The sequence below is a fragment of the Aliiglaciecola sp. NS0011-25 genome (assembly GCF_040370605.1).
Lineage (GTDB): Bacteria > Pseudomonadota > Gammaproteobacteria > Enterobacterales > Alteromonadaceae > Aliiglaciecola > Aliiglaciecola lipolytica_A.
In genome coordinates this window covers 115,343-173,013 of record NZ_BAABWR010000005.1, presented here as the reverse complement: position 1 = coordinate 173,013, position 57,671 = coordinate 115,343, and the positions used below count along the sequence as shown (strand labels likewise).

51 protein-coding genes (2 of these 51 running past the window's edge) are annotated in these 57,671 nt (G+C 41.1%); 31 read left to right on the top strand and 20 right to left on the bottom strand.

Going from position 1 to position 57,671, the window contains the following annotated elements; genetic code table 11:
- From ABWV72_RS06340 to ABWV72_RS06325, 4 genes are all read left to right on the top strand, one after another.
- Positions 1–518: the 3' portion of a PP2C family protein-serine/threonine phosphatase gene (locus tag ABWV72_RS06340; RefSeq protein ID WP_353369384.1), read on the top strand. Its footprint begins 199 nt before the window's first position; the window shows 518 of its 717 coding nt (coding positions 200–717); its start codon lies off the left edge, out of view; its stop codon occupies positions 516–518.
- 352 nt (positions 519–870) lie between these two features.
- A complete protein-coding gene (locus tag ABWV72_RS06335) occupies positions 871–3,333 on the top strand; it encodes a M1 family metallopeptidase (protein WP_353369382.1) in 2,463 nt (820 codons plus the stop codon).
- Between the two features lie 2 nt (positions 3,334–3,335).
- Positions 3,336–3,833, top strand: a complete 498-nt coding sequence (locus ABWV72_RS06330; protein ID WP_303500342.1) for a DUF6702 family protein — start codon at positions 3,336–3,338, stop codon at positions 3,831–3,833.
- 279 nt (positions 3,834–4,112) lie between these two features.
- A complete protein-coding gene (locus tag ABWV72_RS06325) occupies positions 4,113–5,492 on the top strand; it encodes an NAD-dependent succinate-semialdehyde dehydrogenase (RefSeq protein ID WP_353369379.1) in 1,380 nt (459 codons plus the stop codon).
- 350 nt (positions 5,493–5,842) lie between these two features.
- Here the strand turns inward: ABWV72_RS06325 and ABWV72_RS06320 are convergent, their stop codons facing one another.
- The 3 genes from ABWV72_RS06320 to ABWV72_RS06310 form a co-directional block, all read right to left on the bottom strand.
- On the bottom strand, positions 5,843–6,388 hold the full coding sequence (locus ABWV72_RS06320; RefSeq protein ID WP_353369377.1) for a peroxiredoxin-like family protein: 546 nt from the start codon (positions 6,386–6,388) through the stop codon (positions 5,843–5,845).
- A 274-nt stretch (positions 6,389–6,662) separates the two neighbouring features.
- Positions 6,663–9,371 carry a protein kinase domain-containing protein gene (locus tag ABWV72_RS06315; RefSeq protein WP_353369375.1) on the bottom strand — a complete coding sequence of 903 codons (2,709 nt, stop codon included), beginning with the start codon at positions 9,369–9,371 and terminating at the stop codon, positions 6,663–6,665.
- Positions 9,372–9,500: 129 nt separating this feature from the next.
- Complete coding sequence (locus ABWV72_RS06310; protein WP_342805697.1) at positions 9,501–10,064, bottom strand: ECF-type sigma factor; 564 nt, start codon at positions 10,062–10,064, stop codon at positions 9,501–9,503.
- 378 nt (positions 10,065–10,442) lie between these two features.
- On the opposite strand from ABWV72_RS06310, the gene ABWV72_RS06305 reads away from it, so the two are divergent.
- The 6 genes from ABWV72_RS06305 (at position 10,443) to ABWV72_RS06280 (ending at position 20,464) form a co-directional block, all read left to right on the top strand.
- Positions 10,443–11,336, top strand: coding sequence for an alpha/beta fold hydrolase (locus ABWV72_RS06305; RefSeq protein ID WP_353369373.1), 894 nt, complete (start codon positions 10,443–10,445; stop codon positions 11,334–11,336).
- Between the two features lie 167 nt (positions 11,337–11,503).
- A complete protein-coding gene (locus tag ABWV72_RS06300) occupies positions 11,504–13,843 on the top strand; it encodes an efflux RND transporter permease subunit (RefSeq protein WP_353369371.1) in 2,340 nt (779 codons plus the stop codon).
- The gene (locus tag ABWV72_RS06295) at positions 13,843–14,676 is read left to right on the top strand and encodes an outer membrane lipoprotein-sorting protein (protein ID WP_353369369.1); all 834 of its coding nucleotides are present in this window, start codon (positions 13,843–13,845) and stop codon (positions 14,674–14,676) included. Before ABWV72_RS06300 ends, ABWV72_RS06295 begins: the two co-directional genes overlap by 1 nt.
- 8 nt (positions 14,677–14,684) lie before the next feature.
- Complete coding sequence (locus ABWV72_RS06290) at positions 14,685–16,022, top strand: DUF1302 family protein (RefSeq protein WP_353369367.1); 1,338 nt, start codon at positions 14,685–14,687, stop codon at positions 16,020–16,022.
- A gap of 282 nt (positions 16,023–16,304) precedes the next feature.
- Positions 16,305–17,372 (top strand): efflux RND transporter periplasmic adaptor subunit, encoded by a 1,068-nt coding sequence (locus tag ABWV72_RS06285; protein WP_353369365.1) that lies wholly within the window; start codon positions 16,305–16,307, stop codon positions 17,370–17,372.
- On the top strand, positions 17,372–20,464 hold the full coding sequence (locus ABWV72_RS06280) for an efflux RND transporter permease subunit (RefSeq protein ID WP_353369363.1): 3,093 nt from the start codon (positions 17,372–17,374) through the stop codon (positions 20,462–20,464). The genes ABWV72_RS06285 and ABWV72_RS06280 overlap by 1 nt, the downstream gene beginning before the upstream one ends.
- 60 nt (positions 20,465–20,524) lie before the next feature.
- Here the strand turns inward: ABWV72_RS06280 and ABWV72_RS06275 are convergent, their stop codons facing one another.
- Together ABWV72_RS06275 and ABWV72_RS06270 are read right to left on the bottom strand one after the other, a co-directional pair.
- Entirely contained in the window at positions 20,525–21,064 is a 540-nt protein-coding gene (locus ABWV72_RS06275; RefSeq protein ID WP_342805711.1) for an NADPH-dependent FMN reductase, read from the bottom strand.
- Positions 21,065–21,162: 98 nt separating this feature from the next.
- Positions 21,163–21,840: a pirin family protein gene (locus ABWV72_RS06270; RefSeq protein WP_353369361.1), complete on the bottom strand. Its 678-nt coding sequence runs from the start codon at positions 21,838–21,840 to the stop codon at positions 21,163–21,165.
- A 163-nt stretch (positions 21,841–22,003) separates the two neighbouring features.
- Here ABWV72_RS06270 and ABWV72_RS06265 point away from each other — a divergent pair, with 163 nt between their 5' ends.
- Positions 22,004–22,888 carry a LysR substrate-binding domain-containing protein gene (locus ABWV72_RS06265; protein ID WP_353369359.1) on the top strand — a complete coding sequence of 295 codons (885 nt, stop codon included), beginning with the start codon at positions 22,004–22,006 and terminating at the stop codon, positions 22,886–22,888.
- A 29-nt stretch (positions 22,889–22,917) separates the two neighbouring features.
- Here the strand turns inward: ABWV72_RS06265 and ABWV72_RS06260 are convergent, their stop codons facing one another.
- Complete coding sequence (locus ABWV72_RS06260) at positions 22,918–23,223, bottom strand: hypothetical protein (RefSeq protein WP_353369357.1); 306 nt, start codon at positions 23,221–23,223, stop codon at positions 22,918–22,920.
- Between the two features lie 743 nt (positions 23,224–23,966).
- Between ABWV72_RS06260 and ABWV72_RS06255 the strand changes: the two genes are divergently transcribed.
- Entirely contained in the window at positions 23,967–24,899 is a 933-nt protein-coding gene (locus ABWV72_RS06255; protein WP_353369355.1) for a PEP-CTERM sorting domain-containing protein, read from the top strand.
- A 222-nt stretch (positions 24,900–25,121) separates the two neighbouring features.
- On the opposite strand, the gene ABWV72_RS06250 is transcribed toward ABWV72_RS06255, so the two are convergent.
- From ABWV72_RS06250 to ABWV72_RS06205, 10 genes are all read right to left on the bottom strand, one after another.
- Positions 25,122–25,418 carry a hypothetical protein gene (locus tag ABWV72_RS06250; protein WP_353369353.1) on the bottom strand — a complete coding sequence of 99 codons (297 nt, stop codon included), beginning with the start codon at positions 25,416–25,418 and terminating at the stop codon, positions 25,122–25,124.
- Between the two features lie 575 nt (positions 25,419–25,993).
- Positions 25,994–26,134 (bottom strand): hypothetical protein, encoded by a 141-nt coding sequence (locus ABWV72_RS06245; RefSeq protein WP_353369351.1) that lies wholly within the window; start codon positions 26,132–26,134, stop codon positions 25,994–25,996.
- Positions 26,135–26,619: 485 nt separating this feature from the next.
- Positions 26,620–27,030, bottom strand: coding sequence for a Cu(I)-responsive transcriptional regulator (gene cueR, locus ABWV72_RS06240; RefSeq protein ID WP_216047879.1), 411 nt, complete (start codon positions 27,028–27,030; stop codon positions 26,620–26,622).
- A gap of 1 nt (position 27,031) precedes the next feature.
- Positions 27,032–29,407: a heavy metal translocating P-type ATPase gene (locus ABWV72_RS06235; RefSeq protein ID WP_353369349.1), complete on the bottom strand. Its 2,376-nt coding sequence runs from the start codon at positions 29,405–29,407 to the stop codon at positions 27,032–27,034.
- Positions 29,408–29,913: 506 nt separating this feature from the next.
- A complete protein-coding gene (locus ABWV72_RS06230; RefSeq protein WP_353369347.1) occupies positions 29,914–31,140 on the bottom strand; it encodes an ATP-binding protein in 1,227 nt (408 codons plus the stop codon).
- 434 nt (positions 31,141–31,574) lie between these two features.
- Positions 31,575–31,865 carry a type II toxin-antitoxin system RelE/ParE family toxin gene (locus ABWV72_RS06225; RefSeq protein ID WP_353369344.1) on the bottom strand — a complete coding sequence of 97 codons (291 nt, stop codon included), beginning with the start codon at positions 31,863–31,865 and terminating at the stop codon, positions 31,575–31,577.
- Entirely contained in the window at positions 31,852–32,139 is a 288-nt protein-coding gene (locus ABWV72_RS06220; RefSeq protein ID WP_353369342.1) for a type II toxin-antitoxin system ParD family antitoxin, read from the bottom strand. Before ABWV72_RS06220 ends, ABWV72_RS06225 begins: the two co-directional genes overlap by 14 nt.
- A gap of 301 nt (positions 32,140–32,440) precedes the next feature.
- Positions 32,441–34,090, bottom strand: coding sequence for a chaperonin GroEL (gene groL / locus ABWV72_RS06215; protein WP_216047867.1), 1,650 nt, complete (start codon positions 34,088–34,090; stop codon positions 32,441–32,443).
- A 39-nt stretch (positions 34,091–34,129) separates the two neighbouring features.
- Complete coding sequence (locus tag ABWV72_RS06210) at positions 34,130–34,420, bottom strand: co-chaperone GroES (RefSeq protein ID WP_216047866.1); 291 nt, start codon at positions 34,418–34,420, stop codon at positions 34,130–34,132.
- Positions 34,421–34,622: 202 nt separating this feature from the next.
- Complete coding sequence (locus ABWV72_RS06205; RefSeq protein WP_342805723.1) at positions 34,623–34,898, bottom strand: peptidylprolyl isomerase; 276 nt, start codon at positions 34,896–34,898, stop codon at positions 34,623–34,625.
- An 85-nt stretch (positions 34,899–34,983) separates the two neighbouring features.
- Between ABWV72_RS06205 and ABWV72_RS06200 the strand changes: the two genes are divergently transcribed.
- On the top strand, positions 34,984–35,553 hold the full coding sequence (locus ABWV72_RS06200) for a DUF502 domain-containing protein (RefSeq protein ID WP_216047864.1): 570 nt from the start codon (positions 34,984–34,986) through the stop codon (positions 35,551–35,553).
- 18 nt (positions 35,554–35,571) lie between these two features.
- Here the strand turns inward: ABWV72_RS06200 and ABWV72_RS06195 are convergent, their stop codons facing one another.
- Positions 35,572–36,102, bottom strand: a complete 531-nt coding sequence (locus ABWV72_RS06195; protein ID WP_353369339.1) for an FxsA family protein — start codon at positions 36,100–36,102, stop codon at positions 35,572–35,574.
- A gap of 174 nt (positions 36,103–36,276) precedes the next feature.
- Here ABWV72_RS06195 and cutA point away from each other — a divergent pair, with 174 nt between their 5' ends.
- Both cutA and ABWV72_RS06185 read left to right on the top strand, forming a co-directional pair.
- The gene (cutA, locus tag ABWV72_RS06190; RefSeq protein ID WP_216047862.1) at positions 36,277–36,597 is read left to right on the top strand and encodes a divalent-cation tolerance protein CutA; all 321 of its coding nucleotides are present in this window, start codon (positions 36,277–36,279) and stop codon (positions 36,595–36,597) included.
- The gene (locus tag ABWV72_RS06185; protein WP_353369337.1) at positions 36,594–38,417 is read left to right on the top strand and encodes a protein-disulfide reductase DsbD; all 1,824 of its coding nucleotides are present in this window, start codon (positions 36,594–36,596) and stop codon (positions 38,415–38,417) included. Before cutA ends, ABWV72_RS06185 begins: the two co-directional genes overlap by 4 nt.
- A 201-nt stretch (positions 38,418–38,618) precedes the next feature.
- On the opposite strand, the gene ABWV72_RS06180 is transcribed toward ABWV72_RS06185, so the two are convergent.
- The 3 genes from ABWV72_RS06180 to ABWV72_RS06170 all read right to left on the bottom strand — a co-directional run bounded on the left by ABWV72_RS06180 (position 38,619) and on the right by ABWV72_RS06170 (position 44,620).
- Positions 38,619–43,175, bottom strand: a complete 4,557-nt coding sequence (locus ABWV72_RS06180; RefSeq protein WP_353369335.1) for an EAL domain-containing protein — start codon at positions 43,173–43,175, stop codon at positions 38,619–38,621.
- Between the two features lie 220 nt (positions 43,176–43,395).
- Positions 43,396–44,025: a uracil phosphoribosyltransferase gene (upp, locus tag ABWV72_RS06175; RefSeq protein ID WP_342805729.1), complete on the bottom strand. Its 630-nt coding sequence runs from the start codon at positions 44,023–44,025 to the stop codon at positions 43,396–43,398.
- Positions 44,026–44,035: 10 nt separating this feature from the next.
- A complete protein-coding gene (locus ABWV72_RS06170) occupies positions 44,036–44,620 on the bottom strand; it encodes an acyl carrier protein phosphodiesterase (RefSeq protein ID WP_353369332.1) in 585 nt (194 codons plus the stop codon).
- Positions 44,621–44,831: 211 nt separating this feature from the next.
- On the opposite strand from ABWV72_RS06170, the gene aroQ reads away from it, so the two are divergent.
- The 16 genes from aroQ to ABWV72_RS06090 all read left to right on the top strand — a co-directional run.
- Positions 44,832–45,281: a type II 3-dehydroquinate dehydratase gene (gene aroQ / locus ABWV72_RS06165; protein WP_216047857.1), complete on the top strand. Its 450-nt coding sequence runs from the start codon at positions 44,832–44,834 to the stop codon at positions 45,279–45,281.
- 11 nt (positions 45,282–45,292) lie between these two features.
- The gene (accB, locus tag ABWV72_RS06160) at positions 45,293–45,739 is read left to right on the top strand and encodes an acetyl-CoA carboxylase biotin carboxyl carrier protein (protein WP_303500323.1); all 447 of its coding nucleotides are present in this window, start codon (positions 45,293–45,295) and stop codon (positions 45,737–45,739) included.
- 14 nt (positions 45,740–45,753) lie between these two features.
- Positions 45,754–47,097 (top strand): acetyl-CoA carboxylase biotin carboxylase subunit, encoded by a 1,344-nt coding sequence (accC, locus tag ABWV72_RS06155; RefSeq protein ID WP_216047855.1) that lies wholly within the window; start codon positions 45,754–45,756, stop codon positions 47,095–47,097.
- A 251-nt stretch (positions 47,098–47,348) separates the two neighbouring features.
- Complete coding sequence (locus ABWV72_RS06150) at positions 47,349–48,137, top strand: MipA/OmpV family protein (protein WP_353369329.1); 789 nt, start codon at positions 47,349–47,351, stop codon at positions 48,135–48,137.
- Positions 48,138–48,313: 176 nt separating this feature from the next.
- Positions 48,314–48,964, top strand: coding sequence for an OmpW/AlkL family protein (locus ABWV72_RS06145; RefSeq protein ID WP_216047854.1), 651 nt, complete (start codon positions 48,314–48,316; stop codon positions 48,962–48,964).
- 203 nt (positions 48,965–49,167) lie between these two features.
- Positions 49,168–49,839 (top strand): response regulator, encoded by a 672-nt coding sequence (locus ABWV72_RS06140; RefSeq protein WP_216047853.1) that lies wholly within the window; start codon positions 49,168–49,170, stop codon positions 49,837–49,839.
- Entirely contained in the window at positions 49,840–51,138 is a 1,299-nt protein-coding gene (locus tag ABWV72_RS06135; protein WP_216047852.1) for a sensor histidine kinase, read from the top strand.
- Between the two features lie 44 nt (positions 51,139–51,182).
- On the top strand, positions 51,183–51,512 hold the full coding sequence (locus tag ABWV72_RS06130) for a cupredoxin domain-containing protein (RefSeq protein ID WP_353369449.1): 330 nt from the start codon (positions 51,183–51,185) through the stop codon (positions 51,510–51,512).
- Entirely contained in the window at positions 51,502–52,260 is a 759-nt protein-coding gene (locus ABWV72_RS06125) for a hypothetical protein (protein WP_216047850.1), read from the top strand. Before ABWV72_RS06130 ends, ABWV72_RS06125 begins: the two co-directional genes overlap by 11 nt.
- Entirely contained in the window at positions 52,257–52,970 is a 714-nt protein-coding gene (locus ABWV72_RS06120; RefSeq protein WP_216047849.1) for a hypothetical protein, read from the top strand. The genes ABWV72_RS06125 and ABWV72_RS06120 overlap by 4 nt, the downstream gene beginning before the upstream one ends.
- 118 nt (positions 52,971–53,088) lie before the next feature.
- A complete protein-coding gene (locus tag ABWV72_RS06115) occupies positions 53,089–53,544 on the top strand; it encodes a TlpA disulfide reductase family protein (RefSeq protein WP_303500319.1) in 456 nt (151 codons plus the stop codon).
- Positions 53,545–53,557: 13 nt separating this feature from the next.
- Positions 53,558–53,782, top strand: coding sequence for a DUF4266 domain-containing protein (locus ABWV72_RS06110; protein ID WP_216047847.1), 225 nt, complete (start codon positions 53,558–53,560; stop codon positions 53,780–53,782).
- Positions 53,773–55,065, top strand: coding sequence for a DUF3570 domain-containing protein (locus ABWV72_RS06105; protein WP_303500318.1), 1,293 nt, complete (start codon positions 53,773–53,775; stop codon positions 55,063–55,065). The genes ABWV72_RS06110 and ABWV72_RS06105 overlap by 10 nt, the downstream gene beginning before the upstream one ends.
- A 90-nt stretch (positions 55,066–55,155) precedes the next feature.
- Positions 55,156–55,989, top strand: a complete 834-nt coding sequence (locus tag ABWV72_RS06100) for an FAD:protein FMN transferase (RefSeq protein ID WP_216047916.1) — start codon at positions 55,156–55,158, stop codon at positions 55,987–55,989.
- A gap of 166 nt (positions 55,990–56,155) precedes the next feature.
- The gene (locus ABWV72_RS06095) at positions 56,156–56,977 is read left to right on the top strand and encodes an aminoglycoside 6-adenylyltransferase (protein WP_353369325.1); all 822 of its coding nucleotides are present in this window, start codon (positions 56,156–56,158) and stop codon (positions 56,975–56,977) included.
- Positions 56,978–57,143: 166 nt separating this feature from the next.
- Positions 57,144–57,671: the 5' portion of a DUF6492 family protein gene (locus ABWV72_RS06090; RefSeq protein ID WP_216047844.1), read on the top strand. The gene runs 375 nt beyond the window's last position; the window shows 528 of its 903 coding nt (coding positions 1–528); the start codon lies at positions 57,144–57,146; its stop codon lies off the right edge, out of view.

The window sequence follows — 57,671 nt, the reverse complement described above, 5'->3', positions numbered from 1 at the left end:
AAACCGTCACCAATGCGATCCTCAAAGTGCATAACCAAATACAAACCGCCAGCCGGCAACACACATTGTATGCAGGTATGGGCAGCACTATGATTCTGGCAGTCCAGCAACAACAGCATTTACAAATATACTGGAGTGGAGATTGTCGCGCCTATTTATACACTGCAGGTAAATTGAGATTAGTTAGCAAAGATCATTCTTTGATACAGAAACTCAAAGACGACAATATTATTGATGATCAGGCGGCGGCTAAACATCCCCAGCGCCACTTAGTTACGTCATGTTTAGGAGGATCCCTTGCACAACCTGTGATCGACAATATAACGCTCATATTAGGTCTTAATGATTTGTTACTACTGTGCTCAGATGGTTTGTATAACGAGCTAAATTTGCAAGACATGCAGGCTATTATTAGCGAAAAAAAAGCATCTGAAACTAGGGTCAATGAATTAATTAAACAGGCAAATCAGCTAGGAGGAAAAGACAATATCTCAGCCATTTTGATTGCTCATCGGTGAGACCAAATTTAGCTAGTCATCTTCGCTATTTTTACCATTTAGCCATTATCATCGTGTTTTAATTGAACAAATTTAGCAAACTATGTAAGCATATTGATACAAATTTCGCTAAATCAAAAAAACAATCACTAAGTTATAACATTCAGTTTTTCAGCGCATTGTTGTAAGATTTAAATGATGTTTCAAGTAACTTTGTAGCTTTTGCAGCCCCTAATTTGCGATCAGTTTAGGCTCTCCCTCATTTGTTACTCAAAGAAGCATTCTTTAAATAATAATAACTGCATGTCGTTGAAGGTGTCGATTAAAACTCTGCTCACATTGCAAATTTTCTATACAACAATCAGGTAACACAATGTTTAAACCACTCTCTATGGTAGCTTTGCTATCATGTTTTGCGATTGGCTTTGCAAACGCAGCAATTAATCAAACAAAAGGCGATTTTGAAGATAAATTTCGTCAGCTAGATGAATCTCTTCCTACTCCCAATGTGTATCGCAACGCCGCAGGTGAACCCGGTCATGAATATTGGCAGCAGCAAGTAGATTACCAAATCAAGGCAAAATTAGATGAACAAAAGCGTCGAATTGAAGCCAGTGAACAAATCACTTACCACAACAATTCACCGGATACGTTAAAGTATTTGTGGATGCAATTAGAGCAGAATAAATTTCGCAACGACTCAATGTCGGCCATGACCACCACCTTTGGTGGTATTGGTAACCGTGGTCCAGCAACGGCATCTGCATCATCTGATAAACCCGCACAGCTTAGCTTAGGTGCACTGCGTCGCCAGCAATTTACCGATGACCACGACTTAGGCTTTGATATTCAGTCAGTGACCGACAGCAACGGTAACAAGCTCAAATTCACAATAGTGGGTACCAACATGCGTATCGACTTACCTCGTCACCTGAAGCCGGGTAAAAAAACCGTATTCAATATTGATTACGCGTTTAATATTGTCGAAGAAGATGCCGTAACAGCACGTTCAGGTTATGAACATTTCCCTGATGATGAGCGTGAAGGCGGAAATGATATTTTCTTATTAGCCCAATGGTTCCCGCGTTTACATGCTTATACCGATTACGAAGCGTGGACTAACCGAGAGTTCATTGGTCGAGGTGAATTTACCTTGGAGTTTGGTAACTACGAGGTGGAACTGACCGTACCTGCGGATCATATTGTCAGCGCCACTGGCGAGTTACAAAACCCCAAAAATGTACTCACATCTACCCAACGCAAACGTTTAAAGCAAGCTGAAGATGCAGAGCGTATCGTTTTCGTGGTGACGGCTGAAGAAGCGCTAGAAAACGAGAAAGAAGGCACAGACGCAACAAAAACATGGAAATTCAGTGCTAACAATGTACGTGATTTCGCATGGGCTTCGTCACGCAAATTCATGTGGGATGCCCGTGGCCACCAGCAAGGTGGAGATGATCAACCTTTAGTCATGGCGATGTCGTTTTACCCTAAAGAAGGCGGCAAATTATGGGAAAAGTATTCCACTGAATCAATCATCCAAACCTTAGAAGTATATTCTCGTTTTTCCTTTGATTATCCGTACCCCGTTGCACAATCAGTGAATGGTCCTGTAGGTGGAATGGAATATCCGATGATCACCTTTAACGGTCCTCGTACTGAATTGCAAAAAGATGGTAGCCGCACTTATTCGCAAGCAGAAAAGCGTTTTTTAATTAGTGTAGTTATTCACGAAATTGGGCACATCTATTTTCCAATGATAGTCAATTCAGACGAACGTCAATGGACTTGGATGGACGAAGGTTTAAACAGCTTTTTAGACGGTGTAGCCGGTCGTGAATGGGATCCTAGTATTCCTTGGGGTGTTGAACCAAGAGATGTTGTGGATTACATGAAGTCATCAAATCAAGTACCCATTATGACTCAATCAGACAGCGTTTTACGACTAGGTCCTAATGCTTATACAAAGCCTGCCGCAGCCCTCAATATTCTGCGCGAAACTATCCTAGGCCGTGAATTATTCGACTTTGCATTTAAAGAGTATGCGCAACGTTGGAAGTATAAGCGCCCTACACCATCAGACTTTTTCCGCACTATGGAAGAAGCCTCTGGGGTTGATCTAGATTGGTTCTGGCGTGGTTGGTTTTACAGTACAGACCATGTTGATATCTCCATAGATAAAATCTATAAACTACGTTTAGACACCCATGATCCAGATATCGATTTTGCTCGTCAGCGCCAAGAAGAGTTGGATAAACCTGAATCGTTAACGGACATCCGTAACAAAGCGGAAGGACGCAAACTTTGGATTGAGCGTTTCCCTGATATTACCGATTTTTATGACGAGAATGATCGTTTCACGGTAACCAACAAAGAACGCAATGCTTATCAGAAGTTCTTAAGCAAACTCAAACCATGGGAAAAAACAGCCTTAGAACGCGCTGTGAAAGAAGACAAAAACTACTATGTATTGGACTTTTCCAATAAAGGTGGTCTAGTCATGCCAATTATACTGGAGCTAACTTTTGCCGATGGCAGTGTTGAAAACCAGTATATTCCAGCAGAAATCTGGCGTCGTACCCCTAAAGCGGTTAGCAAACTGATTATCACTGACAAAGACAAAGAGCTAGTTAGTGTGACTGTTGACCCCCATTGGGAAACAGCTGACGTGGATGTAAGCAACAACCATTATCCACCTAAAATTATTCCGTCGCGGATTGAAGCTTACAAGACCAAAAAGCGTAGCGGCAAGGTTTATCGGGACATTATGCAAGATATAAAAACCGAACTAAAAACCTATGATGAAGACGATATTGAAGAAGACGACAATAATTGAGCATGAATAATTTCATCAAACTAGCTTTAGGGGCGCTGTTGTTAACAGCGTTTTCCCTAAGTGCACATCAACAAAAAACCTCGATAAGCACAGTGTTGTTTAATCCGCGCACTGAGAATATTGAAATCATGCACCGCTTTAGGGTTCATGATGCCGAGCATGCGGTAAAAGAAATATTTGGTAAAGACGCGGATATACTCGATTCAGAAAAGACGCAAAATGAGTTTAGCGACTATGTAAGCAAACGCTTTTACTTGTTTGATAGTCAGCAAAAAGCCTTGCCTCTAAAAGTGGTTGGTCATGAAATAGAGGGGAAGTTTTTCTGGGTTTATCAGGAAACCACACAGCCTGCTAAGTTAGAGAATCTGAGTATACGTCATGATGCCTTACGCGATTTATGGCCACAACAAGTCAACACGATTAATGTTGAAGGTAAAGGCGAACTGCAAACTCTGACCTTTGCAGACTCAGTGGAATTATTAAAAGTCAGCTTCCATTAAACTTTTCAATCAGCAGTAATAGACGTTTTTTAGAGTTCAGAAAACACTAAGCTGATATTGCTCTATTAACAAGCCCGTAAATATCTATTTTACGGGCTTTTTTATTTACTTCTTCAAGACCAATCACCTTGCATGTTGACTGTGAATATTTTGCAAAGGTATTGAATCTAGTTCACAAAATTAAATTCGAAAAATCAAATTTCATCTTAAATTCATAAGGTTACAAGTTGGTAAAGGTTTTGCACCTACAGCTTCGTTGAATTAAAAAGAGGAAATATCATGTCGAACACAGTAAAAACAATTAATCCCTTTACTGAGCAGGTACTAGACGAGTTCCAACTTTTGAGCTTAGAAGAAGCAAATGCAGCCGTAGATAAAAGCCATGAGGCATTTTTATCTTGGCGAAAAACACCTAAAGATCAACGTGCGGAACTGGTATTAAGCTTGGCCAGCACAATTCGCGAAAATAAAAGTGAATTGCTCAGATTAATGACCGCAGAAATGGGCAAAGTGCGCGCCCAGGGTGAACAAGAAATTGAACTTTGTGCAGGGATTTGTGAATACACTGCCACCGAAGCGATAAAAGCTCTGGAAGACGAAGAGCGGGAAATTGAAGGTGGCAAGGCGATAATCAGCTACCAACCTATAGGTGTTATTTTAGGTATTCAGCCATGGAATTTTCCCCTATATCAGGTCATTAGATACAGCATCAGCAACATTATGGCCGGCAACACCACAGTGATGAAACATGCTTCCAATGTATTTGGCATGGCTGTAGAAATTCAAAAGATGTACGAAAAAGCAGGCTTTCCAAAAAACGTTTATCAATCTCTCATCATCAAAGGGTCTATGGCAACCCAGCTTATTGAACACAGCAAAGTACGTGGTGTTACTTTTACAGGCAGTGACGGTGTAGGTAAAAAAGTAGCTGAAACAGCAGGTAAACATTCAAAGAAAACCGTCTTGGAACTAGGTAGTAACGATGCATATGTGATACTTGATGATGCCAATATTGAAACCGCGGTGCAAGCCTGTGTTCAGGGTCGAATAGTCAACAATGGGGAAACCTGTGTAGCCGCCAAACGTTTCGTTGTTACAGAAGCGAAATATGACGAATTCAAACAAGCCTTCGTTGACCAACTTAAAAATATGAAAATGGGTGATCCTAACGATAAAGAAACAGATTTAGGCCCTATGGCACGAGAAGATTTGCGAGACGAATTACATGAGCAAGTTAAAACGTCCATTGATAAAGGGGCAAAAGTTTTGATAGGTTGCGAAATCCCAGATATGACGGGTTATTTTTACCCACCGTCAGTTCTTGAGAACGTAACATCAGGTATGCCCGCATACGACGACGAATTATTTGGTCCAGTCGCAGCGCTAATCAAAGTCAAAGATAACAAAGAAGCAATGGAAGTTGCCAATGACTCCAGATATGGCTTAGGCGGCGGTATCTTCTCAGCAGATGAAGACAAAGCGGTAAAACTAGCCGTTGAAGAATTTGATACCGGTATGGTTAATATCAACGGTTATGGATTAGCACAGCCCAATTTGCCTTTTGGTGGCGTGAAATCCAGTGGTTATGGCAGAGAACATGGTGGGTTTGGCATAACCGAATTCGTGAATATTAAATCGGTCGTAATCAATCAACAATAGAACCTAGTCACCTAAACTGCGGATTGAATGTAAAATCCATTGAAATCCAAAAGAGTCGATATTTCATCGGCTCTTTTTTTATGCAACTAGATTGTTAAGACAAAGAAAGGCAATCGTAGGATAGTAAAGGTGAGACGCCCTTCGTCTTGCAAAGAAGTTAAAACAAAGGTGACTGATGATTAGCGGTTTTATCGATTAAAACTAAGCTAAAACTCGAAAGTAGGAATCAAAATTAAGCTGATGAGGGACGCTAAGCTGAAGTTAAGTGTGGTCGACATTGGCAATTGCCTTTTCCAAATTGGATAGCAATAGAAGCCAATGCCGACCTAATCTGAACGATTATTTAAACATTAATTTTGGTGAGTACCGCGCACTGGATAATTTTTGTTGAGTGCAAACTCAAGTCCACTAACGAACTGTTCCAGATCTGGACGAATGAAAGGTGCATTTGCAATCTCAATCATCACGGTTTCACCTTTTGGATTGACTACAAACAAGCCAGGCTCTGGAAAAGCATGGTCGGTTTCAGAGTCACTCATAGGATCTGAGATGTATAATCCCAGTGCATGCATTTGAGTTAAGGTTAAACCAGTTACAACCGGAAAGTTAACATCTAATCCTTTATCTTTCATCTTGTCTAATTGCTCTGGTGTATCAGCAGAAACGGCAACTACGTCGATGTTCAAAGATTTTAGTTTTGCTGTATATTCGGTAAGTGAATTTAGATATTTGAGGCAAATCGGACAATGATACCCGCGGTAAACAACAACCAAAGACCACTTGCCTTTATCCTCACCAAGGTGTGCTGCATCCGAAAGACTTGCTAAATTGCCGTTAGTATCTGTGATTTGTATTGTTGGAAATTTTTCGCCTGCTAAAAGTTTAGTATTCTTCATTCTATACCTCCATAAAAACGGTTAGCTCAACAGTGTCCTGTATTATTATTCTGTTTAACCAACCTAACCTAAATAATGATTTGTTTACGGTTTGTATGTAGCAAACTTCTTACCAGCTAAACTAAGTGGCTGTTTTAACACTAAAAACATAGATTAATCCATACATGAGCGGAATATTGCAGCTGGAAACTGTGAAAGAATTGCATTAGTAATTGAATCATCTTCAATTTGCTTTGTTTGCTCCCTGATTATCCTTTATACCCTGAATACTCGGTTAGGTGTCGGACGCTGTAGATTCTACCTTGTGCAAATATTCAACGTACTCTTGTACGCTATCGTTTGGCATTTGAGTTTGCATTAAGCTTATCAACAAGCGAATATTTTGGCTCAAGTCAGGATAGTCTTGCTCTGGATGACGTTGCGTCACATCTATAGCGCGTTTCAGTGAGTTGATAGCATCTATTGGTAGATTATTGCTTCGCTCAAAGTCTGAAAATTGGGTATGCAGAAAATACAGCGAGCCGTTTTTTGCGGTTACATCATATGGCGTCTTAGCATCAAAATTGTGCCATTTAGTTAGCACTAACCGGTAGATATGTTGCGCTTCGTCTTGGGCATCAGCGGCAAGATAGCGCAGGGCTAATTTATGATATTCATATAAGGTATTTGGACTGAGTTCACCGTACTTATCAGCCATGCCATCGATAGCCTCTTGCGCCAATAATATCGCCTCTTGGTGCATCGACAGATTTGACAAGGTTTCGGCTTTAAATGATTTAGTATTAATAATGTCAATGTGATTAGCACCGACAATCGCGGGCAATGTCTGTAAAGAATGATTGAGAATCTCGAGTGTTTCAGCAAAGTACCCTTCTGAGCTAAGTATCTTTGCGTTTAAGAATTGTGCTCTGTGAGTATCTTGATGCTCAAGCCCTAACATTTCGGTAGTTAGGGAAAGTAGCTCTTCTGTGTAGGGTTTACTCAAATTAAACCTATCTTTTTCAATGTAATGAAAGCTGAGTCTTTCCAGTACATATATAACCAGCGTATGTTTACTACCTAAACTTGCTTTTGCTAAAGACAAGGCTTGTTTAAAATAATCAATAGAGGCCTCATTATCACCGTAGCGTAAATAGTTGTTTCCTAGACTTGCTAAGGCCAGCACTACCATGAGGTGTTTTTCACCCAAATATTGTTTTGCATCTTCAAGCACTTGCAAATGCATATCTATCGCTTTTTCAACCTCGCCCGTATCACTGTAATAACCGCCTAAATTTAGTGTATAGCCTATCGTGTGTCGGTGGTGTTCTCCGTAAAGTGTCCGAGCCTGAGCGACAATTGATTCAAGTATCTCACCTCGCTTTTCTGGCAAATCTGCACGACTATAGGCCGAATTCAGTGCGTTGAGTGTTGAAATATGAAGTTCAATATCCTGAGCAGGGTATTGATTGTAAATTGCGTCAGCCATTTGCAACTGCTCTGTGGCTTCTTGTATCTTGCCGATTTGCCAATACATTTCGCCAATCACGTAGCGCAATTGAGCAAGTACCATGGGTTGCTGTGCGAGTTTGGTTTGCTCAGGATTACTCAGCTTTTCTTTTGCCGATTCCACCATATCAAACACAGTCACTTCATTTCCTTGTGCCCTATCGGGATCAATACCTTTAAACATTTCGGTAATAAAATCGGTGACAGCCTGTGCTTTTTGCTGTTCTGTTTGCGCGGTATCACGCTCTTGTTGCGCAATGTCACGCTGTTGTTTCACTTGTTCAGATTGATACCAAATCGCCGCGCTCGCAGTTATCAACGAAATTGATAGTCCGAATCCCATCGCCGACGCTATCGCATTGCGCTGCAAAAACAACGACGTTCTATGCATCCAACCGATAGCATGAGCTCGAACAGGATATTGATTTAAAAAACGTGCTATATCTGCTGCAAAATCCGCTGCCGAGCTATATCTGTCCTGACTTTTCCCTTGTAGGGCCTTATCTACTATCGCGTCTAGGTCTGTGCTTATAGAACTCGCTGTATTTTTGTAAAAGTCATTCTCGTTGTTTTTAGCGCGAACACTTGCACGGGTTAGTGCTTGGGATTGAATATATGCCAGCACTTCTTCTTTGCTGAGGTTTTGCTGTTGGGATACGATGCTCCCCGTCAGTATTTTATATAGCACCGCCCCCAACGAATAAATATCCGAAGAGACACTTATGGCTTCTCCTAAAATTTGCTCAGGGCTTGCATATTGGATAGTTAACAAACGAGGTCCCGAAGAATTCATTTCTCTTTGGGTTAATAAGTAGGAAATACCAAAATCCATCACTTTGGGCTCACCATCCTGATTGACTAGGATATTTTCAGGCTTAATATCACAATGCACCACTAAGTTTTGATGGGCGTATTGAATCGCTTCACATACCTTTACGAACAGTTTAAGTCGTTGTTTCACGCTCAGTCGATGCTGTTCGCAGTACTGATCAATGGGCAGGCCTTCAACATACTCCATCACTAGGAAAGGAGTGCCCGACGCGGTCGTGCCACCATCTAATAGGTGTGTTATGTTGTTATGCTCTAGATTAGCCAGTATTTGTCGCTCTTCGATAAAGCGTGTTAACAAATATTCACTGGTGGTCAAGGATTTAATGAGTTTTACGGCGACTTTCTTTTCATAGAGGTTATCGGCTCGCTCACCTATATACACCGCCCCCATACCACCTGTTTTCAGCCTTTTGGTAAGCTTGTAAACCCCCGCCATAGTGCCACTTAAATCTTGCTCAGCGTCAAACACATTTTGAGTTGCGCTCTGAACAATTTTACCAAGCCCTTGGGTTTCGTCTGCGTGCTCTAATAGACCCATTATGGCCTGTTGAATATCAATTTGGTCTGGGAAAGTTTGAGTGATGAAATCTCGTCTTGTTTCAGCGGGTAGTTCAAGTGCCTTATGAAAATATTCTTCAATAATGGGTAGATCGTTATTATCCATAAATTGTCTCTACTTGATATATTTTCGCTAAACTCGGCGAACATAAGCGGCCCAACTTGCCAATCCCAAAATTTTTTCTATGGCATTTGAGGAGACAATAAAAAGCTTTACCAATAATGCGATGAAGGTTTACGTCATCTCTTTACAAATCCACGCCTTCGAAAACTTCAATTCACGTTCCACGGTTCTGACTGAAAGTGCGTACAAATCAGCAATCTGTTGAATACTTAATCCGGCAAATGTCTCTAACTCAAGAATATTCGCCTTGCGATTATCAAGCTTCACCAGCCCCTCTAGAGCACTATTGAGAGACAGAAATTGGGTTACATCCTGTTTAGCGCTTAAAAACTCGGTGTTTAGGGTGATTTTCATGCCGTTAGCACCCCGTTTTAAGCGGCCAATGCTGCGCGCATGGTCAACTAAAATGCGACGCATTGTTCTACTGGCCAAACTATAGAAGTGTTGCCGGTCGGCAAAGCTGACATCAGCATCGAATAAGCTCAAAAAGACTTCGTTGACCAGTGCCGCGGTTTCGAGAGTGTGGCCAGGGCGTTCTTGGCGCATATGAGCTTTTGCACGCCTTTTTAGCTCTGCGTACACAATACTACTGACCTCAGACAGGGCGTTTTCATCGCCCTCCTGCCATTGGTATAGAAGCTCAGTTATATTGCCCTTGTGAAGTGCCACTGGCATATCAATTCACCCATGTGAAGAATCTATTTCCAGAAAAGCGATAACGCTTTAACCCTGTCTACTTTGTGCCCAAAAATCGCGTTAAATACAGGCAAATAGCTGTTCAAATATACTCCCATTGTTTTACGTTAAGCAAATATATCTGTGTTCTCATCGTCAAGATGTGATTCGCTTTCACTTTCCTTGCTCTCACTTTTCTGGCCGCTTTTCAAAAAAATAGATAATTAATTCATTCGTTTAAAAATATTTTGTCGTTTTCGAAATTGACTAGCGCTTATAGATATAGGACGCCTGAAAATAACCAGAGGCAAGCATCAAGCCCCTTGTTTGAAAGACTAGAAGGCAATTCGTAAACCTTATTGTAAAAGGGAGAACGCGATGACACATGTTAGAGAGTATGACAACGGTGCTAAAGATAAGACTTTTTCATTGAATGCATTGCAAAAAATCCAGCGGCTAGCGCTTAAATTTTGCTGCACAGCGTTACCACCAATAGGACTCAAAGTGGCGCTTTACCACTTCACGAATACACGCAAACGCCGCCCGTATAATTTGCTGGATTTACCGCCTCAATTGCAGTCTCGAAAAATAGCTTATCGTAATGGACACATTGTGACTCACAGTTGGGGTCATGGAGAAAAAATTGTATATCTGGTGCATGGCTGGGAGAGTAACTCAAATGTGATGAAAGCCTTTATCTCGCCTCTGATACAACAAGGATATAAGGTTGTAGCCTTCGACATGCCGGCCCATGGTCTGTCAAGCAATCAAGCTACTCACTTGGGTGATTTTTCTGCCACATTAGAGTTTGTCATTTCCATATATGGAAAACCATTTGGCATAGTGGCGCACTCGTTTGGCGGCACTGCTAGCGTCTTGTTGTTGCGTGCACAAACCCGGTTACTGCCTAGCAAGCTTTGTTTGATCGCGCCAATGAAATCCCTAGATAGCCATCTGCAAGTATTCAATACCATCACCGGATTACCCGAAGCCATTATGGATAAGCTTCTAACAAAACTGAAAAAACGATACGCGTTAGAAGCAAAAAAGACAGACATTACCCGCTTAATTCAGTCTGTGCCGGTTCCCGGTTTACTGATCCACGATAAAGATGATCGACTCATTCCCATAGAGGTAGGTGACCAACTAGCAAAGGCTTGGGATGGCTCTCGATATATAAAGACTCAAAGCCTAGGCCATCGCAATATTTTAAAAGATCCATTCGTTATTCAGCAGGTGACTGATTACATATTAGACCGTCATCGGAGCTAGCTCATCTGCAGTTTCGAATGCAAATGAGCGAACTTAAGACAAAAGATTAAAAAATTAGACAGCTCGTGTCGTTTTTGCGCACTCAGGACGCTTAGTTAAATAGCGACCGGAAATACAGCGCTGAGATAGGCATATTTATCAATTAAATTGATTGAGAGACTAAGATTATGACTTCCAACAATAATATATCTTCATATACAACACGCTACTTCGCTTGGGTCATCGAAAAGCCCAAACGGGTAATCTTAATCTCACTTATATTTATCCTCACGATGGGCTTTGGAATTAGCAAAGTGCATAAAGAATCTTCGGTAGATGCATTCGTACCACAGGATCATCCTGCTGCCTTCGCGAGAGACCGAGCTGCCGAAATATTCGGATTAGAAGATCCTATTGTAGTGGGTTTAGTTGCTGCCAAAAATAGGTCTGCGTTTACGCCTGAAAATATCGAAACACTACGCCGAATTGAGAGCAGAGCCCGTGCACTAAGTAATGTTAAAAAACATAATTTTATTAGTATCTTAAATGAAAGCGCGATACGTGGTGAACAGGGTGACCTGCTTGTTGAAGCTATTGTCCCGTCAGGCCCTTTAACCATGGATGCAGCAAAGCAAGCCTTTGTGCGCCTCAATAGTATGAGCATGATGAAAGGACTATTGGCGTCGAAAAATGGCGATACATTAACTCTAATTATCCCAGTGTATGATGCTAATCATGCCACTGAAACCTATCGTCAAGTATTGGCAATTGCGAATAGTGAATCGACCTCATCAATCACTATACATGTTACCGGCGTAGCCTCAATGAACGGACGCTTGGCGCAAATGGTCACAAGCGATACACGGTTGTTTATACCTGTCGCGGTGACAGTCGCTATGCTCATAGTTTGGTTAGCACTGCGCAATCTACGTGGGTTAATTGGCCCGTTTTACGTGATCGCTGGCTCTGCCGCTACAACAATTGGCTTTATGGGTTGGATGGGGGCGCAGTATTATTTAATCACAACCGCTTTGCCGGTAATTATCATGGCCATCGCCATTGCTGATAGTCTGCATATATCAACCCTGTTTTTGCATAAGTGTCGTACAAATTGGCACAAAACCCGTCAGCAAAATTTGCTTGATGCCCTCAATCATACTTATTTACCAATTACACTCACGACTGTCACTACTGTGGCTGGTTTCTGCGGCTTAGCGCTAGGTTCAACTATGCAGCCCATCGCTGAATTTGGCTGGATGGCTGCTCTTGGTGCAATCATGGCGTGGCTGCTAAGTATCAGCGCGTTACCTGCAATTATGGCTTTAAGCAAGCTACAGGCAAAAGAAAACCAAGTAAAAAGCCAATTTACCTTTGTTGATGCCTGTTTGAAAAATGTCACTCAACAAGCGACTCAAAAACCTGCAACCACAGCGAGTGTATTGGCAGTATTGACGTTGGTTATGGGATATTTTGCATTGCAGGCAAATTTTGATTACCAACGTCAGAATTACTTTCAAGCAAATGAACAGGTACGTATTGCAGATATCACCTTAAACGAGCGTTTATCGGGCTTGAATTTCCTAGATGTAGTGGTCTCTGGTAGCACCTCAAACGATTTGATAACACCTGATGCGATGAAAGCGATCGCGCGCTTGCAAGCACAGTTGAATGCGCAGGCATTTGTAGCAAAAACAACCTCGGTTGCTGACTATATGACACTCATGCATAACGTTCTCACCGATGAGCCGATTGGTAGTTTTCCGAGTAAGCAAAATGCCCCTGCACAATATATGTTTTTATATGAATCATCGGGCGACCCCGGCGATTTTGATGAGGAGATAGATTTAAACTATCAACACGCTCTCATCCGCGCGCAGCTGAGCACAGATCGTTTTAGTAATGTAAAAAATACCGTGCAAGACTTCCAAGAGATTACCAAACGGTGGTCATTAGAAACAGGTTTAGAAGCAAGTGTTAGCGGCAGAGTGGCAGTCAACGTTGGCTGGATGTCGCTGTTAGCAGAGTCACATTTTGTCGGGCTTGGACTGGCGATTTTATTTGTTTTTATGTCTGCTTTGATAATGTTTCGCTCATTTTTCAAAGCACTGCTGAGTTTAGTGCCGGTTATCACTGGCGTCTTGTTTACGTACGCGGCTATGGGCGCACTTAACATCGATATTGCACCAGCTACATCTATGACAGCCGCCATTTCTACCGGCCTAGGTGTCGACTTCGCCATTCACTTAATTTACAGCGTCAATCAAGCCAGACAACAAAACACATCTATAGAGGAAGCATTCTCAGGGAATTATTTAATCGTCGCCAGAGCCTGTTTATTTTCTGCTCTCGCCCTTGCCGTTGCACTTGGCGTTGTTTGTTTAAGCTCTGCGCCACCTCTGCAATGGTTTGGCGCGTTAGTTGCCATGGCAGCTTTAGGCAGTCTTATGGGCGCGATATTTGTCATCCCTGCACTTTATGCATTGTTCACAAAGCACGCCCTATTACCCAAGCTTAAAGGAGCATACTAATGAACATCATACAAAAAGTCGTCACCATAAGCCTTGTAACCTTACTACTAATGTTCAGCCAAGGAGTAAAAGCCAATCCGCAAATGAGTGGCTTAGAGCTTGCTGAAAAAGTGGCTAATCGCTCGTCAAATAAAAGCAGAGTAGGGTTCATGCATTTTACTATGCGTAACAATGCAGGTTCTGAGCGCAAACGCTCAGCCTTGGTAGTCCACTCTCAAGTGCCAGAAAGAACCAAAATAGGTATTTATTTTACCGAACCTGCTGGGCTGCGTGACACTAGCTTTTTAAGTCATGACAATAGCGCGAGTCAGGACCAAAACTGGCTCTACTTACCTGCCACGGATCGAGTACGAAAGCTTCCGTCTTCGAGCCGCGGAGACTACTTCATGGGGACCGATTTGAGTTATGGCGACATTAAAGACAACTTTAAGTTTGCACTGGAAGATTGGGACTTCAGTTTAGGAGAATCGATAGTGGAAAACGGTAAGACCTATTACCAACTCAAAGGAGTCCCCAAAAACGAGCAGATAAAAGCAGAAATTGGCTACGCTAGTTTTAGCGCAAAGATTGATTCTCAAACCTGGTTTCCCATCAAGATAGAATATACGGATAGCGACAATACGCCCTTAAAGGAGGTGAATGTTGTTGCCCTCGATATTATCGATGAAACCTGGACTGCAACACATTTTACGATTGACAATTCCCAGCTCCAACATCAAACCGAAATTATCATAAGCGATATGCGGGCGGTTACTCAGGTACCTACCTACTTGCTCACTGCCGATGAGTTAGCCTATGGAGCACCACTTATGCTACTCGAAGATAAAAGTTGAGCTTCAGTATGAACAGCATTTTTTTGCGAGCAAACAATAATCTGCTTAAAGCCAGCCTGGTTATGCTGAGCATTTTTGTTTACCAGATAAATTTGGCCTTTGCGCAATCTGTTTCGAGCATAATAAAAGTCGAATACCGCTTAGGTTTAAATCTGAATGACGCTGAGCTACAACATGCGAGATTAAGTATAAGCGCTGATACACGCTATCGTATTAACCGAAACTGGAGCATATACCTTGATCTACGAGGTGAAGCAGCAGATGACGACGTTGGCTTAGGCACGGTAAATACCTACTCATCGCTTAGCAAGCCTTTGCTCGATGGTAAACATACACGTTTCGAGGTAGACCGTGCATTTGTGCAATGGCGCGAGCGTGCTCATACGCTTACTCTGGGTAAGCAAGTTACTCCTTGGGGAGTGTTAGATGGTATTCAAATTACCGATCGCTTTGACCCAGTGCGGCGCCGCGATTTTGTGCTGACCGATGTTAGACCCGAACGCATTGCTCGGTGGGGAGCTCGCTGGCGCAATACTCTGGGGAAATTTAAACTAGATGCTTCATTTGCCTTGGATGGCACAGTTTCCCAGCAGGCAGAAATCAACAGGCTATTTTTTACTCATTCGACTCGCTTTACGGGAGGCATAAATCTATCCTCGACACCGATTGCGATGATCGCTGAACAGCGCAATACCAGCCTCGAGCAATCCACTTTCGGAATGCGTGCTTCTCGTCCACTTGGCTCTGGCGAGCTTTCGTTGTTGACGTTTCGAGGACCGGATACAGATCCCCTTCTAACTTTAGTACAGCAACCATTAATTAATCAGCCCGCAAGGGTTGCCCTAACATATCAGCGAAGAACCCTTTACGGCGCAACCTATGATCTAAGTCTGGGAGAAACGGTGCTACGCGGTGAAATTGCCTACATTCCTGATCAATCTATCAATATTATTAGCGAAATTCCGCTGCAATCTGCACGGGCAAAACGCCTGTTAGCAGGCGTAGGGCTTGATTGGAACGCACCCGCTCAGTGGTTTGTTAATGGGCAGCTTGCTATCGATTATGTAAATGGCGAAGACTTCAGTTTAGTGCGCCCAGCAACCGATATCATCTTGACCTTACGGGCGCAACGTACCTTTATAAATGGTCGTTTGCTCTTTAAGGGGGAATTAATTGGCACCCTTAATGAAAAAGACGGGGTATTGCGGCCTGAGCTAGCATACGATTATTCTGACAGACTCAAACTCCGTTCAGGTATCGACTACTTATTTGGTGATGAAAACAGTCAATTTGGCCAATTTAGAGACAATTCAAGATTTTGGTTTGCAGCAACTTATACCTTTTGAAACTGCAGTCTTAAAAAACCGAAACCAAGACCCTATTGTGCAGCTGAGCGTAGTGGTGTATTGATTAAAATTTATGCCGTATTTATATATTAGTCACCTCCTTAAAAACAACCCCAAATGAGAATCATTATCAAAAACAATTGCTTTTGCTACTTTGACTGACTTATAGTGAGTAGCCGCCTTTCGTTGTTGTCAGCAAATTAATTTAGTTCCTGTACGTGGCTTTAGCTATATTTTTTAGGGTTTATTTACATTGCTAAATGTATGTTTAGGGAGATATTTTTGAATTCATATAAATTTTATTGGTGCTGTCTTTTGCTCTGTTTTAGCGTATTTCCATCGACCGCAAAACAGGTTGTGAATGTGGTTGTAGATCAAGTTAAACCTCAGCAGCTCACACCTATAGTCACCCTAACAGGCTCATTAAAAGCACAGCGTCATGCTAACCTTTCAGTGTTAACCGATGGAATTGTCACCCATATTTACGCTGAAACTGGTGAAAAAGTGCAGCAAGGTGAAGCGTTACTTAACTTAGATTCAGCTCTAGTAAAAGCACAATTACAAGCAAATAAAGCCGCATTGGCGCGAGAGCAAGTGGCCGTTGATAATGCCCAACGACGCTTTACCGAGGCACAGTCTTTATTCGACAAAAAGTTATTTGCGCAAACCGAACTTGCTGACCGTGAAACAGCATTAAACAGTGCTAAAGCAAGTTTACTCGAAGCTCAGGCAAATCAGTTTTATCAACAGCAACTATTAAATCACCACCAATTATTAGCCCCTTTTAACGGCATTATCGCCGAACGTATGGTTGATGTGGGTGAATGGGTAACCCGAGGTCAAAGTGTTTTTGAACTGGTTAGCAATGAACAATTGTGGCTTGATTTATACATGCCGCAAGAACATTTTAATGGGGTTGATGTGAATAGTACGGTTAAGGTGTATTTATCATCAAAACCCGAAAAAACTTTTAGCGCAACAGTGGTAACGAAGGTGCCTGTAGTGAACACCAATAATCGCAGTTTTTTACTGCGCTTAGCGCTAGATAACGCTTCTGACCTGCAGGTGGGTTTATCAGCAAGTGCAGATATTCCACTAGTTCAAAGCGCGCAAGAAAGTGTGGTGATTGAGCGAGACGCCTTATTACGTCACCCGGACGGTGGTTTTAGCGTATTTATAGAACATGATGGAGTTGCACACAGACAGAGTGTCAAAATAGGCGCTCGAATGAACGGCAAGGTTGAAATTACACAAGGGTTGAAAGCGGAACAATGGGTGGTCACCCAAGGTAATGAGTTGCTTCAAGATGGACAATCGGTAAATGTAGTGTCTAGATTGGGAGAGAAATAATGTTACAGGGCGCCGTTAAACACGGGGTTTTAGTCGCTGTAACCGTGATGATTTTTTGTATCTTAGGGATTGTTGCCGCATTTAAAATTCCGGTTCAAATGATCCCCGATCTCGATGTTCGTACCATCACTGTGGTTACTCAATGGGCTGGTGCTACTCCGCAAGATGTAGAAAATGAAATACTTATCGAGCAAGAGCGTTATTTACGTTCGCTACCTAACTTAAAACGCATGTCGAGCTACGCGACAACGGGTGAAGCCGAGGTTGAATTAGAGTTTCCATTTGGCGCGGATGTTAATGAAGCTCTGATCAATGTCAGTAACGCGTTAGCGCAAGTGCCTAACTACCCGGAAAACGTAGACCAACCCGTTCTGTATAGCAGCTCTTTCTCGTCAAACGCCTTTATGTTTTTCACTTTAAAGCCTTTAGCCGGCAATCCGCTGCAAATAGATATTGATATGTTACGGGATTTTGCCCAAGACAATGTCCGCCCTCAAATGGAGCGTGTTACCGGAATATCCAAAGTAGATGTGCGTGGGGGCGCTTTATATCAAGTACAAATACTTGTTGACCAACAAAAGCTTGCCAGTAGAAATATCAGTTTAATCAATGTCCGAGATGCAATTCGAAGTCGAAATTTAGATGCCTCTGCCGGTGATATTGATAGCGGTAAGCGACGGTATTTATTGCGCATGGTTGGGCGCTTTCAATCGGCACAAGAGCTTGAAGAATTAGTAATTGAACAGCAGCAGGGGAACACCGTAAAACTAAAAGATGTTGCCACTGTGAAACTTGATCATTATGAGTTACGTAATATCGATTATAACGATGGTGAACGCAGCCTAATGCTATCTGTGCGCCGTGAAAGTGGCTCAAACGTTATGGCTATCAAAGATCAGTTGATGCAAGTCGTGGAAAGACTGAATCGTGATTTATTGGAAACCAATGGATTGCAACTAACCTTATTGAGTGATGACGTTCGATATGTAAAAAGCTCGGTTAAAAATGTATGGACCAACCTCGCGTTAGGGGCGTTATTGGCAACGTTGGTGATGTTTGCGTTTTTAAAAAGCCCCCGCTCTACTCTAATCGGAGTAATGGGCGTACCTATTTGTACCATTGCCGCCTTTTTAGGTTTGTTATTGTTTGATCGAACCATCAATGTCATTTCATTAGCAGGTGTCGCCTTTGCCATAGGTATGACAGTTGATAATACCATTGTGGTACTGGAAAACATTGAACAAGCTAAACGTCGAGGGTTATCAAAACTGCAAGCGGCAATGACAGGTGTGCAAGAAGTTTGGCCAGCGGTATTAGCTTCCACATTAACCACTGTATTAGTTTTTGCCCCCATTTTATTTATTGTACAAGAAGCAGGACAACTCTATTCAGATGTTGCCATTGCTATTTCAGCGGCGATTATTGCCTCTATGTTAGTAGCATTATTTGTGGTTCCAGCGGCGTCAGCTAAATTTGCTACACAAGAGTCGAAAACCTCTATCATGGCTGCTCCTATGGGTTTACCCCGTTTCATTTCTCGCTTTCTGGCATCTAAGGGACAGCGCTTAATTTGCGTGGCACTGGCAGTGGTGGGCTTGCTCGGTGGCGCATGGCTGTTGATGCCTGAGGCTGAATATTTGCCCGAGGGAGAAGAGCCCAAAGCATTTTCCATGATGATTGCACCGCCAGGGTATAACTTGAGTCATATGCAAAAAATTGGTGATGAGCTATTAACCTATTTTAATGCACATTTAAACGCACCGAAAAGTGACTTTGAGCAAGGAAAAACCAATTTACCTTCCTTAAAGTATTACTCTATGTCGATAGGTGTGGGCAATATTTGGTTTTTAAGTGAACCCAATGATCCTGCCTATATTGATGAAATGATGGCAGCAATAACTGACAAGTTCAAAAGTTATCCGGGCATGCGCGCATTTTCCTCTCGTGGTTCGATAATCTCCAGTAACGATGGCGGCACGCGCGCCGTTGCGCTAGATATTAGTGGCACTGAACAAGTTGATTTATATCGCGCCGCCGATGCCATCTATCGCTTAGCAAGCGAAGTATTTGATAACCCACAAATTGACTCTGAACCTTCATCGTTAACCCTCGACCAGCCTTTAATTGAAATTCAGCCGCGTTGGCAGCGTCTTGCTGAAGTTGATATGTCGGCCGATGAATTAGGTTATACAGTGGCAGCATTAAGTGATGGTGCCTATGTTGATGAACTGATTTTAGACGACGATAAAGTGGATATTTTTATATTTTCAGAAGCAGGTAATCAGCAATCGCTAGCTGGTTTAGAGCAAGCACCAGTGGTGACTAAGCAGGGAATATTACCGTTAAACGCATTGGCAAATCTAAACGAAAAAGCAGACAGTGATAGTCTCCGTCGCATAGATGGCCGTCGTACCGTAACGGTTTATATTATTCCGCCGCGAGATATCGCTCTTGAACGGGCCCAACAATTAGTGCGAGAACAACTGTTACCGCAACTACAACAACAAGGCGATTTGCGGCCCGGTGTGAATATTAGTATAGGTGGTGCCGCTGATCAGCTTGAAAAAACACGTGACGCATTGAGCAGTAATTTTATTGTCGCGTTGGCTCTGTGTTATTTGCTGCTAGTGGCTATTTTTAAACATTGGGGGCAACCTTTATTTATTATGGCTACCGTGCCATTGGGAATGGCCGGCGGCTTACTTGGCTTAGTGATGACCAATGGAATTGGTTCATTGACCGGCGGTTTTCATCAACCCTTTGATATGATCACTATGTTAGGTTTCTTAATTTTATTAGGCACTGTGGTCAATAACCCTATTTTAATTGTTGATCAGAGTCGTCGAAATTTATCAGCAGGGCTTAAACCTTATCAGGCCGTAATTGGTGCACTGGAAACAAGACTAAAGCCGATTATCATGTCGACTATGACAACCCTTTGTGGATTAGCGCCTTTAGTATTTATTCCTGGAGAAGGCTCTGAGTTGTATCGCGGTGTGGGAATCATTGTGTTAGGCGGTATTACGGTCTCTACGCTTATTAGCTTAACGGTATTACCCGCCTTGTTATTAACCTTCTATAAAGAAGATTAGCTTTTGTTGTTTTAGCCAAAGAATAAGGCGCTGAGTGTTAACCCAGCGCCTTGTTAATACTTAAAGGGCGTTAACAAAAGCCGTTACTGTGTTTGTCAGCTCTTGGTCTTTTTCAGTACTTAATTTTCCATCTACATAGTGCTCATAAAAGCTACCTAGGCTAAACGAACCTTTAACATCCGCTCCCCAAAACGGTAATAATTGCGCTAATGTTTGAATGTTAGTTGCGCCACCTCTAGGTCCTGGTGAAGTGCTAAGTAACAATACCGGCTTATTGGTCGCAAACATTGGATTTTGTAAATCACCTAAACGGGAAACCCAATCAATTAAATTTTTAAACTCTGCAGGTATTGACCCGTTATGTTCTGGAGAAGAAATAATAAAAGCATCATATTCAGCGAACAGCGCTCGTACTTGCTTAGCCGTTTCTGGATAACCTTCACCTTGCTCTCGATCTAAACTAAAAAAAGGCATTGGATAGTCTCGAATATCCAGCATAGCAACTTCATGCCCTTCGATTTTGCTCGACGCCAACTCTAATAACGTTCGGTTAATTGAGTTTTTACTGTTACTTGCTGATACGGTAAGTATTTTTTTCATGGTTTCAAAGTCCTAAATTGTATTCGGTTGATTGTTAAATGAGAGGTAACTTTTGGCTGTTCTCAAAGCAGATTTAATCTTCGTTAGATTAAGTGCTGTTAATTAGCCTTATTTAAATAAATCAGTGATAAATGCACTTCATCACTTAGCGCAGTAAAATCTAAGTTTTCATCACGAATTAAATCGCCATCTTTTACTTCAATCCCATTTAAGATCCCTTCACCACCGGTGACATAAGCCATGAACGCCCCTTCATGGGTGACATTCTTATGTTTACTTAGTAAACCAATTTCAATAATAGTCTGGCTATCCAGTGTGACGTTTTGCGATTTATCACCACCATAAACAGGGGTCATTTCATCTTTTTTAAGATCATAAAATTTGTAACTTGCCGGTTCGCCGCTCGTTTCAGGTAAAGCCCATATTTGCAGCATTCTGTTTTCAGAATTATCTGGATTGACTTCATTGTGAACAAAACCTTCTCCACCAGCACGTTGAGCTTGTACTTGATTGGCTTGCATAGACTTGCCGTTTTGCAAAGAGCCTTGGTGCTCTATTCGGCCTTCTAACATGACCGTAATAACATCAAGCTCCTTATGGGGATGCATGCGAGTTTCACCTTTAGGTAAAAAGCGCGCATCAGCCAAATAAACAAAGCTACCCAGTCCATTCCATATATCGTTTTGTCCGCCAACTTTATTATCAACAACCAAACGGGTTTCTCTTAATCCTGCAAACCCACCTCGGTGTAATGCGTCTCTATGTAATAATTCCATTCTAATTTCCTCTGTCTGTAACTAGTTGATAATACAAATCAACTTAATGTTTTGTTTTTTCGAACTGTAAAGCTATTCTATAACGGTAATGAACAATTAAAAATAAAGTAAAATTGACAAATATGTTCGAATTTACTGAACAATAAGATTCATAGGTGGACGAGTGAAATTATCTTTAGAGGCGTGTGAAGTGTTAGATGCAATAGATAGCAAAGGCAGCTTTGCCGCCGCAGCAGCAGCTTTATATCGCGTGCCATCGACAATTACATATACCGTACAAAAATTAGAAGAAGACTTGGGGATCATAATCTATCGCCGAGAAGGTCGAAGATCCATATTAACACCTGCAGGAAAGGTGCTGCTCGAACAAGGCCGAGAATTACTGAAAGCTGCTCAAAGTATTGTAGAAACAGCCAAGCAAGTAGACAGCGGTTGGGAATCTCACATCAATATAGCAGTGGATACGATTTATGATATTGATGAGTTATACAACCTAATTGAAGAGTTTTATAAGCTTAAAACCGGTGTCGAAGTTAATATCACTGAAGAAGTATTAGCCGGAAATTGGGAAGCCGTTGTCGAAAATAGAGCTGACCTAGTTATCGGTGCACCTTATCCTGGAATAAGCACTCAAGGGATTAATTTTGAAGAAATTGGCGTAGTAGATTGGCAATTTGTGGTAAGTAAAGAACACCCTTTACTTGAATACGACTTACCTTTAACAGAAGAAGATACCAAACCATTTCATTCCATTATTATTAAAGATTCGTCTATAAGATCCCCCGCAATTTCCCATAGGATATTTGAAAAACAAAGCGTTTTACGCGTAGCTTCGTTAGAGCAAAAGATATCAGCTCAAATTAGAGGACTGGGCATCGGTTTTTTACCCACACACCGAATTATTAAGCAACTGGAAGCGGGCGAGTTAGTTTCCCTACCAATCGCTAAAGATGCACCGGTAACGCCCGTATTCATGGGTTGGAAAATAAATAACAAAGGTAGGGCAATAAGGTGGTTCATCGATAAATTCCGAGACTGTCATAAATAATGTTCAATTAGAACATCACCTACAATAATCTACAGGCCTATGCACGACGTCGACGTTATACTCGGGAGCGCCAAAAGGTGAACGAAAAAGCAACTAGCGAAACCTAACCCCCACCACCGACGATCTCTAAACAAAGCCATGGTCCAAGGGGCCCTGTGTAGTCGAGGGAGTGACGAAGCAATAAAGGTAATCAGGAATAAAGGATAAGACGCTCTTGCGGTATAACGTGCAGCGAGTTGCCAGCTCTCTTGCAGGCCGGCTCCTACTAACAAGCCCGCAGCCACAGCTGCTACCCCAGCAAATAGTCCCAGCCACAGTGCCCATACCTTTTTCATAAGTTGTCTTTCCTTATCTGGCGAAAAGCATCTCTGCCTAGCGCCCAACATTCACAACACTGACCTAAAATCATTTAGACTTAAAAATTTTGCTGATCCAAACTGTGACTGCGTTTGGCATAGGAAGATAGAGAGTAATACACCGTCCTAGCCCAAGCAATCAGTCTTACTTTTATTGACCTTAGACCTTAGCTAGTAAAAATCAATTATCTTGATTGGCAGAATTGCTTCGTTCGCTTTTAAAATAATATCTCCAACATAAAGTTTCGTATAATTTGAGCATTGCAGTGTAAATATCGTCTCGTTTTGAAAACATACTTTTACGCTTTCAAAAAGAGCAGCTCAAAAACCTAAATGGTCTATTCGATAATAACTAAGCTTTATTTTGTAAAGGTCAACTTTCCGTTAAACCAATTTCGCACTCTAAAATGCCTCTTTGTATTATCCCCTCCTGTACAAATTAATGACTCAGAATTACAAATTGATAATGGCTTCTGACTTTCGGAATTCTTAGCGGTGTGAATAAGTGTGACAATAATTCGGTCTACAGTTTGCAGTAGTTTATATATTGTTCAGTAAGATGAAAATGACTGTCAACATTCTTTACAAATTCTAACTTCATTGACGGCTAAGTCCCTGTAAAGTCGCTTAATTTGCGGATCTAGAGTTTCGGCATAATAGTTGCTTTAACGGCTCGGCCTTAGGGGCAAACTTTAGGATTAATTCAAAAAGGAATAGAAATAATGTCAATGTCTAAAATATCTCTTGCTTTGATCGCTTCTGGTATTGCATCCAGCGCTTTCGCCTCACCAATCATTATGGAAGGTGATTTTGTTCGAACGGCAGTAAGCGATAACGGTACCTTAGGTGCTGGTGGTTCAACCTCTCCTGGCATCCTGCATGATGCAACTGGAACAGCTACATGGTCGAATGATGACTACCTGACCCCAGGAACGCCAATGGAAGGTTTCTACATTAGCTCAACTGAAACAGGAATCGACGGTAACAATAACTCAAACGGATATGGCTCGTCTGGTTCTGGCATTACTGCGTCTTCTATGACCGATACTTCGGGTACAAGTGGTTATGATCAATCAGTTAATTGGACTGGATTTTTAGATACCTTCTACACAGTTGAAACTGACACATACTACAACGATAGTTTTGAACGTATCTCTATGACTACAACGATTACTGCCCTTCAAGATCTAACCGACGTTGAGTTTTTACGAGTTCTTGATCCTGATCCAGATGTTTACACCTTTAGTTCTTACCATACCGAAAATGGTCGTGGTGACGCAAGTAACGGTCATGCTAACGAAGATTGGGTTCACGCTGAAGGTACAAGCACAGGTTTAACCATTGGTTTATACTCTGATTCCGATGTAGCACATAACACTGGTGTCTCAAGCGGTTGGTCTACAGATCCTAGCTTCTACCTAAGTGGTGCGGATAACGGCAACGGCGATTACACCATTGGTATAGCTTTTTCTTTAGGCGATTTGATGGCAGATGAATCAAAGTCATTCACCTATCACTACATCATGGGTGATAGCTTAGATAACGTTGACATCCCAGTTGACAATCCTGTTGACGTTCCAGAGCCAGTATCAATTGCATTGCTAGGTTTAGGTCTGGTAGGTATGGGCGCAGGCCGTCGTCGTTTGAAAAAGTAATTTAACGACATCTAACTAACAACAAAGGTCAGCCATTGCTGACCTTTTTGCATTCTATCAATACTGCTTACCCTACTAGTCACGCATCTTCAACTATCAAAACTACAAACCTGCGGGGCAGATATGTTGAAACCGTCTGTTTAAGCAATAAAGCCATTGAATTAAAACTTCAAACTTTACGCAATAGCCTCTGTGTGAATCAGCATAATGAGACCAGAAAAGTTAATTATCATGGGTAGAGGTAAAACAACATACTCTCACCTTTACGTATTCGTGGTTTAGAGCATTCCTGATTTTCCCTTTAACAACATCATTCTTGAGAATTTCCATAGCTCTCGATAGCACATCATTGTGCATGAAATTGAAATTCAAACCTGTCACCAATTGCATATCGCTAAGGAAACCGTCTAATTCATCATTTTCAAAAAGAGCATTTGGCCAACGTAGGTGATACTTGCAATCAAAAGGATCGTTAAAAGCTTCAGGTTGGCTATGGTAAAGCCATCCATCTCTCAACATCAAAGCGTGTCTTTCCTTATGCTCAGGTGAATATGATGAATATCAGTAAAGAGCATCTAAGCCAGCTTGATAAGCAGTTAAATGGGTACGAGCGATTTCTAGGAATAACGGGGCCATGCTTCACTAATTTAGAGGCTTTTAGGTATCAGCTTTCAAAAATTGACCAAAAATAACACAGGTTTTTTGTTAAAAAATAAGGGGATCTTACATAATGCTGCTCATATAGTGTTTATCAATTTGTTTGATTGAATTAGTTGCATGGGAACCAAGTGATATTCCACTTTTTAATCCTAACAACTCACGACTAAAGCCAACCAACTGAATTTTAAAAAGTCACTAATTTATTGGCTCTGTCCACAAAAACCTGTGCGCCCAATTCGACCATCTTCTGCCCTATGTCCCACTTGTATAAGTATATGGCCCAGATGTGTATGTGAATGGCTCAGGATTACAACCAGATGTCCCAGTGCTATAACATTGACTTCGCGACTCTCTGACTTTGCTTGCTCATTACCCATGAACTAATTGTCGTAGAAATTTTTTTATATAAATCTTCTTCTACTATAGGAGAAAGCCTATAGGTTGGCATTATCGCCCTTACTTTCAGATTGTTTATTTACTGAAAGAGAAGCTTGTTCAAATTTATCCATGACATTATGATTTGACAATTCGCCCGCAGCTAGCTGTTCAAAACCTTTAGCTACTTCTTGTTTCATTTAATATTCACAGCGTTATATCAGTTTTCAAAGCAGTTCTAGCTCAGAAGTATATTTTTCCAAATAATTAGTTAGCTTTAGCCACCATGGCAGACAAACGTTAGATACTAAAAGCCTTCTCAATGGACGGCTTTTAGCCAATAGCTGAGATTACCCTTTGCAATACCATGATGATATTTAGTGTAATACTAACCGACATTTATTGCTCGTTTGTGGGGCTGGTTTAAGCTGTGAGTTCAACTGATCAATGCAAAGTTCTTTAATCATTATTTGATGCGCAATGCGCAAGTTAGCAGTTGTGAAATTCAATATTCAGTCACAGGTAAAAACAGCGTTTTTTTGTTTAAGGATCGAGATAAATATATACCTGAAGAGGTCGTTATCTAAGTTCAAGTTTAATGGGTAAAATTACAGTATAGGTTTGTAACATCCAATTCAATTAACCAACTTTTCTCACTATAGATATTGACTGCAATTCACCTTCGTTATTCGGATGAAAGTTGAGCTAAGCCTTCTAAAATAGGGCAGTCAGAGTTATCATTACCATCACATTTATCCGCTAGTTTCTGTAGCACTTCTTTCATTTTCTCAAGCTCACGTATCTTTTCATTAATCTCGTGTAAATGATTCAGTGCAAGTTGTTTCACGTTACGACTTTCTCTGTCAGTATCGAGCCAGAACTTGAGTAGTGACTGAATTTCAGCCATGGAGAAGTCTAACTTTCTCGCACGACGGATAAACCCCAATTGTTGAATGTGTGCTTGATTATATAGTCGGTAGCCGGCATCTGTGCGACTCGTTTTTTTCAATACGCCAATTTCTTCATAATATCGAATCATTTTGGCTGACACCCCCGTTAAACTAGCGGCTTTGCCAATTGTGACAAGTTTATCCATGTTATTTCTCCTTCAGAGTCCAACGTTGCAATAACAATGCATTACTGACGACAAATAAGCTACTAAATGCCATTGCAGCACCGGCGATAATGGGGTCAAGATAACCAAAGGCTGCTAGTGGAATTCCCACAGCATTAAAGATAAAGGCCCAAAAAAGATTTTGCTGTATTTTACGATAAGTCATCCTTGCAATGATTAATGCCGTGGGTACTAGGCTTGGTTTACTCCGCATTAACGTGAAAGAAGCTGCGCTAACGGCAACATCAGTACCAGACGCCATTGCCATACCCAAATCTGCTTGGGCTAGCGCTGGGGCATCATTAATGCCATCACCAACCATGGCAACCTGATAACCTTGCGCTTGATATTCCATAATATATTTTGCTTTATCTGCTGGCAGCACCTCAGCTTTAAAATCGTCTAACTGTAATTCTGTCGCCACCGATGTTGCACTCGCTTGATTGTCACCGGTAAGCATAGCCACCTTTATACCTTGTTGTTGCAATAGCTTCACAGCTTGCAGCGTATCAGACTTCAATTTATCACTAAAACAAAACAGGCCAAGTAATGTTATTTGATCTTGTTGCTGACTAGCCAACCAAGAAACAGAAGCACCCAGTATTTCTATTTGATCAGTTGGTAGTTTTACACCTAATTCTTGCATCCAATGACTACTGCCCATCAATACTAACTTGTCAGCAATATTGCCTTTGACACCATAACCTGCGACAACCTGAAATTCATCGACAGGTATTGGTTGTGTCCCTTTGGTTAATGCCTTTTCAACCACTGCCTTGCCCAATGGGTGCTCACTATTTATTTGTAAGGAATAGGCCAACTGCAATACAGCTTCTTCACTGCCACTGATGACTGTCATCTTATTTACAACAGGTTTGCCTTGAGTCAAGGTGCCTGTTTTATCAAATACGACTAAATTGATTTCTTTTGCTTGCTCTAACGCCACTGCATCTTTAACCAATACGCCTAATCTGGCAGCAGTTCCAGTGCCTGTCATGATAGCTGCCGGAGTTGCCAAACCAAGTGCGCATGGACAAGCGATAACTAAAACGGCTACCGCATTGAGAATGCCATTGGTCCAGTCATCAAACGCTAAACCTGTCACCAATAAAGTGGTAAGTGCGACCAATAACACCACAGGAATGAAGATACTGCTGACTTTATCCACTATTGCTTGGACGGGAGCTTTTGCTCCTTGGGCTTGCTCGACTAGTTCAATGATTTTAGATAAGGTAGATTCGGTACTAACATTAGTGGCACGGATCTCCAAAATACCGTCCAAGTTAAGTGAGCCCCCCGTGACAATATCACCTTCTTTTTTACTTAACGGAATCGATTCGCCACTAATTAACGCTTCATCCAGATGACTCTGCCCCTGTAAAACCTCACCGTCAACAGGCACACTTTCGCCCGGTATTACTTTTACTTTTTCACCAGATTGCACTGATGAAGCGGCCACTTTTTGCCATTTACCTAAACGTTGCACTGTCGCCTCAACAGGTTTCAAATTTTCCAATGCTCTAAGTGCATCAGTTGTTCGGCGTTTTGCCTTGTGTTCTAAATATTTACCCAGCAGAACCAAGGTGATTACTGCGCTACTACTTTCAAAATACAAATGGGGCATGCCATGAGCGCTATCAAAGCTCCACCACAAATATAAAGATAATCCGAAGGCTGCACTGGTACCGATGGAAACAAGAAGATCCATGTTGCCCATGCCAGCTTTTAATGCCCCCCAGCCTGCACGATAAAAACGAGCGCCAAAATAGAACTGAACTGGCGTAGCTAACAACCATTGCCAAACAGGCGGTAACATCCACTGTTGCGCAAATAACATGCCGAACATCGGCAACACCAATGGCAAGGTAAGTAAGCCTGCTCCCAATACGGGCCACCAAGCTTTAGTATAAAAAGGCTGATGTTTATTGGTTTTTTGTATCACGCTGTCATTGTTTAACGGGATAAAAAGGTAACCGGCTTGTGTCACGGCTTGGGCTAATTGTTCATCGGTTACAAAGGATAAAGTCCTTACTTGTACTTGCTCGGTGGCTAAATTTACCGATGCACTGACCATACCGGTTACTTTTAGCAATGCCTGTTCGACCCGCTTCACACAAGAGGAGCAACTCATCTTTCCAATACCAAATTGCTTTACCTTTACTGGCACTTGATAACCGGCCTCAATAACAGCGGTAATTAATTCACTATGACTGGCGGTACCTTGAACCGTTGCCGTATCTGTAGCTAGGTTGACGGTAGCATTAGTCACGCCCACCACTTTAAGTAACGCGTTTTCAACACGACCTACACATGAAGCACAGGTCATACCGTCAATTTTGAATTGTGTAGTTGTATTCATAAGCTTCTCATCTTAATTGAATTGTAGAACTAAGCTGAAGTTAAAGCTTACCACGGTAGTAAGGACAACTGTTTTAGTATGAAAAGTGTTATAAATGACAATTTAACTGCAATCACTGCATTTTAAAGAGGAGTACAACCATCTTAATGGAGGCTTTATGAACACTAAAAACAGCTCAAAAATCCATTGATGTTAACGTCCGGTTTCGTATAGAAGAAGTCAGTAGGTTTGTTGGGAAGATAGTTTTCGCTTTGTCCGAATTAATACATAACAACAATGGTATTAGATATTGATTAACAAATAATAAAAAAGCCCAAATATTGCTATTCGGGCTTTCAAAAAACTCAGTAGATTAAGCGGTAATAGAAAAATCTATTACATCATGCCGCCCATTTGTCTCTATACCATTGATAATAAATGAAAAACATAAAGCTTTGGAAACGGTACCCCGCTTTATACCCCCTTCGATAATGCAAATCTGGCAATGAAGTACCTATCACATTAGACTATCTACCCCATAACGATGATAACGGTGCTGCCCAAATGTTTTCACCAAGTGGCATAGTTTCGGTACCGTCATATAACAACAGGCCTGTTTTAAAACGATTACCAGCGAGCCCTGCCAACTTTTTTAATCCTTTTAAGTCTTTCTCGGTAACAGTAGCAGACGCTTTGACTTCAACCCCAACAATATCTCCTATCGTATTTTCAATTACAAAATCTACTTCAACTTTATCAGCATCTCGGTAATACATAATGCGATAATTACCGTCAGAATTTGTAGTATGTTTGAGAAGTTCTCCATAAACGAATGTTTCAAGTACATTGCCGAATCGAGTTTTATCTAGTTGAATTTCATCTGTTGTTAAATCAAGCAGTGTGCTCAACAAACCTGAATCAATAAATTGTAACTTTGGGGTTTTGACGACACGATTGAGCCGACTTCGAGACCAAACGTCTATTCGTTTTAGTAAATACATTTGCTCAAAAATGCCGATATATCTGGATGTTGTCTTGCCATCAAGGCCGACTTGACCGCCAAGTTTACTATAATTACACATTTGGCCCACGGTCTGGCACAGCGCACTTAGAAAACGAGGTAATTGATCAAGCTTATCAATATTAGCAATATCTCTAACATCCCGCTGAATAATAGCGTCAATGTACTGTTGTGACCATTTGGCCCGTCTGCGACTTGTTTCTCGTGCCACCGATTCTGGATAACCACCTTTTAGAACACGATCAATAAGCTCAGCACCAACTGATAGCTGCGCAGCCTCGAGAATGTGCCCTTTAAACGCGTTATCGATCCAATTAGCAGTTTGTAGCTCTATTTCGCTTTGAGACAGAGGTAATAAAGATAACGTTTCCATTCGTCCGGCCAACGAGTCAGCAACCTTTGGCATTACCATTATGTTTGCAGATCCTATAAGCAAGAATCGTCCCGAACGCCTATCTTCGTCTACACTCTTTTTAATCGCTAATAGCAATTCTGGAGCGCGTTGAATTTCATCAATAACAGCTCTATCTAAGTCTCTTATCATGCCTACCGGATCGTTTTTAGCGGAAAGAAGTGTTAACTGATCATCTAATGTCATGTACTTCATTCCCTGCTCAACCGCTATTTGCTTAACTAGGGTTGTTTTACCAGCCTGACGCGGTCCTGCTAGTAAAGTGACGGGTGTATCTTGCTGTGCTTCGAATAAACGAGGCTTGATAAGTCGAGAATACATATCTAGTCTATCCACAATAATATTTTGCGATAATTTGGGATTATGCTAACGTAAATTACGGAATCTAACTACTTGTATTTCGGAATGTGTATTGTTGAGTTCAGGCGAGACTACGCTAGTTAACCGCAGTGATGAATCTTAAAAAACAAATAGCAAATAAGATTTTGACTTACTTTAATCCATTAAAAAAGCCCGCAGTTTAAAAACCTGCGGGCTTTAAAGGTGTCACATTTCAAGCTTATGCAATGCAATTACATCATGTCGCCCATTAGACATATATCTATTTGTTTTTATTGAGTTAGTTACATGGGCATTCGTATTGATACCCCACTTTATATCCCTAGCAAATCATATGTATTAAAAGAACTGCAATATCAATATATTATAGGCATTTATGCGAGTTAATCGATAATAGTAACCCCACAGAAATATGATCAGAAATGGTTTGAGGGATCCATACGTTGATGAAGAATACGAGCAACATCAATACCGATATCGCTGACTTGATAGAACACTATATGCTTTTCCACAGGAAAGCTTTTAGCACCTTTACAAATTTCATTTCTTTCCCTACCAAAATCAGGATATTGAGCAAGCTTTATTAATGCGGCATCTAAATTCTGTGCGTACACTTTTGCTTGCTCATTACCCCATGAACTAATTGTCGTAGAGACTATTTTATATAAATCTTTTTCTGCTAAGGGAGAAAGCCTATAGGTTGGCATTATCGCCCTTACTTTCAGATTGTTTATTTACTGAAAGAGAGGCTTGTTCAAATATATCCATGACATTATGATTTGATAATTCGCCCGCAGCTAGCTGTTCAAAACCTTTAGCGACTTCTGCGCGTAATATTTCAAGCTGTTGATTTTGAATATTGTCCTTTTCAAATAACAACCTCAACCCATCACGGATCACTTCACTCGCTGAGGTATATAAGCCATCAGAGACTTTCTCTGTGATTCTTCTTTCAAATTCTTTACCTAAAGAAATATTCATAATTAACACTCCAATCATCTTGCAATCATATTATGCGCACTATATGCGCATAATTCAAGCTTGATTGAAAAGTTAAAACCAAAGCGAACATTAACTCATTTATATCAAAATCAGTAAAAAAATAAATTTAAAGAGGAAAGCATACAAATTAATACTCCAATTTATCCCCTGAAATTTCAGTTGTATGCAACCGAATCAATAACGTGCAGCCCCAAAACCGAAAAAACCCACAAACCAAAAGGTTTGTGGGTTTTTATGCAATGCTATGAAGCGTTACACGATGTTATACAATCTCTTGTAATTACATCATGCCGCCCATTCCACCCATACCGCCGCCCATGCCGCCCATATCAGGCATAGCAGGAGCGTCATCAGCTGGAGCATCTGCGATCATCGCTTCAGTGGTGATCATAAGACTCGCAATTGACGCTGCAAATTGAAGTGCAGAACGAGTTACTTTAGTTGGGTCAAGAATACCCATCTCTAGCATGTCGCCGTATGTGTCGTTACCTGCATTGTAACCGAAGTTACCAGTACCGTTTTTAACTGCGTTAGTTACTACAGATGCTTCTGCGCCAGCATTAGATGCGATTTGACGTAGAGGAGCTTCCATAGCACGTAGTGCTAGTTTAATACCGTGAGTTTGGTCTTCGTTGTCACCTTTTAGGTCAGCGAATTTAGCTGCTGCACGAACTAGCGCAACACCACCACCTGCTACAACGCCTTCTTCTACCGCTGCGCGAGTAGCGTGAAGTGCATCTTCAACACGTGCTTTTTTCTCTTTCATTTCAACTTCAGTTGCAGCACCAACTTTAATGACTGCTACACCGCCAGCTAATTTAGCTAGACGCTCTTGAAGTTTTTCTTTGTCATAGTCAGAAGAAGATTCTTCGATTTGACCACGGATTTGAGCACAACGACCTTTAATCGCTTCTTCGTCACCAGCGCCATCAACTACTACAGTGTTGTCTTTATTGATAACAACACGTTTTGCAGTACCTAAATCTTCTAGTTGAACTTTTTCTAGCTCAAGACCAATCTCTTCAGAGATAACAGTACCGCCAGTTAGTGTAGCGATGTCTTGTAGCATTGCTTTACGACGGTCACCAAAGCCAGGCGCTTTAACAGCTGCAACTTTAACGATACCGCGCATGTTGTTAACAACCAATGTAGCTAGAGCTTCGCCTTCAACATCTTCAGCAATAATTAATAGCGGCTTAGATGCTTTAGCAACACTTTCTAGAGTTGGTAGCAATTCACGGATGTTAGTGACTTTTTTGTCAACCAAAAGGATGTATGGGCTGTCTAATTCAACAGTGCCATTTTCTTGGTTGTTCATGAAGTAAGGAGATAGGTAACCACGGTCAAACTGCATACCTTCAACCACTTCTAGTTCGTTCTGAAGTGCTTGGCCTTCTTCTACAGTGATAACACCTTCTTTACCTACTTTGTCCATTGCTTCAGCGATAAGGTTACCGACTTCTGAATCAGAGTTTGCAGAGATAGTACCAACCTGAGCAATTGCTTTGCTGTCAGCACATTTAGTAGAAAGATTTTTAAGTTCTTCAACCGCAGACAAAACAGCTTTGTCGATACCGCGCTTAAGATCCATTGGGTTCATACCCGCAGCAACTGATTTCAAACCTTCAGTTACAATCGCTTGCGCTAGTACAGTTGCAGTCGTTGTTCCGTCACCGGCTTCGTCATTTGCTTTAGACGCAACTTCTTTAACCATCTGTGCGCCCATGTTTTCAAACTTATCTTCAAGCTCGATTTCTTTAGCAACAGATACACCATCTTTAGTGATGGTAGGAGAGCCAAAAGATTTGTCTAGAACAACGTTACGACCTTTAGGTCCTAAAGTAACTTTTACCGCGTTAGCAAGAATGTTAACGCCTGCAAGCATTTTGTTGCGAGCGTCATCAGAAAAACGTACTTCTTTAGCTGCCATGTTTAATTTCCTCTTAATTCTGTCTAATTGATTATGCTGTTATTCAACAACCGCTAGGATGTCGCCTTCGCTCATGATAAGCACTTCTTCGCCATCTAGTTTTTCGGTTTTAACACCATAGCCATCACTAAAAATCACTACGTCGCCAACTTTAACGTCAAGCGCTTTCACTTCACCATTATCTAAAACTCGACCATTACCAACAGCAACGATTTCGCCACGAGTTGATTTTTCGGCCGCAGAGCCAGTTAGTACGATGCCACCAGCAGATTTACTTTCTTGCTCTTGGCGCTTAACGATAACGCGATCGTGTAAAGGACGGATTGCCATTTTCAAATCTCCTGAAAATTCCAATTTTAAAGTTAAAATTCCCGAACGTCGGGGGGTGAGTTGCGGCTTTCACCTCAACTCGAATGAGTGTCTGCGAGCAAAGATGGGGATAGCCGTACTGACTTCAAGGGTTTATGTTAAAAAAAATCTATTTTTGTGGTGTTTTTTGCGATTTTTTTACAAATTGAAGGATTTGAGGCGTTTACGAGCGATAAAGTGTTTTTATTAAATGAAAACCGAATTGGGTTTTTACCGGGCCATGAATTGTCAAAACTGGTTTTTTAAATACCACATTATCGAACGCTTTAACCATTTGCCCCGGTTTCACCTCACCTAAATCGCCGCCTTTTTTAGCGGAAGGACATTGTGAGTATTTTTTCGCCAGTTGTTGGAAATTGGCACCTTTAGCAAGTTGGCGTTTTAGTTCTTCCGCTTGCTGTTTATCTTTGACCAATATATGGCATACACCTGCTTTCATTTGTTTTAATCCTTATGTTCTCGCCAGTTGGATGAAGCTCTGTCATTATACCCCGTATTTCGTTACTACTATGAGTTGTTAATTAATGAAAAAGCTGTTGTCTTTATCCTTTCAGGGCTTGGCCGCCATTTTACCGTTATCATTAACCCTGTATTTTATATACTGGTTTATGTCGGGCGCTGAAGCACTGTTATTTCCCTACGTCCCACAAGAATACTATTTTCCCGGAATGGGAATTTTAACAACCTGCGCAGTTATTTTACTCACTGGACTTGTGGTTAATCTGTTTTTTGTGCAATGGATGGTATCAACTGCAAACCGACAGGTTGAAAAAATACCGCTAGTCAAATCGGTATATGGAGCCATAAGAGATACCCTAACAGTATTTCAAATTAGCGATAAAGAAAATTCCAAAGCTGTCGTTTCAGTAGAAATTAAACCAGACATGCATTTAATCGGCTTCGTGACTGCCGACCAAGTTGCAGTAGAGATTTTCCAAGACGACGATAAAATCGGAGTGTATATTCCGCTTAGTTACCAAATAGGTGGCTATACCCTGTACGTAAAACGCCAGCAAATAACTAAGTTAGATATTGGTGTTGAAGAGGCCATGCGAATTGCGTTAACCGGTGGCGTCAAAGCGAAACAAAAATAAAACGCCAATTTTAAGCTGTTAACGGTCTGATGGAGAATCGATTTTCGGTCGGTTCTCAGCCTCATCTTTGTCAACATATTCCCCTTCAATAATATCACCATCTGCTTGATTACCACGATTTGAGTAGGTGGTTTGCGTGTAACTGGTGTGAGAATAACTGTGTTGACCCTGACTTGGTTGGCCAGCTACAACGTTAACGGAAATTTGCTTAAGTAAACTTTTGGCAATAAATGGACGAGTAATAGGTAGTGCCAATAAAAAACCTAAAGCATCTGTTATAAAACCTGGGGTAACTAATAGAATTCCGGCTACCACTAACAATAAACCTTCGGCCATCTCCTGCCCAGGCATAGCGCCTGACTGCATCTTTGATTGAGCCTGCATTAGGGTCGCAATCCCCTGCTGTCGTACAAAATAAGCACCAATAAAGGCAGTAACCACAACAATAGCGACTGTATTCCAACCACCAATTTGCTCGCCGACATTAATTAACAACGCAATTTCGGCTATGGGTAAGATAGCGAACAAAATAAACAATTTACCAAACACAATACGCTCCTTGATTAAACATTTGATCTGGGGTCGTTTTGTCAATTCACAAGAACCTTTTACAAGCAAGCAAGTATTGAATTCTATACAGTGCTAAAAGATCAAAACACTTTTTTTTGAAATACATGACTTATTATTAATGTCTCCTATGGACAGAGTATAAAAGGTGTAATAATGAGTTCGCAATTTTGTATAGTTTTAACCACTTGCCCAACGAAGAAACAAGCTGAAAAAATTGCTAGTGAGTTGGTAAACCTTAAGCTCGCTGCTTGCGTGCAGATATCTCAGCCGATAACATCGTTTTATCATTGGGAAGATGAAGTCGTTACTGACGCAGAAATGCACTTAATAATAAAAACAATGTCGAATAAATTAGATGATGCACTTAAGTTGACTTTAAGCTTGCATCCCTATGATATTCCTCAGTGGATTATTCTTGATAATGCCTCCGCCAGTGAAGCATATTTAAATTGGATTGAAAGTAGCCTTAAATGAACTTTAGACGTCTTATATTGTTAACCGTATTTGTATTATTACCTTGGATGAGCTTAGCTCAAAGCAACCAAGCTTTTGATGATTTATTCGCAGACGAACCGACATTTTTGCCTGTAGAGCAAGCATTTCAGTTTGATTTTGACCAGAAAAACGACCAGCTTTTTTTGCGTTTTAATATTGCACCGGGATATTACTTATACAAAAACCAATTTAAGACAGTGGTAAAAAACGCTGAAATTAGTCAGCCAATTTACCCTGAAGCACTTATCAAAGAAGACGAGTTCTTCGAAGAGCCTCAGCCTGTTTTTTACGACCAAGTAGAGATCAACTATAGCGTACTCAGGTCGGAAAAAGATGCGGTAGTAAAACTTCAGTATCAAGGCTGTGCTGATGCGGGTTTATGTTATCCACCAACTGTTCAAGTGGTTTATTTGGACGAAGTGCTTGAAGCAGCAAGTACAACACTAAACACCCAAATGAATCAAAGTAGTGGGGCCAAACCAAACAATGATTCAGTGCCAGTTTCTCAACAATTTGAGTTAGCAGACTTACTCAAAGGTGAACAATTACTTATCCTCAAATTAGCTGCTTTTTTATTGTTGGGGATTGGCTTAGCCTTTACGCCTTGTGTTTTCCCTATGTACCCAATCCTATCCAGTATTGTGATTGGTCAGGGTAAATCAATCAGTACCTCAAAAGCATTTAGTTTATCTTTTATGTTTGTACAGGGCATGGCAATCACCTATTCAATATTGGGATTAGTCATTGCATCCGCAGGTGCTCAATTTACCGCGTATCTACAGAACCCTTATATTTTAGGGGGATTAATCGTTATTTTTGTGTCTCTTGCATTCGTGATGTTTGGTGCGTACGAATTGCAATTGCCGTCTAAATGGCAAGAAAAACTTAATGGATTGAGTAATAAACAAAAGAGCGGCAGCTTTATTGGTGCTTTTGTGATGGGCGTGATTTCGGGATTAGTTGCCTCTCCTTGCACCACGGCACCGTTAACTGGCATTTTATTATATATAGCCGAACAGGGTGATCAGTTGCTAGGCTTCTTTGCATTGTATGCATTGAGTTTAGGAATGGGTATTCCACTGATCTTGTTTGGGGTAACTGGCGGTAAATTACTTCCTAAAGCAGGCAATTGGATGAACGTGGTGAAAGTTGCATTCGGCTTTATGATGCTTGTTGTTGCTCTGACCTTTTTAGAGCGCTTAGTCAGTAATATTTGGATCGAATATGTGTGGTCTGTGTTAGGGCTTTCTGCTTTTACGTACTTTTATGTGATGAACCTCAATACTGCCACGACCCTTTGGAAGGGGATCCGCAGCCTAGTTATTTTTGCAGGATTAATTGGCTCAGTATTATATGCTTATCACCAGTTCAACCAAAGCCACTCGACCGCACTAACAGCGGCAACATCTCCAACCAATATAGACGGCAGTAATCACCCTAAATTTATACTGGTGAAAAACTTACAGGACTTTGAAGAAAAGTTAACTGCAGCCAACGCACAAGGAAAATCAGTAATGGTCGACCTTTATGCCGATTGGTGTGTGGCTTGTAAAGAGTTCGAAAAGTACACCTTCCCAGCTCCTGAAGTTGTGGATGCCTTATCCGATTCAGTATGGATGCAAATCGACCTCACGGATAACACAGCTACTAATATTGAATTTCAACAAGCCTTTGACGTATTGGGATTACCCACTATCTTATTTTTTGATTTACAAGGCAATGAATTGTCCTCTGCAAGGGTAACCGGATTTATGAAAGCCGGCCCTTTCGCAAAGCATGTAAATCAAGTATTAAACTAACGGTTACAGAGAAGCAAAAGGTTAGCTTAGCGGTGAATCTTGAAATTCTCAGATGAGCTAATTTTTACTTATTAGACCGCCGCTATAGCCTGTTGCTATGTTTGTTGAAATGAAGGAAAACAAGGATCTTCATGTTTTGGGTAGGCGGCCAACAGAGGGTATTTGTCTGAGCAACGAAATAGTAGGGGAATTTAATTTTGCTTACTGCAACCAGCTTTTCGCAAGCAATGCAGCAGTTCCATCTTCAGGCACAGGTTTAGAATAAAAATAACCTTGAAGATGATTACAACCATGTAATTTAAAGAAATCAATTTGTTCTTGTTGTTCAATACCTTCAGCTACACAATACATATCAAGGCTCTCAGCCATGCGCAGCGTAGTTAAGACTAAGGCTTCATTACTCTTATCCTTGCCAATATCATCAACAAAACTTTTATCTACTTTGAGGACTTGAATAGGGAACTCTTTTAAATATTTGAGCGATGAATAGCCAGTACCGAAATCGTCGAGCGCAATAATAAATCCATGTTTGCGCATAGACTCCATATAATGCAATGCGCGCTCATAGTCTCTCATCAATGCACTTTCGGTAATTTCAAATCGTAACGTCGAAACTGGTAACCCATACTGCTCTAATAACAATACGATATGATCAATGGAGATTTGTCGTTCAAAGTGCCGCGCTGAAAGGTTCACAGATAAATACACCTCTCGCCCTTTACTTTGCCATTCGCTCAACACTGGCATGGCGCGCTCTAGCGCATCCCAAGTCATATTTTCAATCAATCCTAACTCTTCAGCCACAGGAATGAATTGATCCGGCGGAACCATGCCATTAATGTCAGGCCAGCGCATTAATAACTCAAATCCACCTACTACACCGGTATTGATATTTACGATTGGTTGGTAGTAATTGATAAAGGCCTTACTTTGGTGGGCCTTTTTCAAGCGATTTTCCATTAATAATCGGTCTTGCGCTTTTTCATTCATATGTTGCGTGAAATACTGAAAATCACTGCGCCCATGCTCTTTTGCGTGGTACATCGCTAAGTCAGCGTTTCTCAACAGTTCTTCAGGCGTGTCTGCATCGCCAGGGTAAATCGCGATACCCACGCTAGAGGACACACTAACAGTTTGATTACCCAATTGTATTGGCGCTTCAAGAATCTCAATAAGCTGCTGAGCCAAAATACTCAGGCGATCAGGATGTTTAACTTCTTCAACCATGACAACAAATTCATCGCCACCTAACCTTGCCACGGTATCATCTTGTCGCAATAAATTAGTTAAACGCTGAGCAACAACCTTGAGCAGTTCATCACCGGCTTTATGCCCTAAACTATCATTAACTTGTTTAAAGCGATCTAAATCGATAAAAAATATACCCATTTTAGATTTGTGTCTGGCTGCGTGATCAATACCATGCTTAATTCTATCTAACAGTAATGTTCGATTGGGAAGGTTAGTCAGGCCATCAAAATTAGCCAAGCGGCGAAGTTCATTTTCAGCCTCTTTTTGCTCGCTAATATCCGACATGATCATTAAATAATAATCAATTTCACCCTGCGCGCGCATACTGGCAATGGATGTCATATTAATCAGCACGTTAGACACTTTGTCGTTGTCGATAACTAGCTGCTCTTCCCCCTTCCAATGCCCTGTCACGCCTAATTCCGATAGTTTTTTCCAGAATCGAGGGGGATATTCAGCGTTGAGCTTAAATAAGCGGTTTAATTGTGTTTTTAAGTCGCCATTTTCGTCAATACCAAAGGCTTCACAAAACGCAGTGTTAACCGCTACTGGCACCATCTCCGTATTAAAAATCACAACCCAATCCCGGGTATGTTTAAATGCTTCGCCAAATAATCTAACCTTTTCTCGATCCGCGACCGTTTCCGTCACATTGCTATAAGTTCCCGCGACAACACTTTTTAACCCGCTTTGGTCAACAACTTCATTACCCACATCTCGATACCAAAGCCACTCACCGTTTCTGGCTCGCAATCGATAAGTCACATCTAAGCCGTGACTATTTTTATCAATAAATGCTTGCCAGTTCGATTCAAATAATGCTCGATCGTCTTCGTGAATCAAATCAAGATGCGCATCAAAACTCATTAAATTATCATCAGATTTGTAACCCAATTCTTCAGATATTCTGGGGGCATAAAACTGGTTAGTATCTGAGCGCCACTCCCAAACATTACTGTTGCTCGCACTTAACGCCAAAGTTAGTCGGTTTTTACTCTGCAGAGCTTGTCCGTGAGCTGCCATCACCTGCTTATTTTGAAGGTCTCGTCGATACCACCAGAACAACACCAAAGACACAAAAATAAATATGTAGATGGCGTAGGCTGCAGGAGACAACCAAGGCGAATATTTTACGAAAATATGCACAGACGCAGGTGAGCTCTCAACACCAGTGGTAGGGTCAAAAGCAATCGCAGAAAAAACGTATTCGCCAGGATCTAATTTAGGGAAGGTAACTTGAGAGTCTGTCGTTGCTGGATAAATATAGCTGTCGGTGCCATCAAGTCTATATTGGTATTGAGTGGTGTTTTGATGTTCAAACGACAGTGTAGAAAACTCAATGGTTAAGCCTGCATCTTTATGGTCAAGAAGCACCACTCGTTTATCCAAATTCACCAAAGGCATTTTTAGCGAGTTAGAGCTAAGCTTGATAGACGTAATGCTGACTTGAGGTGGGTTTCCATCATGTGCTTCAAACGCTAAAGGATCGAAAATGGTTAACCCTTTCTGAGAACCGTATACCAAGCGTCCATCTTGCAACACTAAATGCGACAAGCCATTAAATTCTTTACCGTCTAATCCTTGGGAAATTCCGTACTGTTGAAGATAGGGACCAGAGGGATCAAACTTAAGCAAACCAGCATGGGAACTCATCCAAATCGAACCGCTCTTATCTTGATGGATGCCATAAATCATATTACTGGGCAACAGATCTTGTTTGTCGAAGCCATATTTAGGTGTGTAGATAGTCGAATCTAACCCCACTAGACCAGCTCCTGGGTAAGCGATCCAAAGTGTCCCATTGTCATCTTCTACGATACTTTCTGGGTATACAGGTTGCCCCATACTTGCTCGTTCTAATTTGTGCACACTCTGCAACGAGTCACTTTGCGTATTATAAGCCCACAACTGCTCTCTTTGAGCTATCCATAATATGTCTTTGAACAGTTTGCTAACACCCAAGAAACCATAAGAAGCGCTGGCTTCGATTCGTTCATTCAAAGTATCGACTTCTGTTACCACACCTGTGTGTGCATCATATTTATAGAATTTGTCTAAATTGCTTAACCAAAACAGACCATTATTATCTTTGGCAAAGCTATCCATTCTGCTATTTAGAAGCTCAGCTACGTCAGAATTAACACTCTTCGGTGGAGAATAAGTATTAGTAATAGTATCGAAAGACCACAGTCCACCGTCGGTATTCAACAATAATGTTGTATCACCAAAGGTTTCAATGTCTCTTATTCTTGCCCTTTTAAGCCCTACAATATCTTCTGTAAACCAATGTCCAAGCAATTCATGTTCTTTGAGATCATAATAATTCAGACCATTACTGGTACCAATCCATAAACCGTCATCATTAAACTGCGCAAAAGACTTCACACTGTTACTGCTTAATTGAATGGTTTCATCTTTGTTTTGACTCACGTTTTCGAATTTAACACTTTGCGTCGACCAGTACAGTGCACCATCGAACGAAGACCCAATCCACAGGTTCCCTTTGTTATCCATGTCGACGGCAGTAACGTTATCGGATGATAAGTAATAGCGACTATCGGAGGGACGAAAATAATGCTGCAGTTGCGCAGATGACGGATCAAAACTGAACAAACCTTGCTCTGAACCTATGTATAAACTACCGTAACTTGTTTCATATATTTCTAGAATAGGAATGCTCAAAGCATGATCGATGAGACCAAATTGATTGTTCTCATCTAACATTAAGCAAAATAGGCCTATTTCACTGCCGATCCATATTTTGTTATCACTGGCTAAAAACAATTTAGTGATAGGTTCATCACTCGTATTGTCCTTTAACTTTATCTGACGTTCATTTCCTGTATTGAGTTCAATCTCGAACAAGCCATCGCTGCGCCCTAATAACAGCCGCTCCTCTAAAAATAGCGTGGCATTAATTTGGTATTTAGCAACTTGTTTATGTTTAGGCAGCATATATAACAGTGATGCGCGTCCTAAATCAGGGCTAACAATATAAACACTGCGCTCTGTGGACACGATAATTTGGTTATTTGCCAACTGGTTGATACTAGTGACCCTATCAGACCACGTACTTTCACCCACAGCAAAGTCTTCAATGAGGATCGTCTCGCCAGTTTTTGTGTCGATTTTGAATAAGCCGGAGCGCCGCGTGCCAACCCAAATATTTTGATTGTTATCTTCAAAGATTGTGTCGATAGATATATCGGCAAGTTGCATTTGATTGCCATCAAAATGCTTAACTCGATAACCATCAAATCGATTTAGCCCGGCTTGGGTTGCTACCCATAAAAAACCACTTGAATCTATTAATAAGTCATTGACTGTGTCTTGAGATAACCCTTGGGAAGTTGATAACTGAGTAAATTTAGGTTCGTTGATTAACGGTGCAGCTAAAACCTGAGATACGCTAAAAAATGCAAAACTTGCACACAAAAGCAGTCTAAGAAACTGACAGAAGTGAGTTAATCCGCAAACAACAACACGATTTTTAAGCTTTTCAAACAAACTTAAAAGTACCCCACAGTTCAATCTATTATCGATTTAGAATGTAAAATTAATGAACAAAATCTGAGTTTACACAGGTTAATCCAAGAACAATAGAAAAAACCGACTATCAATGGCCAAAGTAAACATAAAGTTCTATGTGCGATTAATACTCAACATCAGTTAATAATCTACGATTCTAATTAAACCATCAATATTATTTTAAAAATCAGTTATACAATCAACGAGTGCCAAATATCTTATCACCGGCATCTCCTAATCCTGGCAATATATAACCTCGGTGATCTAATTTTTTATCTATCGCTGCCACATATATGTCAACATCAGGATGTTTTTTAACCACCTCTTTGATTCCTTCAGGCGCGGCCACCAAAAAAAGCCCGAGTATCTTTTTACACTTTTTCTTTTTTAACAGATCTATGGTGGCGATTAATGTTCCACCCGTGGCTAACATGGGATCAACAATTAACGCGGTACGCAAATCGACATCTTTCACCACTTTATCAAAATAGGCTACCGGCTCTAGTGTTTCTTCATCACGATATAACCCAACAACACTTATTTTAGCATTCGGAATCAACTGCAACACACCATCCAACATTCCTAACCCAGCCCGCAGGATTGGTACCACAGTGATTTTCTTACCTTTAATTTTGGACACTTCGATTGGTTCTCCTGTCCAACCAGGAATATTGACTTTTTCGGTTTTCAAATCCCGTGTCGCTTCATAAGTTAAAAGGTTGCCAACTTCACTGGCTAGCTCGCGAAAATCTTTGCTACTAATCCCTTTAGCTCGCATCAAACCAATTTTGTGCAAAATCAACGGGTGTTTAATTTCATGTACTGCCATAAGTGATCCTTTAATCTAATTGAACTGTTTGCACATAATGTATGAGTTCGGGATAGAACGCTAAAAAATCTTGTTCTATCTCATCATGATACAAATTCATAAATTGATAACCGTCTTGTGCGAATTTAATGCGCATATTTAGACGTTTTTCAATCTGTTGATAAGCGCCAAAACAATTTTCCCGGTCATCATAATTTTGTAACCATCGATGTTTTAATAAACCTGCACGAACAGACGCAAAGTGTTGACTGTGCTTAAGCGGTTCTGCTTTCAATTGCTGATAAAATTCAGTCAGCACCTGTTGTTTCGGTTGAGCGGTAAAATTTTGCCAATGTACAGATAATAAATGATCGAAATAAATATCAATAATAACACCAGAAATACGCCGTAAATCGGCTGGAAACTTTTTTCTCATCGCACTAACAACTGGGTGATGATCTGTGTAAGAGTCGATTTTTCTATGTAAACGCACTCCATGCTGCACTGCACCCGGAAGATGTTGTAAATTACTTCCTTTTACAAAGTCCCCTAAAAAATTACCCATTAAGCTCGTTTGGGATACATGAGCTAGATGAATATGGGCTAAATAATTCAATAAATATTACCTTTTGCGCTAAAACCTAAAAAAGATGCAGGAAACTTCGCTGATAAGACCAGTATTTTGCTGCTAATTAACCACTATTCTCTATAATTACTACAAACAACTTTTAATTGATTGTTTTTCAGGCGATTCTTATTTGACTTTAACCAGATTTACGTTAAGAGTATCGCAACAATGAAATTTAAAAGAAGATAGCGACAAATTCGTGAAATTTTTATTATTAAACGGTCCAAACCTTAATATGCTGGGAAAGCGTGAACCCACGATATACGGGTCGAAGACTCTACAAGATATTGTAGATGAATTGAAAATTCTAGCAAATCAGGAAGGTGTTGAATTGCAGCATCTGCAGTCCAATGCGGAACATGAACTGATAGATAGAATTCATGATGCTATGGGGGAAGTAGATTTTATTATTATTAACCCCGGCGCATTTACCCATACTAGCGTGGCTATTAGAGACGCTTTATTAAGTGTTAGCATTCCGTTTATTGAAGTGCACCTTTCAAATGTGCACGCACGAGAAGAATTTAGAAAACATTCCTATTTATCCGATATTGCCAAAGGGGTAATTTGTGGATTAGGAGATTACGGTTATAAAGCAGCTTTAATTGCTGCCAAACAACATTGCCAAATTAATTTAATGAGTAACTAAAGAGAGCTTAAATGGATATTCGTAAAATAAAGAAATTGATAGAACTAGTTGAAGAGTCTGGTATTTCGGAACTTGAAATTACCGAAGGTGAAGAGTCAGTACGCATTCATAGGGCTAGCGCTTCTTCACAAGCTCCCGTGCAATACGCACCAGCTCCAGCACCAGTAGCCGCGGCTGCCCCAGCCCCAGTTGCCGCAGCACCAGCCGCAACTCCAGAAGTGTCTGGTCATGTGCTTAAATCTCCTATGGTTGGAACTTTCTATCGTTCAGCTTCACCAAGTTCACCTGCTTTTGTAGAAGTGGGTCAAAAAGTGAATGTTGGAGATACTTTGTGTATCGTTGAAGCAATGAAAATGATGAACCAAATCGAGGCAGATAAAGCAGGTGTCATAAAACAAATTTTGGTAGAAAACCAAGAGCCTGTTGAATTTGATCAACCCATGTTCGTAATCGAATAAGCGAGCCAATTATCATGCTTGATAAAGTCTTAATTGCGAACCGGGGTGAAATAGCACTTCGAATTTTGCGTGCATGTAAAGAGATGGGAATTAAAACCGTCGCTGTACATTCCACCGCAGATAAGGATCTGAAACACGTTTTGCTTGCAGATGAATCAATCTGTATTGGCAAAGCTTCAGCCACAGAAAGCTATTTAAATATCCCCCGAATCATTGCCGCTGCTGAAGTATCTAATTCAGTTGCTATCCATCCAGGATACGGTTTTTTAGCTGAAAATGCAGAATTTGCAGAAGCAGTTGAAAAAAGTGGTTTTATTTTTATTGGTCCTAAACCTGAAACTATCACATTGATGGGCGACAAAGTGTCGGCAATCAAATCTATGAAAGCAGCGGGTGTTCCATGCGTGCCAGGTTCTGATGGTCCTCTTAATGACGATCCAGAGCGCAACAAAGCCATTGCTAAACGAATTGGTTACCCAATTATCGTTAAAGCAGCTGGCGGTGGTGGCGGACGAGGCATGCGCGTTGTGCGTGAAGAGTCAGAACTAATCAATGCGATTTCCATGACTCAAAGCGAAGCCGGTGCGGCCTTTGGTAATGCTACTGTGTACATGGAAAAATTCTTAGAAAACCCACGTCACGTTGAAATTCAAGTGCTGTCTGATGGTCAAGGTAATGCAGTTCATTTAGGTGAACGTGATTGCTCAATGCAACGACGTCATCAAAAAGTAGTGGAAGAAGCACCTGCACCGGGCATTAATTCAGAAACCCGTGAGCGAATTGGTGAGCGTTGCCGTAGAGCCTGTATCGAAATTGGCTATCGTGGCGCGGGAACCTTTGAGTTTCTTTATGAAAACGGCGACTTCTATTTCATCGAAATGAATACACGTATTCAGGTTGAACATCCTGTCACAGAAATGATCACTGGTGTGGATTTGATTAAAGAGCAACTTCGTATTGCTGCTGGTCAACCTTTATCCATTGAACAAAAAGATGTTCAGATTCGCGGTCATGCCATTGAATGTCGAATCAATGCAGAAGATCCAGCGACCTTTATGCCTAGCCCTGGAAAAATTAATATGTTCCATTCGCCAGGTGGTTTCGGTATTCGTTGGGAATCTCATATATATGCCGGGTACAGTGTACCTCCTCACTATGACTCTATGATCGGTAAGTTAATCGCTTATGGAGAAAATCGTGACGTGGCAATTGCGAGAATGCGACATGCCCTTGATGAATTAGTTGTAGAAGGAATTAAAACCAACATTTCCCTACAGCAAAGCATTATGGCAGATGAAAACTTCTTTAACGGTGGTACAAACATCCACTATTTAGAGAAAAAGCTTAAACTCGCATAATCTATGACGTAAAGGGCCTATCTAGTCTAAATTAGGTAGGCCCTGATTATTCCTCTCCCTGCTATTCAATAATTTTTCGTGTCCGTATTGCTATCTCTGTACTGCTTCAACGACTTTTAAAATATTAAACTTGAGCTCATTCCATTTACTATATGTATTCGAACGGTATTTTTGTGAATCTAACACCAAGCCTCTTATTGCCTTTTCTGGCGCTTATTTGCCTTCCTTGCCTAGCTCAAATCGATACCACTATGGACGATGAACACACCAAAAAACCACTTTGGGAGGCAGGTATCGTCGGTGCTGGATTTAGCACCCCAGAATATCCAGGCGCAGCTAAGAATCACAACAATGGGTTTGTAGTCCCTTTTTTTATTTATCGCGGCGATATTTTCAGAATAGGCGAAAATAGCGTTATACGTGCGGTTGCGGTGGAAAAGGATTGGATAGAAATAGATTTGTCTATTGATGCTGCTTTTAGCGCAGACTCCAGTGACGACTCAGTGCGCGCCGGTATGCCCGATCTGGATTTTGTCTTCGAGGTAGGCCCACAAATTCGTCTTAAGCTTTTCGAAAGCGGTAAAAAAGCCACTGGTCTTCAGCAAATCCAATTAAAAGTACAAAGTCGCGCGGTATTCTCAACTGATTTTTCATCATTATCCCACCGAGGATATGTGTTGAACCCAGAATTGACCTACCAATACATTGGCGCATTGCAATCCGAAGATCGCTTTAGAATTAGTGTATCGCCTAGTTGGGGCACAGAAAAACTGCACGACTATTTTTACCAAGTTGATAGCCAATTCGCCACCCAACAGCGGCCTGCATACGATGCAAAACAAGGCTATTTGGGTCTGGAACTCTCTACCGGCTACATGTTCAATGTGACCCCTACTGTTCGCATGTTTATGAGTGCGACCTATCATTTCCATAATGCAGCCGCCAACCTCGAAAGCCCCTTATTAGTGGATAAAAATAATTATGCTTTTGGAGCAGGTGTAATTTGGCAGATTAAAAAAAGCAGCGAATATCAAAACTAAAAGGCGCAAAATACATTCCCATTGTGCAATTCAGCTATTCTTGAGTCATGTATTATAAAACTTTGATTTACATCAATGTTTCGAGCGTTTTTGGTTGAGCCAGATCAATATCAGAAAAATTCAATGCCGTAAGCTTTCCCCATCAAACTTAAACACATATTTCGATGGAGAAACACATGAAAAAACTAGCAGTCTATCTTGCTGTAGCTATCGCTCTTGGCGCTACTAATGCACAAGCCTACACAACCGGTGATATGATTTTACGTGCCGGTGTAACCACTGTTGCACCAGATGAATCAAGCAGTAATGTTTTTATCGGTAGCACGGATGTTGGTGTTGGCGTGAATGTAGATAACAACACTCAGTTAGGATTAAATTTTGCGTATTTCTTGTCACCCAATTGGGCGATTGAAGTACTAGCAGCAACGCCTTTTGAACATGATATTGGTTTAGACACAGTGGGCGCATTAGGCTCAACAAAACACTTACCGCCAACTATCTCAGCTAATTACCACTTCTTAGATGCCGATAGTGCATTTCAGCCTTATGTTGGTTTAGGTGTTAACTACACTATTTTCTTCAGTGAAGATTTCACCGCAGCCAATCAAGAAGCGGGCTTTAGTGACTTAGAGTTAGATGACTCTGTTGGTTTGTCTGCACAAATCGGCTTTGATTACATGTTGGACGACAATTGGTTTGTTAACGCTTCAGCGCGCTATATAGATATCAGCACTGAAGCAACATTTACTAATAATGGGACTGCTGGAACAGTGGATGTGGATATTGACCCATTTGTTTATTCACTGACTGTTGGTTATAAATTTTAAACCAACCCCAAACGACGATCAAAACGGGCACTGAAGTGCCCGTTTTTTTTGGCTAAAAATTCTGTCGTCTATTTATCTGCGTTAATACTATTTTAAGGTAAACTTTCTATAATGATAGGGAAGATCAATATGCAATTTGTAACTGACTTAACCTATTGTCAATTTCCCAACCGATTGCTGTAAATGAAAAAGAATCAATTATTATGCGTATTTTATTAGTAGAAGACGACCACGCGTTATCGGAAGCCTTAAGCAAATCATTGCGAACCCAAGGCTATGCCGTTAATTGTGTGTTCAACGGCAAAGACGCGATAGCCGCGCTAAACTCAGACGATTGCAATTTAATGATTCTTGACCTTGGATTGCCGGATATGGATGGGTTAACCTTACTTGATAAAATCCGCAAACAAAAAAACCCGATTCCAACACTGATATTAACCGCCCGTGACTCTACCTCGGATAAAATCCAAGGCTTAGATAAGGGCGCAGATGACTATCTGCCAAAACCGTTTGAAATGTCAGAATTATTGGCCCGTTTACGTGTGATGGAAAGGCGGTTAGGCACCTCTCAACAGTCCTTAGTAACCTGCGGACCAGTCAGCCTAGATATTACTCATCACTTATTGATAATTGATAATCAGCCAATAGAAACCTCCCGTCGTGAATTTACCCTGCTTAAATCCTTAATGGAAAATCTTGGGCGTATTCAATCCAAACAACAACTGGAATCTAAGCTATATGAATGGGGCGATGAAGTGGCAAGTAATACAATCGAAGTTCACATTCACAATCTGCGCAAAAAATTACCTGAAGATTTTATTAAGACCGTTCGTGGTGTAGGCTACAGTATAAATCAGCGAGCCTACCCTGCTTAAATGGATTCAATTCGTAAATATCTGACTTTACTTCTTATCAGTGCCATCGCGCTGATTAGTTTCATTGCCGCACTGCAAGGGTATCGTTCAGGAATGCAAATGTCGTCGGTTTTATTCGACGCTGAATTGAAAACACTCGCTCAGAGTATTACTAACCTACCTAATCAAATTAACGATACGATTCCCGCGTCAAATGAAGATCTAGCGATTCAAAGTTGGTCAGCTAACAACTTAGTTTTGCGCACAAGTAATGTGCCATTAACCCCAATAGCGCCGTTTGAAATCGGTTATTCCGACCAGAACTTCAATGCCCAACGATGGCGGGTTTACGCTAGCTTCAATCAACAAACCTTTACTTGGGTTTTTGTTGCTCAGCCTTTAAAAACTCGGTTTGAGCTTACCGAAGAAATGATGATTTCAGCGATGACACCATTTTTTGTTGCTATCCCAGTTTTAGCGTTAGCGATTTTCTTGCTCGTTACCTATGGTTTAGCACCGCTGCGGGAACTAACCAGTCAGTTGTCTACTCGACGAGAAAACGACTTTTCGGCTATTGAGCTGTCTCGAACGCCAGAAGAGTTATTGCCAACGGTGAACACACTTAATAGTTTGTTAACCAGGTTGAATTCCGCATTTGAGCGGGAAAAGCAATTTGCCAGTCATGCCGCACACGAGTTAAGAACGCCACTGAGCGTACTGAAAATAAATTTGCACAATTTACAGCAGAGTCAATGCTCAGACTACGAAGATATTAAACATTTACAACAAGATACTGATCGAATGATTCATGTTGTAAATCAAATTTTGCTATTAAGTCGTACCAATCCTGAAATAATTTCAGCCAACTTTGACACTTTTGATCCTTATAAAATAGCGCAGAAAGTCATTTCCGATATTTATGTAAATATCGATAAAAAAAACCAAAATATTGAACTCAATGGTGAGTCTTGTGAATTTCGGGGAAATGAATTTGCGCTTTACACCTTGCTGCAAAACCTGATTAGTAATGCCAATAAATACACACCAGAGAATAGTGATATACGGATAAACTTAAGTCTGGATGATAAATGTTTACACATTAACGTTGACGATTCTGGGGCCGGTATTCCCGAACATGAGCAAGCTAAATCTACTTTACGTTTTTATCGTGGTCAGAATCATCAAAAAAGTAAAATCGAAGGAAGTGGATTAGGCTTATCCATAGTCGAACAAATAGTCGCTATGCACAATGGCAAGCTTACACTAGGTAAATCCGACTTAGGTGGTTTGAGTGTGCTTGTTGAGCTTTATTCTGCATGAAAAAGTTGCTCACCAGAAGGATTCAAAACGTCTTGCAGAAATTGATGATAGGGTTTGTTGCGCTATCATTTAACGCCTTTGCCATCGACGAAATTACTATCACGATTCGAAATCATCTATTTTACCCGCCAGAAATTGATATTCCGCAGCACAAAAAAGTAAGAATCACCTTTATCAATCAGGATGATACTCCTGAAGAAATTGATAGTTTCGACCTCAACAGAGAAAAAGTAGTGTTTGCAAATAGTCGCTCAAGTATTTACGTCGGTCCCTTAGATGCCGGTAGGTATCGTTACTTTGGAGAATATCACCCCAATACAGCAATTGGCTTTGTTAACGTCGTGTCCACTGAGGAGAATCAAGATGTTAAGTAATACAGTGGTGCTTTTCTTAAAAGATGCGTTACCGATCTTTTGGGCGATAGCCATTTTAATCGTCTTGATACCGAACTGGCGGCACTGGCTACCTCTTGGTATTGCTTGCGGCATTATTGTTTGCTTGAGCGTATTCAAAAATATCGGTTACATCTCTGAATTAGCAGATGGCTTGGGATTTGAATTTTTAAAAATCATTTTGCTTATTCTGTGTTACATCTTTGCGCTGTGCTTTTTTGTTAATCGTCCCCTTAGACTCAGTTTGACCGCCCGTGTTTTAGCCACATCTTTTGTTACTTGTATCATCATTCTAAATGCCAGCAACCTATTGCTGTTTTATGTCAGTTTCTGGCAAGTCAACGAACAGAGTAATTCGTTATTTTTAGGGTTAATTTTAGGTATTGGAATCTGTACAAGCATTGCCACGTTACTTGTACTGCTATTAAAACCATTACAAAAAGTCAAAGTGGCCCGCTATCTGTTTTTAATATTTGCTGTCGGTCAGTTCTCTCACATCGCCAATTTATTGCAACAGACAGACTTGGTCACCTCACAAAAAATTTGGAGCACTGAGCAATTCATTTCAGATGAAAATGAGATCGGCCAATTTCTTACCACATTGATAGGTTACGAGTCATCGCCAACAGGATTATATATTTTGATTTATTTAGCAGCTTTGATAGTGCCGATTTTGATGGGCTGTTTCCTGAACACAACAAGAAGCGTATTTATGGAGCAAAAAATATGAAGCTTTTCAGCTTTTTATGTGTACTCATAAACTTGATATTTTGCCCGCTGGTCTTCGCCGATGAAGGCTCTGTCGACAAGGTATACCACCCCTATGTTCTACCAAATGAGCGAGAAGTAGAATGGCGATTTGCCTCGCGCCAGAATGATGACGGTAACTTGCTAACCCAACGTTTTGCCTTTGGAACTGCAGTTTCAGAATACATGACTCTAGAATTCTATTTAGTCGCAGCCAGAGACGAAAACGACGACTTTGGCTTAGCATCTTATGAAGTAGAAGCTCGCTGGATGCTGACAGAACAAGGACAGTATTGGGCTGACTGGGGCGCGCTGTTTGAAATTGAAAAAGCCCATGACAGAGACCTATGGGAAGCAACGTCTGGTATTTTGATCGAAAAAGAATTTGGTTCTACTAGTTTAACCACTAACTTTTTACTCAGTTATGTATGGGGTAACGATAGAGGTATCGATACCGAAAGCGAAGTCATTCCCCAATTCAGGCTTAAATACAGATATCGTTGGCACCCATGGCTTCAACCCTCAGTAGAAATCTATACAGGAGAAAACTTTGTCGGTATCGGCCCTGCATTTATGGGTATCCAACGCTACCAAGGGCAAAAACAATTAAAATGGGAATTAGGTTTTATCTCCGGTTTCAATGGCGATAGCAAAGACCATACTTTACGCTTTGTGCTCGAGTACGAATTTTAAAGTTCGGACGCAAACCCCTATTCCCCATCCAAAAACTTAATCTGTATTCTCAAAGCTTAAGGTTCGCTTAAGGTTGATAACTTATTCTATCTCCATTGTGGTTTAGATTAAGTAATTTATGCGTCTTTTGCTGTTAACCCTGTTTCTATTAATACACTTCCAATCGAGTGCTTTACCGGCACCCGACTTTCAATTGCAAGATATCAAGTTAAGTGACTACAAGGGCAAAGTAGTCTATTTGGATTTCTGGGCATCATGGTGCAAACCTTGCCGAAAATCCTTTCCTTGGATGAATGAAATGACCCGCAAATACGAGTCTGAAGGCTTGGTCGTGTTAGCAGTAAATTTAGATAAAGACGGCAAACTTGCGCAAAAATTCTTAACTAAATATCCGGCTCAATTCAAAATTGCCTTCGACCCCCAAGGCAGTTTAGCCAGCCAATATCAAATTCCAGGTATGCCAACTAGTTACTTAATTAACAGGCAAGGTGAACTTGTGGTCGCTCACAAGGGATTTCATGTAGATAAATCCGCATCTTATGAACAAGAAATTGTCACGCTACTTAACCAATAGGAGAGCGTAAAAAATGAAACGAAAATATACGATTTTTATTGCCGTGATCGCAGTGTTGCAACTAGCTGGTTGTGCAAATTTAGGTGTCCAACCTTGGGAGCGCGATCTATTAGCTAAAGATGAAATGGCACTGGATTCCGAAGGTGTAGATATTGGTCTAGATGATCATATTTATTTTAGTAAGGAAGCGACCAGTGGTGGACGTTCATTTGCAGGCGGAGGTTGTGGATGCAACTAAAACAAAGCAAAAACGTCAGTGCCCTGCTTGCTGCGGCGTCTTGCGCTTTATTAGGCACAAGCGTCCAAGCTGAAGACAATGCCGAGGAATGGAAGTTCGATACTGCCATTTTGTACTACGGTGAAACGGACAGAGTGCAACTTGTAGAAGGTGTATTCAACGCCAATAAAGACTTCGGCAATGAACACTATTTTAATGGTAAGTTGGTAATCGATACACTAACCGGAGCTTCGGCATCAGGGGCGGTGGCGCAATCTGGCGTACAAACATTTACCCGTCCTTCTGGTAACGATTCTTATACTGTAGAAGGGGGTGAAACACCTCTAGATGATACATTTAGAGATACTCGGGTACAGGCAAGTGGACAATGGACACAACCTTTAGGTGAAAACTATCGGGTTAGTGGCGGGTTACAAGTTTCCAAAGAATATGATTATTTATCCATTGTTGGAAACGGTTCGCTGGATATGGATCTAAATCAAAGAAACACGACACTGTCAGCAGGAATGTCCTATGCTTTTGACAGCATAGATCCGGTAGGTGGCCGTCCTGTGGATTTTGCCAGCATGGTCGTAGATAACGGACAATTCGATAGCGCCGAAGCCTATCAACAAGCATTTGATGCAACTCGAATACAAGGTAGTGAAGAAAAAGACACCATAGATTTGCTGTTTGGTGTCACTCAAGTGATTAATCGCCGTATGTTGATGCAGTTTAACTACAGCTTGTCGATGTCTGATGGTTATCACAATGACCCCTACAAAGTGCTCAGCATAGTTGACCAGCAAGGAGTAACCCAAGACATAGTGCATGAGTCTCGTCCGACAGAGCGAACCAAGCACAGTGTGTACTGGCAAACCAAATATGCCCTTGATCAAGGTGTGTTAGATTTTTCTTATCGTTTCGCAACTGACGATTGGGAAATAGACTCTCATACGATTGACACTCGTTTTCGATATAACCTATCGGAAACCAGCTATATCCAGCCGCATATTCGTTATTATCAACAAAATGAGGCGGAGTTTTACAACCCATTTTTGTCGCAAGCAACGCCTCTTCCTGAGCATGCCAGTGCAGATTATCGCTTAGGTAAGATGACAGCTATTACGCTGGGACTAAAGTACGGTATGCAATTAGAAAATGGTAACGAACTAGCGTTTCGTTTGGAGTATTATCAACAGACCCCAGAAAATGCTGGATTTGAGCAACCAGGTTCTTTAGCCGATGAAGATCTGTATCCCGCTTTAAAAGCAGTGATAGCACAGGTAAGCTACAGTTTTTAGCGGCTTGTTTGAGAACAAGATATGCGAAACACTGAAATGCCTTTCACTATAGAGCAACGAGGCGACCATATTTGTGGTCGCTTTTCTGCTATGGCCAGTCCTTGTGAGATATTGCTGGACAGTGAGGATACAAACCTCGCTAAAACACTCACTAAAATTGCTTACACAGAAAGCAAACGAATCGAAAATAAATATAGCCGTTATCAAAACAACAATGTGATGCATAGGCTAAATCAGAGTAACAATCAGGCCGTAAAAATTGATTCGGAAACAGCCAAACTGCTTGCCTTTGCCAATACCTGTTACCAAATTAGTGAGGGGTTATTTGATATCACTTCAGGAGTGCTAAGAAAGGCCTGGCAATTTGATGGTTCAGATAAAATCCCTGAGCATGCACAAGTAACTGAATTGTTACCTTATTTAGGTTGGCAACATGTTACTTATACCTCCGATTCAATCACCTTACCAGTAGGTTTTGAATTAGATTTTGGCGGTATAGGAAAAGAATATGCGGTTGATTGCGTTGCTAAAGCATGCCAGCAAGTAGCGCCAAATGTATCTGTTTTAGTTAACTTCGGCGGTGATATACAAGTTACCCAAGCGCGCAAATCACAGCCATATTGGCAGGTGGGTATCGAAGACCCAAGTAATGCTTCTGGGGGCATTGCCATGGTTAATATTGCCAGTGGTGGACTGGCAACAAGTGGCGATGCAAACCGCTACCTGCTTAAAAATGGAGTTCGATATAGTCACGTTCTAAATCCGAAAACCGGTTACCCGATCCAACAAGCACCGCGCTCTGTAACCGTCGCTGCTCAACATTGCATTCAAAGTGGTTTGCTAGCAACTTTGGCACTCTTGCAAGGCCAAAACGCAGAAACCTTTCTCCAGCAACAAAACTGCAAACATTGGTGTTTTTGGTAGCCCCTTTTTATCCTTCAATCTATTTACTCCTTTGAAAATTAATGCGATTCTGAAATGCTGCTTTGCGAAGTAGAAAGGAGAAGCCGAAGGGATTGTAAAATTAGGCTTGGATTCAACACGCTGTTTTCAAATCAGTGAATTCAAGCCAGCAAAGGAGCATGGTTTCATGTCAAATATTCCAACTACTTTACTTGAGCACCAACGAAGTTTTTTAACTAAACTGACCTCTCAAATATCGAAAGATGAACGATTTGTGGGTCTCGCCCTATCGGGATCTGCTGCAGAAAATAAAGTCGATAGATTCAGTGATCTGGATTTAGTCATTGCCGTTTTGCCATCCCACCTTGAGCAGGTAATGCAGCAACGTCAGGCAATAGCTGCAAACATGGGAAGGCTAGTCGCTTGTGCAACGGGAGAGCATGTAGGCGAACCTAGACTGTTAATTTGTCTGTTCGATAGCGAAGAGCCATTGCATGTTGATTTGAAGTTTGTGTCTATAGAAGACGCCCATCAGCGGGTAGATACGCCTGTCGTATTATGGGAGGTCGATAATTGTTTAAGCCAAATATATCAAGGCGGCGAAGGACATTATCCCATCCAACCGCCTCAATGGTTCGAAGATCGGTTTTGGATTTGGATGCACTATGGTGTAACAAAAGTAGCTCGCGGCGAACTATACGAAGCCCTAGACTTCGTGTCGTTTATACGACAAACCGTGATTGGACCTTTAGGTATGTTTAATCATGGATTTGAACCTAATGGTCTACGTAAAATTGAGTTCAAACTACCAAAGTTATCTCAGGAGTTAGCCAAAACAGTTGCACAAAATGATAGAAAGTCATTATTTATTGCCTTGGAAAGATTAGCCGAAATTTATGTTTCGCTAAGGCAAGTGCACATCGAGCAACTTGAATTAAAAGAAGCAGCTCAGCAATTGGCGATGGCCTACTTGCACAAAGAAGCATCAACCAAACAAGTTGAGCTATAAACTAGATAATCACATAAAGGCTATAAGGTAAATTTAAGGCAATTCAATGGATTGCCTTTTTATTCAAAACTCAAGTAAAGTAGCGCAGATGAATAGTCACTGCCACTGTTGAGCAATGTTTGTCGTTGTTTAATCAATACATCAGAGAATTTAAAAGGATAATAGAATGACAATTGGTGCAATTTTACCATTGAGTGTTAGGGGAAGTTACGATGTGGATGACTTGGGTAGAACTGAAATCCTTTTCAAAACTCTAGACGCATTCTGTGAACCCGGTTTATTCTCAAAGTTTTTGATTGTTACCCCGCCAGACGAAGTACAAATAGTCACTGAAAAAGTAAGACGCTGGGCACAATTTAATCCCGTGGTGATGTCTGAAGAGGATCTCGTACCAGAATTGGGTAAACATCAACATATGCGCGGCTGGCGAAAACAACAAATTGTCAAAATAGCTGCATACACACAATTCACTGACGAATTTTACATTACCTTCGACGCTGACGTTATTTGTTTGAAACCCCTGTCTATAGAAAAGTTGATTGTTCAAGGCAAAGCACTACTGCAATACGAACCCCGCAGTTTTCACCCTAAATGGTGGAAGTCGTCTGCCCGCCTATTAAAAATGTCTCCAGAGGTAGGTGATACTTCAAAAGGTATGCACGTAACCCCGGCAATATTATCGACTAAGTTAGCC

Coding starts and splice junctions, on each gene's coding strand:
- ABWV72_RS06330 (WP_303500342.1), top strand. CDS start 3,336: ATGAATAATTTCATCAAACTAGCTTTAGGGGCGCTGTTGTTAACAGCG.
- cutA (WP_216047862.1), top strand. CDS start 36,277: ATGAGTTCGCAATTTTGTATAGTTTTAACCACTTGCCCAACGAAGAAA.
- ABWV72_RS06235 (WP_353369349.1), bottom strand. CDS start 29,407: ATGAATACAACTACACAATTCAAAATTGACGGTATGACCTGTGCTTCA.
- ABWV72_RS06115 (WP_303500319.1), top strand. CDS start 53,089: ATGCGTCTTTTGCTGTTAACCCTGTTTCTATTAATACACTTCCAATCG.
- ABWV72_RS06185 (WP_353369337.1), top strand. CDS start 36,594: ATGAACTTTAGACGTCTTATATTGTTAACCGTATTTGTATTATTACCT.
- ABWV72_RS06335 (WP_353369382.1), top strand. CDS start 871: ATGTTTAAACCACTCTCTATGGTAGCTTTGCTATCATGTTTTGCGATT.
- accB (WP_303500323.1), top strand. CDS start 45,293: ATGGATATTCGTAAAATAAAGAAATTGATAGAACTAGTTGAAGAGTCT.
- ABWV72_RS06130 (WP_353369449.1), top strand. CDS start 51,183: ATGATAGGGTTTGTTGCGCTATCATTTAACGCCTTTGCCATCGACGAA.
- ABWV72_RS06140 (WP_216047853.1), top strand. CDS start 49,168: ATGCGTATTTTATTAGTAGAAGACGACCACGCGTTATCGGAAGCCTTA.
- ABWV72_RS06260 (WP_353369357.1), bottom strand. CDS start 23,223: ATGAAAAAGGTATGGGCACTGTGGCTGGGACTATTTGCTGGGGTAGCA.
- cueR (WP_216047879.1), bottom strand. CDS start 27,030: ATGGATAAACTTGTCACAATTGGCAAAGCCGCTAGTTTAACGGGGGTG.
- ABWV72_RS06305 (WP_353369373.1), top strand. CDS start 10,443: ATGACACATGTTAGAGAGTATGACAACGGTGCTAAAGATAAGACTTTT.
- ABWV72_RS06100 (WP_216047916.1), top strand. CDS start 55,156: ATGGCCAGTCCTTGTGAGATATTGCTGGACAGTGAGGATACAAACCTC.
- ABWV72_RS06205 (WP_342805723.1), bottom strand. CDS start 34,898: ATGAAAGCAGGTGTATGCCATATATTGGTCAAAGATAAACAGCAAGCG.
- ABWV72_RS06110 (WP_216047847.1), top strand. CDS start 53,558: ATGAAACGAAAATATACGATTTTTATTGCCGTGATCGCAGTGTTGCAA.
- ABWV72_RS06210 (WP_216047866.1), bottom strand. CDS start 34,420: ATGGCAATCCGTCCTTTACACGATCGCGTTATCGTTAAGCGCCAAGAG.
- ABWV72_RS06315 (WP_353369375.1), bottom strand. CDS start 9,371: ATGGATAATAACGATCTACCCATTATTGAAGAATATTTTCATAAGGCA.
- ABWV72_RS06270 (WP_353369361.1), bottom strand. CDS start 21,840: ATGGAATTATTACATAGAGACGCATTACACCGAGGTGGGTTTGCAGGA.
- groL (WP_216047867.1), bottom strand. CDS start 34,090: ATGGCAGCTAAAGAAGTACGTTTTTCTGATGACGCTCGCAACAAAATG.
- ABWV72_RS06250 (WP_353369353.1), bottom strand. CDS start 25,418: ATGTTGAGAGATGGATGGCTTTACCATAGCCAACCTGAAGCTTTTAAC.
- ABWV72_RS06135 (WP_216047852.1), top strand. CDS start 49,840: ATGGATTCAATTCGTAAATATCTGACTTTACTTCTTATCAGTGCCATC.
- ABWV72_RS06245 (WP_353369351.1), bottom strand. CDS start 26,134: ATGAAACAAGAAGTAGCTAAAGGTTTTGAACAGCTAGCTGCGGGCGAA.
- ABWV72_RS06230 (WP_353369347.1), bottom strand. CDS start 31,140: ATGTATTCTCGACTTATCAAGCCTCGTTTATTCGAAGCACAGCAAGAT.
- ABWV72_RS06220 (WP_353369342.1), bottom strand. CDS start 32,139: ATGAATATTTCTTTAGGTAAAGAATTTGAAAGAAGAATCACAGAGAAA.
- ABWV72_RS06145 (WP_216047854.1), top strand. CDS start 48,314: ATGAAAAAACTAGCAGTCTATCTTGCTGTAGCTATCGCTCTTGGCGCT.
- ABWV72_RS06320 (WP_353369377.1), bottom strand. CDS start 6,388: ATGAAGAATACTAAACTTTTAGCAGGCGAAAAATTTCCAACAATACAA.
- ABWV72_RS06280 (WP_353369363.1), top strand. CDS start 17,372: ATGTTACAGGGCGCCGTTAAACACGGGGTTTTAGTCGCTGTAACCGTG.
- ABWV72_RS06150 (WP_353369329.1), top strand. CDS start 47,349: ATGGACGATGAACACACCAAAAAACCACTTTGGGAGGCAGGTATCGTC.
- ABWV72_RS06095 (WP_353369325.1), top strand. CDS start 56,156: ATGTCAAATATTCCAACTACTTTACTTGAGCACCAACGAAGTTTTTTA.
- ABWV72_RS06200 (WP_216047864.1), top strand. CDS start 34,984: ATGAAAAAGCTGTTGTCTTTATCCTTTCAGGGCTTGGCCGCCATTTTA.
- ABWV72_RS06310 (WP_342805697.1), bottom strand. CDS start 10,064: ATGCCAGTGGCACTTCACAAGGGCAATATAACTGAGCTTCTATACCAA.
- ABWV72_RS06105 (WP_303500318.1), top strand. CDS start 53,773: ATGCAACTAAAACAAAGCAAAAACGTCAGTGCCCTGCTTGCTGCGGCG.
- ABWV72_RS06290 (WP_353369367.1), top strand. CDS start 14,685: ATGAACAGCATTTTTTTGCGAGCAAACAATAATCTGCTTAAAGCCAGC.
- ABWV72_RS06275 (WP_342805711.1), bottom strand. CDS start 21,064: ATGAAAAAAATACTTACCGTATCAGCAAGTAACAGTAAAAACTCAATT.
- ABWV72_RS06295 (WP_353369369.1), top strand. CDS start 13,843: ATGAACATCATACAAAAAGTCGTCACCATAAGCCTTGTAACCTTACTA.
- ABWV72_RS06225 (WP_353369344.1), bottom strand. CDS start 31,865: ATGCCAACCTATAGGCTTTCTCCCTTAGCAGAAAAAGATTTATATAAA.
- accC (WP_216047855.1), top strand. CDS start 45,754: ATGCTTGATAAAGTCTTAATTGCGAACCGGGGTGAAATAGCACTTCGA.
- ABWV72_RS06300 (WP_353369371.1), top strand. CDS start 11,504: ATGACTTCCAACAATAATATATCTTCATATACAACACGCTACTTCGCT.
- ABWV72_RS06125 (WP_216047850.1), top strand. CDS start 51,502: ATGTTAAGTAATACAGTGGTGCTTTTCTTAAAAGATGCGTTACCGATC.
- ABWV72_RS06325 (WP_353369379.1), top strand. CDS start 4,113: ATGTCGAACACAGTAAAAACAATTAATCCCTTTACTGAGCAGGTACTA.
- ABWV72_RS06120 (WP_216047849.1), top strand. CDS start 52,257: ATGAAGCTTTTCAGCTTTTTATGTGTACTCATAAACTTGATATTTTGC.
- ABWV72_RS06255 (WP_353369355.1), top strand. CDS start 23,967: ATGTCAATGTCTAAAATATCTCTTGCTTTGATCGCTTCTGGTATTGCA.
- upp (WP_342805729.1), bottom strand. CDS start 44,025: ATGGCAGTACATGAAATTAAACACCCGTTGATTTTGCACAAAATTGGT.